General features: G+C 67.7%; 43 protein-coding genes and 1 tRNA gene (1 of these 44 running past the window's edge). 17 read left to right on the top strand and 27 right to left on the bottom strand.

Annotated features, from left to right (window positions below; translation table 11 throughout):
- Nucleotides 1-103 precede the first annotated feature (103 nt).
- The 9 genes from Q4G50_RS01600 to typA all read right to left on the bottom strand — a co-directional run bounded on the left by Q4G50_RS01600 (nt 104) and on the right by typA (nt 8,929).
- Complete coding sequence (locus tag Q4G50_RS01600) at nt 104-616, bottom strand: GtrA family protein (RefSeq protein ID WP_303375889.1); 513 nt, start codon at nt 614-616, stop codon at nt 104-106.
- Between the two features lie 103 nt (nt 617-719).
- Nucleotides 720-1,553, bottom strand: coding sequence for a pseudouridine synthase (locus tag Q4G50_RS01595; RefSeq protein ID WP_303375880.1), 834 nt, complete (start codon nt 1,551-1,553; stop codon nt 720-722).
- The gene (gene dapC / locus Q4G50_RS01590) at nt 1,546-2,646 is read right to left on the bottom strand and encodes a succinyldiaminopimelate transaminase (protein ID WP_303375879.1); all 1,101 of its coding nucleotides are present in this window, start codon (nt 2,644-2,646) and stop codon (nt 1,546-1,548) included. Before dapC ends, Q4G50_RS01595 begins: the two co-directional genes overlap by 8 nt.
- A gap of 4 nt (nt 2,647-2,650) precedes the next feature.
- Nucleotides 2,651-2,974, bottom strand: a complete 324-nt coding sequence (gene fdxA, locus Q4G50_RS01585; protein WP_085550185.1) for a ferredoxin — start codon at nt 2,972-2,974, stop codon at nt 2,651-2,653.
- A 42-nt stretch (nt 2,975-3,016) separates the two neighbouring features.
- Nucleotides 3,017-3,409 (bottom strand): hypothetical protein, encoded by a 393-nt coding sequence (locus Q4G50_RS01580; RefSeq protein ID WP_303375878.1) that lies wholly within the window; start codon nt 3,407-3,409, stop codon nt 3,017-3,019.
- On the bottom strand, nt 3,406-4,257 hold the full coding sequence (mshB, locus tag Q4G50_RS01575) for an N-acetyl-1-D-myo-inositol-2-amino-2-deoxy-alpha-D-glucopyranoside deacetylase (RefSeq protein WP_303375877.1): 852 nt from the start codon (nt 4,255-4,257) through the stop codon (nt 3,406-3,408). The genes Q4G50_RS01580 and mshB overlap by 4 nt, the downstream gene beginning before the upstream one ends.
- Nucleotides 4,244-5,839, bottom strand: coding sequence for an ABC transporter family substrate-binding protein (locus Q4G50_RS01570; protein ID WP_303375876.1), 1,596 nt, complete (start codon nt 5,837-5,839; stop codon nt 4,244-4,246). Before Q4G50_RS01570 ends, mshB begins: the two co-directional genes overlap by 14 nt.
- Before the next feature lie 8 nt (nt 5,840-5,847).
- Nucleotides 5,848-7,014, bottom strand: coding sequence for an MFS transporter (locus tag Q4G50_RS01565; protein WP_303375875.1), 1,167 nt, complete (start codon nt 7,012-7,014; stop codon nt 5,848-5,850).
- Between the two features lies 1 nt (nt 7,015).
- Entirely contained in the window at nt 7,016-8,929 is a 1,914-nt protein-coding gene (gene typA / locus Q4G50_RS01560) for a translational GTPase TypA (protein ID WP_303375874.1), read from the bottom strand.
- Between the two features lie 447 nt (nt 8,930-9,376).
- Between typA and Q4G50_RS01555 the strand changes: the two genes are divergently transcribed.
- The 9 genes from Q4G50_RS01555 to Q4G50_RS01515 all read left to right on the top strand — a co-directional run bounded on the left by Q4G50_RS01555 (nt 9,377) and on the right by Q4G50_RS01515 (nt 16,090).
- Entirely contained in the window at nt 9,377-10,051 is a 675-nt protein-coding gene (locus Q4G50_RS01555) for a hypothetical protein (RefSeq protein WP_303375873.1), read from the top strand.
- Between the two features lie 5 nt (nt 10,052-10,056).
- A complete protein-coding gene (locus Q4G50_RS01550) occupies nt 10,057-10,593 on the top strand; it encodes a DUF402 domain-containing protein (protein WP_303375872.1) in 537 nt (178 codons plus the stop codon).
- Between the two features lie 88 nt (nt 10,594-10,681).
- Entirely contained in the window at nt 10,682-10,843 is a 162-nt protein-coding gene (locus Q4G50_RS01545; RefSeq protein WP_303375871.1) for a hypothetical protein, read from the top strand.
- 16 nt (nt 10,844-10,859) lie between these two features.
- The gene (gene arsC / locus Q4G50_RS01540; RefSeq protein WP_303375870.1) at nt 10,860-11,204 is read left to right on the top strand and encodes an arsenate reductase (glutaredoxin); all 345 of its coding nucleotides are present in this window, start codon (nt 10,860-10,862) and stop codon (nt 11,202-11,204) included.
- Nucleotides 11,205-11,293: 89 nt separating this feature from the next.
- Nucleotides 11,294-12,907, top strand: coding sequence for an NAD-dependent epimerase/dehydratase family protein (locus Q4G50_RS01535; RefSeq protein ID WP_303375869.1), 1,614 nt, complete (start codon nt 11,294-11,296; stop codon nt 12,905-12,907).
- 6 nt (nt 12,908-12,913) lie between these two features.
- Entirely contained in the window at nt 12,914-14,098 is a 1,185-nt protein-coding gene (locus tag Q4G50_RS01530; RefSeq protein ID WP_303375868.1) for a zinc-dependent alcohol dehydrogenase, read from the top strand.
- Nucleotides 14,095-15,447: an FAD-dependent oxidoreductase gene (locus tag Q4G50_RS01525; protein WP_303375867.1), complete on the top strand. Its 1,353-nt coding sequence runs from the start codon at nt 14,095-14,097 to the stop codon at nt 15,445-15,447. Before Q4G50_RS01530 ends, Q4G50_RS01525 begins: the two co-directional genes overlap by 4 nt.
- 38 nt (nt 15,448-15,485) lie before the next feature.
- The gene (locus Q4G50_RS01520; RefSeq protein ID WP_303375866.1) at nt 15,486-15,638 is read left to right on the top strand and encodes a hypothetical protein; all 153 of its coding nucleotides are present in this window, start codon (nt 15,486-15,488) and stop codon (nt 15,636-15,638) included.
- Entirely contained in the window at nt 15,638-16,090 is a 453-nt protein-coding gene (locus Q4G50_RS01515; protein ID WP_303375865.1) for a CinA family protein, read from the top strand. The genes Q4G50_RS01520 and Q4G50_RS01515 overlap by 1 nt, the downstream gene beginning before the upstream one ends.
- On the opposite strand, the gene Q4G50_RS01510 is transcribed toward Q4G50_RS01515, so the two are convergent.
- The 6 genes from Q4G50_RS01510 to Q4G50_RS01485 all read right to left on the bottom strand — a co-directional run bounded on the left by Q4G50_RS01510 (nt 16,087) and on the right by Q4G50_RS01485 (nt 22,719).
- On the bottom strand, nt 16,087-17,748 hold the full coding sequence (locus tag Q4G50_RS01510; protein ID WP_303375864.1) for an ABC transporter ATP-binding protein: 1,662 nt from the start codon (nt 17,746-17,748) through the stop codon (nt 16,087-16,089). The genes Q4G50_RS01515 and Q4G50_RS01510 overlap by 4 nt on opposite strands.
- A complete protein-coding gene (locus tag Q4G50_RS01505; RefSeq protein ID WP_303375863.1) occupies nt 17,745-18,752 on the bottom strand; it encodes an ABC transporter permease in 1,008 nt (335 codons plus the stop codon). Before Q4G50_RS01505 ends, Q4G50_RS01510 begins: the two co-directional genes overlap by 4 nt.
- Nucleotides 18,745-19,671: an ABC transporter permease gene (locus Q4G50_RS01500; protein WP_303375862.1), complete on the bottom strand. Its 927-nt coding sequence runs from the start codon at nt 19,669-19,671 to the stop codon at nt 18,745-18,747. The genes Q4G50_RS01505 and Q4G50_RS01500 overlap by 8 nt, the downstream gene beginning before the upstream one ends.
- 100 nt (nt 19,672-19,771) lie before the next feature.
- Nucleotides 19,772-21,385, bottom strand: coding sequence for an ABC transporter substrate-binding protein (locus tag Q4G50_RS01495; RefSeq protein WP_303375861.1), 1,614 nt, complete (start codon nt 21,383-21,385; stop codon nt 19,772-19,774).
- A 180-nt stretch (nt 21,386-21,565) separates the two neighbouring features.
- Nucleotides 21,566-21,856, bottom strand: a complete 291-nt coding sequence (locus Q4G50_RS14645) for a DUF2218 domain-containing protein (RefSeq protein WP_368660618.1) — start codon at nt 21,854-21,856, stop codon at nt 21,566-21,568.
- On the bottom strand, nt 21,853-22,719 hold the full coding sequence (locus tag Q4G50_RS01485) for a 2-dehydropantoate 2-reductase (protein ID WP_303375859.1): 867 nt from the start codon (nt 22,717-22,719) through the stop codon (nt 21,853-21,855). Before Q4G50_RS01485 ends, Q4G50_RS14645 begins: the two co-directional genes overlap by 4 nt.
- Nucleotides 22,720-22,777: 58 nt before the next feature.
- Here Q4G50_RS01485 and Q4G50_RS01480 point away from each other — a divergent pair, with 58 nt between their 5' ends.
- Both Q4G50_RS01480 and Q4G50_RS01475 read left to right on the top strand, forming a co-directional pair.
- Nucleotides 22,778-23,716, top strand: a complete 939-nt coding sequence (locus tag Q4G50_RS01480; protein WP_303375858.1) for a DUF808 domain-containing protein — start codon at nt 22,778-22,780, stop codon at nt 23,714-23,716.
- A gap of 9 nt (nt 23,717-23,725) precedes the next feature.
- Complete coding sequence (locus tag Q4G50_RS01475; RefSeq protein WP_303375857.1) at nt 23,726-24,895, top strand: chloride channel protein; 1,170 nt, start codon at nt 23,726-23,728, stop codon at nt 24,893-24,895.
- On the opposite strand, the gene Q4G50_RS01470 is transcribed toward Q4G50_RS01475, so the two are convergent.
- Entirely contained in the window at nt 24,878-26,011 is a 1,134-nt protein-coding gene (locus Q4G50_RS01470; protein ID WP_303375856.1) for an HNH endonuclease signature motif containing protein, read from the bottom strand. The two genes, Q4G50_RS01475 and Q4G50_RS01470, sit on opposite strands and share 18 nt — an antisense overlap.
- Nucleotides 26,012-26,124: 113 nt before the next feature.
- Nucleotides 26,125-26,931 carry a zinc transporter ZupT gene (gene zupT / locus Q4G50_RS01465; RefSeq protein ID WP_303375855.1) on the bottom strand — a complete coding sequence of 269 codons (807 nt, stop codon included), beginning with the start codon at nt 26,929-26,931 and terminating at the stop codon, nt 26,125-26,127.
- 62 nt (nt 26,932-26,993) lie between these two features.
- Between zupT and Q4G50_RS01460 the strand changes: the two genes are divergently transcribed.
- Both Q4G50_RS01460 and Q4G50_RS01455 read left to right on the top strand, forming a co-directional pair.
- Nucleotides 26,994-28,052, top strand: coding sequence for a biotin/lipoate A/B protein ligase family protein (locus Q4G50_RS01460; protein ID WP_303375854.1), 1,059 nt, complete (start codon nt 26,994-26,996; stop codon nt 28,050-28,052).
- Complete coding sequence (locus Q4G50_RS01455) at nt 28,031-30,361, top strand: excinuclease ABC subunit UvrA (protein WP_303375853.1); 2,331 nt, start codon at nt 28,031-28,033, stop codon at nt 30,359-30,361. Before Q4G50_RS01460 ends, Q4G50_RS01455 begins: the two co-directional genes overlap by 22 nt.
- Here the strand turns inward: Q4G50_RS01455 and Q4G50_RS01450 are convergent.
- From Q4G50_RS01450 to Q4G50_RS01440, 3 genes are all read right to left on the bottom strand, one after another.
- Nucleotides 30,358-31,650 carry a cytochrome P450 gene (locus Q4G50_RS01450; protein ID WP_303375852.1) on the bottom strand — a complete coding sequence of 431 codons (1,293 nt, stop codon included), beginning with the start codon at nt 31,648-31,650 and terminating at the stop codon, nt 30,358-30,360. The genes Q4G50_RS01455 and Q4G50_RS01450 overlap by 4 nt on opposite strands.
- Nucleotides 31,651-31,687: 37 nt before the next feature.
- Nucleotides 31,688-33,478, bottom strand: coding sequence for a BCCT family transporter (locus tag Q4G50_RS01445; RefSeq protein ID WP_303375851.1), 1,791 nt, complete (start codon nt 33,476-33,478; stop codon nt 31,688-31,690).
- Nucleotides 33,479-33,593: 115 nt separating this feature from the next.
- Entirely contained in the window at nt 33,594-34,103 is a 510-nt protein-coding gene (locus Q4G50_RS01440; RefSeq protein ID WP_303375850.1) for an O-acetyl-ADP-ribose deacetylase, read from the bottom strand.
- 94 nt (nt 34,104-34,197) lie between these two features.
- Here Q4G50_RS01440 and Q4G50_RS01435 point away from each other — a divergent pair, with 94 nt between their 5' ends.
- On the top strand, nt 34,198-34,836 hold the full coding sequence (locus tag Q4G50_RS01435) for a superoxide dismutase family protein (protein WP_303375849.1): 639 nt from the start codon (nt 34,198-34,200) through the stop codon (nt 34,834-34,836).
- On the opposite strand, the gene Q4G50_RS01430 is transcribed toward Q4G50_RS01435, so the two are convergent.
- Nucleotides 34,823-35,254 (bottom strand): isoprenylcysteine carboxylmethyltransferase family protein, encoded by a 432-nt coding sequence (locus Q4G50_RS01430; RefSeq protein ID WP_303375848.1) that lies wholly within the window; start codon nt 35,252-35,254, stop codon nt 34,823-34,825. The two genes, Q4G50_RS01435 and Q4G50_RS01430, sit on opposite strands and share 14 nt — an antisense overlap.
- A gap of 32 nt (nt 35,255-35,286) precedes the next feature.
- On the opposite strand from Q4G50_RS01430, the gene Q4G50_RS01425 reads away from it, so the two are divergent.
- Together Q4G50_RS01425 and Q4G50_RS01420 are read left to right on the top strand one after the other, a co-directional pair.
- Nucleotides 35,287-36,033, top strand: coding sequence for a hypothetical protein (locus Q4G50_RS01425; RefSeq protein WP_303375847.1), 747 nt, complete (start codon nt 35,287-35,289; stop codon nt 36,031-36,033).
- Between the two features lie 14 nt (nt 36,034-36,047).
- Nucleotides 36,048-36,506 (top strand): S-ribosylhomocysteine lyase, encoded by a 459-nt coding sequence (locus Q4G50_RS01420; protein WP_303375846.1) that lies wholly within the window; start codon nt 36,048-36,050, stop codon nt 36,504-36,506.
- On the opposite strand, the gene selB is transcribed toward Q4G50_RS01420, so the two are convergent.
- The 3 genes from selB to Q4G50_RS01405 form a co-directional block, all read right to left on the bottom strand.
- Nucleotides 36,496-38,277 (bottom strand): selenocysteine-specific translation elongation factor, encoded by a 1,782-nt coding sequence (selB, locus tag Q4G50_RS01415; protein WP_303375845.1) that lies wholly within the window; start codon nt 38,275-38,277, stop codon nt 36,496-36,498. The two genes, Q4G50_RS01420 and selB, sit on opposite strands and share 11 nt — an antisense overlap.
- Before the next feature lie 5 nt (nt 38,278-38,282).
- Entirely contained in the window at nt 38,283-39,590 is a 1,308-nt protein-coding gene (selA, locus tag Q4G50_RS01410; RefSeq protein WP_303375844.1) for an L-seryl-tRNA(Sec) selenium transferase, read from the bottom strand.
- Between the two features lie 25 nt (nt 39,591-39,615).
- A tRNA-Sec gene (locus Q4G50_RS01405) sits at nt 39,616-39,710 on the bottom strand.
- Between the two features lie 46 nt (nt 39,711-39,756).
- Here Q4G50_RS01405 and selD point away from each other — a divergent pair.
- Nucleotides 39,757-40,749: a selenide, water dikinase SelD gene (selD, locus tag Q4G50_RS01400; RefSeq protein WP_303375843.1), complete on the top strand. Its 993-nt coding sequence runs from the start codon at nt 39,757-39,759 to the stop codon at nt 40,747-40,749.
- Here the strand turns inward: selD and nrfD are convergent.
- The 3 genes in view from nrfD to fdh are tightly spaced (at most 4 nt apart) and all read right to left on the bottom strand, a layout consistent with a single transcriptional unit that may run on beyond the window.
- A complete protein-coding gene (gene nrfD / locus Q4G50_RS01395; RefSeq protein WP_303375842.1) occupies nt 40,736-41,821 on the bottom strand; it encodes an NrfD/PsrC family molybdoenzyme membrane anchor subunit in 1,086 nt (361 codons plus the stop codon). The two genes, selD and nrfD, sit on opposite strands and share 14 nt — an antisense overlap.
- Nucleotides 41,818-42,786: a 4Fe-4S dicluster domain-containing protein gene (locus Q4G50_RS01390; RefSeq protein WP_303375888.1), complete on the bottom strand. Its 969-nt coding sequence runs from the start codon at nt 42,784-42,786 to the stop codon at nt 41,818-41,820. The genes nrfD and Q4G50_RS01390 overlap by 4 nt, the downstream gene beginning before the upstream one ends.
- A 4-nt stretch (nt 42,787-42,790) precedes the next feature.
- Nucleotides 42,791-44,303, bottom strand: the end of a protein-coding gene (gene fdh, locus Q4G50_RS01385; protein ID WP_303375841.1) for a formate dehydrogenase. It continues 1,805 nt past the right edge of the window; the window shows 1,513 of its 3,318 coding nt (coding positions 1,806-3,318); the start codon falls outside the window, past its right edge — the gene reads right to left on this strand; the stop codon is at nt 42,791-42,793.

The following is a 44,303-nucleotide window of genomic DNA, read 5'->3' as shown; positions in this document are numbered from 1 at the left end:
GCCACCCCGGCGGGGTGTTATTCCACCCACCCGATGGCAGCCCACCCAAAGCTAACCCCCACCCCCTGCGGAAATACTCCGCCAGAGGGCTACTCACCGACGCCTAAACGGGCGGGGATTCGGCGACGATGCGTGCCGCCTTCCGCGGCTTACGGAAGGCCCACAGCTTATTCACCAGGAAGTTGACCGGCATGGCCACGACGATGGAGATCGCGGTCGCCCAGTAGAACTTGGTGCGCAGGCCGGTGGAGTCATCGAAGATGTCGGAGGGCAGGGCCAGCGGTGAGGTGGGGTTCATGAGCAGGGTCGCCACGATCTGGCTGACGATGAACGCGCCGATGCCGGTGAGGAGGAAGGGGAAAAACCCGCGCCACCAGGTGCGCTGGGGCAGGCCCCGGAAGGTCCAGCTGCGGTTGAGCTGGTAGTTCCAGGTGTTGGCGACGAGGAAGGCGATCGTCATGAAGATGTTGAACCAGCGGATGTTGTAGTCCGTGCCGAACAGGGGCATGAACACATCGTGTTCGGAGATGCCGGCGGTCCATCCGGCGATCTTTTTCGACGCGACGCTGACCAGCAGGTTGACGATTGTTCCCGATCCGCCGACGAGACCGAACATGAGGAATTGTCGGGCGGTGTTGCGCACCCTGGCCAGGGCGGTAGCCCGTGTGGCATTGGAACCCACGGATTCTCCTCTGAAACGGCGGTCGACGGCTATCGGTCTAGCTTAGTCCCCCGGCGTCGAATACTCGGTGTCGCCCGGTGAGCGGGTCGTCGAAGGCGATGCGGGTGGCGCGTAGTTGCAGAGGCGTGCTGAAGTCATACAGGTCTAGCCCGCGGTCGCAGGGGTAGGTGTCGTCGCCGATGATGGGGGTGCCCAGGTGGTTGAGGACCACCCGGATCTGGTGGGTGTGTCCGGTGATGGGGCGCACCTCGACCTCGGTGTCACCGACCCGGCGCAGCCACGTGTCCGTCACCACGCCGCCGGCGCCGACCCGCACCTGCCGCGCCCCGCGGTCCTTGATCATGGGGAGCCGCACCATCTCCCACTTCTCCCCCACCGACGGTGTTCCTTCGACGCGTGCGCGGTAGAGCTTCTCGACGCCCCGTTCCTGAAACAGCCGCTGATACCTCCCGCGCGTGCTCGCCCGCCTAGAGCACACCAGCACCCCGGAGGTCAGCCGGTCGAGGCGGTGCAGGGGGACGATGTCGTCTGCACCGTAGGCGATGCGGAGGCGGGTTTGTACTGTCTCGCGGACGATGCGTCCGTTCGATGTGGAGGGCAGGAAGTGTGGTTTGTCCACGACGATGAGGTGTTCGTCTGCGGTCAGCACCGTGTGGTCGAAGGGGATCGGCGGCTCCGGGGGCACCACGGGGTGGAACCAGGCCGGTTGGGGACGCGGTAACGCTGCCCCGGCCGGAAGGCGCGTGCCGAAGGGGTAGGGGGCGTCCCCGGAACGGCCAGCCCAGTAGGTGTGGTCGGCGGGTACCTCGCCCCGCAGCACGACCCGTTGCGGGGAGATTCCTTCGCGGGCGGGGATGGGGGCGTCAGCCAAGGCGGGTGGCGGCGGCGTCGATACGCTCGTCGGTGCCGGTCAGCGCCATGCGGATGTGCTGCGCGCCGCGGGGGCCGTAGAAGTCGCCCGGCGCGACGAGGATGCCCAGGCCGGCGAACCAGTCCACGGTGGCGCGGGAGTCCTCGCCGCGGGTGGCCCAGAGGTAGAGGCCGGCCTCGGAGTTGTCGATGGTGAATCCGGCGTCGATAAGCGCCTTCGTCAACACCGCCCGACGTCGCGCGTAGGTGATCTTCTGGGCGGCTTCCTGGGTGTCATCCTCCAGCGCGGCGATCATCGCCTGTTGGATGGGGCCGGGGACCATGAGGCCGAGGTGTTTACGCACTTCCAGGAGTTCGGCGATGAGCGCGGGGTCGCCGGCGAGGTAGCCGGCACGGTAGGAGGCCAGGTTGGAGGTCTTCGACAGGGAGTGGATGGCGATGAGTCCGGTGTGGTCGCCGTCGCAGACGCGCGGGTCGAGGATGGAGACGGGTTCTTCCTCACCCCAGCCGAGGCCGAGGTAGCACTCGTCGGAGGCGACGATGACGCCGCGTTCGCGCGCCCAGCCGACGACCTTGCGCAGGTGCTCGACGCCGAGGACTTTGCCGGTCGGGTTCGACGGTGAGTTGAGGAACACAAGGTCGGGTTTCTCGGGCCCGATCTTGAGCAGGGAGTCGGCGCGCAGGATACGGTTGTCTCCCATCAGGGCCGCGACCTCGTAGGTGGGGTACGCCACTTCGGGGATGACGACGAATCCGCCGCGGATGCCCAGCAGGCTGGGCAGCAGGGCGATGGCTTCCTTGGTGCCGACCACCGGCAGCACCGCGTCGGGAGCCAGCCCGCTCATGCCGTAGCGACGCCCCAGCGCCGCCACGATCGCCTCCCGCAGCTGCGGTGTGCCGGCGGTCTGCGGGTAGCCGGGTTCTGCGGCGGCTTCGGCCAGGGCCAGCTGGATGCCGGGCGCGACCGGGTCGACGGGGGTGCCCACCGAGAGGTTGACGATGCCGTCGGGGTGCGCGGCCGCGGTGGCCCGGGCGTCATCGAGGGTGTCCCAGGGGAAGTCCGGCAGGCGGGTGCCCAGGGGCGTGCGGGCCACGGGGTTACTCCTGGTTCTGCGGCGGCAGCGCGGCGACGAAGGGGTGATCCTTATCGACGGGACCCGTCTTCGCCGCCCCACCGGGCGACCCGAGGTCGTCGAAGAAGCCGACGTTGGCGTCGTAGTACTGGTCCCATTCCTCGGGGACGTCGTCCTCGTAGAAGATGGCCTCGACGGGGCAGGCGGGCTCGCACGCACCGCAGTCGACGCACTCGTCGGGGTGGATGTAGAGCATGCGCTTGCCCTCGTAGATGCAGTCGACCGGGCATTCCTCCACACAGGAACGGTCGAGGACGTCCACGCAGGGCTGGGCGATGATGTAGGTCATGGGGGTCGGGCACTCCTTAGTTGAAACGTGGGTCCTAGTATGTCACTTCGCGCGCACCAGCGGCCAGACGCCTCCGGCCACGCCCGCGGCAAGTAGCAGCACACTGCGGATATTACTGCCTACCAGCTGGTCCCCGGTGACGGCGACGCCCATCATGAGCGCGAAGTAGCCGCCCAGCCACACATACAGCGGGATGGCGGCCACCACCGGGGCAGGGTTCCACAGTCGGGCGGTGCGGGTGAGCACCATGTTGAATAGAAACGCCAGGATGATGGTGTACGGCACCGCCAGGCGCGCCCCACCGGGCAGGGTCACCCAGGTGCCCAGGTAGACGACTTCCAGCAGCACGGAGATGGCCGCCGCCACCGACAGCCACACGAGCCCGCCGATGGCTTCCCCGCGGCTGAAGTCGGTGCGCACGAGTCCTTGGCTCATGCCCACCACTCCGGCAGTGGGCCGGCACCGAGCTGGTAGTACTCGGCGTCGAGAAGCGGCTGGGCGTGGAGGTTGGACAGGGCCCACACGGGGTGTGCACCCTGGCCCCACGCAGCGCGCGGATTGGTGGTGGAGACATGGCCGTCGGCGAACCAGATCTGGGTGGCGTGCGCGCGCATGGCTTCGCGTTTGGCGGCGAGGGCGGCGTCGTCAAGCGGTACCACGAGATCGTGGCTATCGACGCCCTGATTCTCCACATAGTCCTCCGACGGCCGGGTCCAGCCCGCCGGGACGGCGGTGATGGTGTCCAGACCGGCGCGGTAGGCATCCAGCGGGGTGACGGTCCACAGGACGGAGATGTCACCGGCGGCGGCGTGGGTGATCTCGTGGGCGCGGATGTGGTCCGGGTGGCCGTAGCCGCCGTCGGGGCCGTAGGTGATGAGGAGGTCGGGGCGGTGGGTGCCGATAAGCTCGGTGAGCAATTCGACAGCCGTCTCGCCGGAGTTGACGAAAGCGCGCGGGTGGGCATGGGCGGGGCTACCGGCCATGCCGGAGTCCCGGAAACGACCGGCCCCGCCGAGAAACTCCCCACGCACCCCGAGCACGTCGAGGGCGCGTGCGAGCTCGCCGATGCGGAAACCACCGAGCTGATCGGCGTGCTCCCCCACCAGGTGAGCGTAGGTGTCACCGATGACCTCTCCCTCTTCACCGAGGGTGCAGGTGACCACCAGCACGTCTGCGCCACGCCGGGCCAGGTCGAAAAGGGTGCCACCGGTGGTGATGGATTCATCATCGGGGTGGGCGTGGACGGCCATGACGCGGCGGCCAATCAGATCACGGGTTGTCATTAGTCCTCCAGCTCGCCACCGTCGATATACCGGCGGTCCAGTTCTCCAGGTCCGGGTCCGGTCCCACGATACCGTCGCCGAGTACCAGCATCCGCCTCTCCCCCAGCACGGGCACGGTGAGATGCTCGCCCGTGTTGAGGCCGAGGAAGAAGCCCTTGCCCTCGTCGACGGGGATGATCCCGCTACGCAGCCCCTCGACCACGCGGCGGGTGTCATCCGAGCAATAACCGCTCAAGTTGCCGGAGCGCGGGGCCTCCGGCGACGGCGGGCACTGCCACCGCCCAGCCAGCTGCAAGGCGGTCGAATCGACGCGCTGCCAGGCCAGCACCATATCCACCTCCCCCTCGGGGAGGCGGGCGCCGGCGTGCTCGCCGAGTTCGGCGGTGACCATCTCCGCGCGCACCTCGAACTGGGAAAGCAGATCGGTGAGGGTACGGGCGGCGGCGACCGCCGTCTCATCGGCCGGGTCGACGCCGATGCGCAGGGGACGGTCCTCGGTGAGTGCAGGCAGCAGCTCCGGCGGCCCCTGATCCAGGGAGCGGGCGGGCTGGTGCGGGGGAACGTTGAGTTCTGCGGTCCGGCCGGAAGCGAGGCGGGCGATGAGGGGGACGTCGATAAGCGAATGTAGTTCGGCGCGCACCTCCTGCTCCCCCAGCAGCGCGGATGTCACCGACAGGTGGAGCGTCAGCTCGCGCGGGATGTCGATGAGGCGCACCTGCGTGTCCCGCATCAGGCGGTAGGAGTCGATGGCTGTTTCACCTGGGGTGGCGTCGAGGTAGCCGATCTGGCCGGTGCGCAGCTGCTCCACACCCTGGGTGACGGAACGGATCTCGTGGAAGCTGACGCGGTCGGTGGCGGCGGGATCCGCACCCCAGAAACGGTCATTGCGGTGGAGGGTGACCACGCCGCGGGAACGGTCCACGCTCTGCACCGCATAGCGGCCGCCCGAGGCCGGGATGTCGTCGTCGAGGGCGGTGGCGAAGCGGGCGATTTCACCCTGGAAGACGTGGGCGGGCAGGAGGTGGTTGAAAAGCTCTCGCCAATCGGGGACGGGGGAGGCAAAATCCACGTCGACGGTGCGCCCGTCCGCCGAGGTGCGGACCTCGGTGATGGCGTCATAACCGGCCGCGTCAAGCACCCCCGGGGTGGAGGTCATGCCCTGCCAGAGGTAACGGAAATCCGCACCCGTGAGCGGGGTGCCGTCCGACCACTGGGCCGCCGGGGAAATGACATAGCGCACGGTGCGGGCGGCGGGGGCGATCGCCTCGATCTCCGCCGCGGAGACCAACACGTTCGTGTCCATCACCCCGCCGGGGAAGGCGCTGGGCAGGACCAGGTCGGCCAGCGAGCGGGTGAAACTGGAGGCATCGGCCTGCAGGTGCGGGTTGAAACCCGCGGGCAATGGGTCGATGCCGATGGCGATGACCTGCTCTGACCGCGACGGCGCCGGCGTGGAGGTCGGTGTGGCGGAGGAAGTGGTGGTGGTCTCCGGGGCCTCCTCGACCGGCGGGGGGCCGGGGTTCGCGGAGCAGGCACTCAGCGTCACGGCGAGCAGGACGGCGGGCAGGAGACGGACGTTCACACCCACGATTATGTACCAGGGGTGGCCGGGGTCCGCTCCCGCAGCGCCGGGGCGAGCACCAGGACGGTCCCGCCCGCGAGAACCAGCAGGCCCAGCGCCCAGCGCAGCTCGGTGACCGCGGACAGGGCCCCAAGAACGGGGCTGGTGGCCAGGAAACCCACCCGCATGAGCCAGCTCACCGCGGTCACCCCGGCCCCCTCGGATATGCCGGGCAGGCGCGCGGCCGCGGCGAAAGCACTCGGCACCAGGGTGGCGCACCCGAAGCCGGCCAATGCGAAACCGATGTACAGCGGCGCCGGGGAGTGCGCGGACATGACCAACACGCCGCCCAGCGCGATGAGCGCCCCTCCCGCGCGGGCCACGGCGACACGGCCGAAAGCGTCGATGAGTTTGTCACCGGTGAAACGCCCGATCGTCTGCGCCGCCAACACCACGGTGAAGGCGACACCCGCCTGCCCCAGCTCCACCCCGACCAGGTCGACGGAGGCCAGGCCCGCCCAGTTGTTGGCGATGTCCTCGATCATCGTCCCCGAGGTGGCCACGAGTGCCGCCGGTAGGGCGATCCACATGATGGTGCCGATCCGCTTATCGACGCCCGCGCGCGTCGACGAGGATTCCGGCGCCGCCGCGGGGACCGGGCCGGTCAGCCACACGCCACCGGCGACGGTGACGATGATGGCGAGCGCGACGGCGCCCAGGTGAACGCGCAGGTCGATGCCGGAGCTGGCGGCCAGGGTGCCGGCCGCTCCCCCGGCAACCGCGCCGAGCGACCAGAAGGCGTGCATCGACGAGAGAATCGAGCGGCCCTGGGCGGCCTCGACGCGCACTCCGGCGACGTTCTGGGAGACGTCGATGACGGCGTCGAGAAGCCCGATAACAGCCAGGACCACCGCTAACGCCGCCGCATTCGGGGCCCAGCCGGCGGCGGCGAGGGATAGGGCCACGGCGATGGTGCCGTAGAACACCACCGGGCGCGGGCCGAAACGGTTGACGGCCAAGGAGGGCAGGACGGTGGAGGCCAGTGAGCCTACGGCGACGGCGGCGACCATGAGGCCGAAGAGCAGATCCCCCAGACCCCACTGCGCTTTGAGCGTGGGGTACCAGGGAAGCAGGGAGGCGAGCGCCGCCCCGTTCGTGGCGAACAGCAGCGCGACGCCGAGGACGGGGCGTGACACCTTACTTGTTGAGGGCCTTCTCGCGGGAGCGGGCACGCGCCCGCTCGGTGGCGTTGAGGATGACCTTGCGCACGCGCAGGATGTCGGGGGTGACCTCGACGCACTCGTCCTGGCCACAGAACTCCATGGCCTCGTCGAGGGAGAGGACATGCGCCTTGGCGAGGGTGACGGTGGTGTCCGCGGAGGCGGCACGCATGTTGGTCAGCTTCTTCTCGCGGGTGATGTTGATGTCCATGTCCTCGTCGCGGTTATTCGCGCCGACGACCATGCCCTCATACGCCTCGGTGCCCGGCTCGACGAAGAAGTTGCCGCGGTCGGACAGCTGCTGCAGGGCGTAGGAGGTGATCTGGCCGGAGCGGTCGGCGACCAGAGAACCGGTGGCGCGGTCCTTGATCTCGCCGGCCCAGGGGCGCTGCTCGATGGCGTAAGAGTTGGCGATGCCGGTGCCTCGGGTCTCGGTCATGAAAGTGGTGCGGAAGCCGATGAGGCCGCGGGCCGGGACGTCGAACTCCATGCGGACCCAGTCACCGGAGCCGGTGTCCATGGACACCATCTGGCCCTTGCGGGCGGCCATGAGCTGGGTGACGGCACCCTGGTGCTCGGAGGGGACGTCAATGACCATGCGCTCGAAGGGCTCATGGACGGTGCCGTCGATGACCTGGGTGACCACCTGCGGCTTGCCGACGGTCAGCTCGAAGCCCTCACGGCGCATCGTCTCGACGAGGACGGACAGGGCCATCTCGCCGCGGCCCTGGACCTCCCAGGCGTCGGGGCGCTCGGTGGGCAGGACGCGGATGGAGACGTTACCGATGAGCTCCTGGTCGAGGCGGGCCTTGACCATGCGGGCGGTGAGCTTGTCGCCGCCGCCGCGGCCGGCCATCGGGGAGGTGTTGACACCGATGGTCATGGAGATGGCGGGCTCGTCGACGGTGATGCGCGGCAGGGCGACAGGGTTCTCCGGGTCGGCGAGGGTGTCGCCGATCATGATCTCGTCGATGCCGGAGATGGCGGCGATGTCACCGGCGACGACCTCCCCTTCGGCGGGCACGCGGGTGGTGCCGACGGTGCGCAGCAGCTCTGCGATGCGAACGTTTTTGGTGTGCGGGTTGCCCTCGTCGTCGTAGTGGATCCAGGCGACCTGCTGGCCCTTCTTCAAGGTGCCGGCGTGGACGCGGACCAGGCCGATGCGGCCGAGGAAGGAGGAGGAGTCCAGGTTGGTGACGTGAGCCTGCAGCGGGGCGGCGATATCGGCGGAGGGCTCCGGGAGCACCTCGTAGATGACGTCGAACAGGGCTTGGAGGTCCGCGGCGTCGGGGGCGACACCATTGCCCGGGTTCTCGGTGGACGCCTTGCCCTCACGGCCGGAGGCGTAGAGGACCGGCAGGTCCAGCAGGCTCTCGGCGGCCAGGGCGGCCTCCTCGTCCTCCAGGCCGGAGGCCAGCTCGAGGAGGAGATCCTGGGCGTCCTCGACGACTTCGTCGATACGCGCGTCGGAGCGGTCGGTCTTGTTCACCAGGATGATCACTGGCATCTTCGCGGCCAACGCCTTGCCCAGCACGAAGCGGGTCTGCGGGAGGGGGCCCTCGGAGGCGTCGACAAGCAGGACGACGCCGTCGACCATGGACAGGGCGCGTTCGACCTCGCCGCCGAAGTCGGCGTGACCCGGGGTGTCGATGACGTTGATGATGAGGTCACGGCCGTCCTTGCCGGCACCCTTGCGGCGCACGGCGGTGTTCTTGGCCAGGATGGTGATGCCCTTCTCGCGTTCGAGGTCGCCGGAGTCCATCACGCGGTCGGTGACACCACCGTGGTCGTCGAACACGCCGGACTGCTCCAGCATGGAGTTGACGAGGGTGGTCTTGCCGTGGTCGACGTGTGCGACGATGGCGACGTTGCGGAACTCAGGATGGGACACGAGTGGGCTGCTCCTACAAAAAGGGGTCGCGGGCCCGGGCCGACCGAACGCGCGATATATGAACAGCCCCTGACGATACTCGCAATGAGGGGTTGGTGCACTATCGGCCGGGGGGCCTAACGAGGCGGCGGAGCAGACTTGATACCCCCATCCCCACAGTGATGGCCAGCACACGGGCGGACCTCAAACCGGACCTAGTCCGGACTGTCCGCCCGACGCCGCAGTTCACGCCACATTTTCACGGAAATGTAACAGAACAGTCTCAGGGTGCGAAAGAATAAGTAACCGGGATTTCTCGATTCCGGTTGATTCTGCGACGTAAGTGAATATTGTTGGGTATCGAAACTACTGTTACCCAAGTTGCTTTTGTGACTAACACGCCGCCTGGCGAGCTGTGACACTTGCAACACTGCCACCCCCCAAGATCACCTGGAAGAGAGCCTGTCAGTGGGACACACCGCCCGGAAGACACTGATCGCCGCCGTCACCGCGGCGAGCGCACTTCTTGCCACCCCCGCCGCTTCGGCCTCCCCTCTCCCTGATCTATCCAGCCACAATCCGCTCGACGAGCTCGGCCGCCCCACCCCCCGCACCCAGGCAGAGATCCGCAATCTGGCCAACCAGCCGTGGATGCCGGCCGATGTGCGGAACATGCTGCTGTCCGCTCTGGCCTTCACCGCCGGTGACAACGGCGACGGTGGACCGGACCTGCCAGACGACGCCCCGGCGTTCACCCAGTTCTACTGGCCGACGGTGTCCGGGTCGTGCATCGGCGGCGAGCTGGACGCCGTCGGCACCGCCCTCGCGGTCCCCGGCCCCGCCGATATCCCCGCCCCGGGAGCCAAGCAGGGGCAGACGGCCTTTGTGTTCACCGCACTGGGCACCGCCCCGGCGGCGCAGGGGCAGGGTGGCATGCACGTCAACTGGATCAACATCAACACGCTGCAGCACGGGGCGACCGCGCTGGGCAATCACGGGATCAATCCCGACGGGCCGGCCACGCTGTCCGGTACCGCCGACACGGGCAACGGCACGGTCGTCGCCATGGTGTCCGGTCGAGTACACACCGAGGACGGCCCCTGTGACTTCATCCCCACTGCTGCGATCATCGATGCGAGGTAACAGACATGACTGCTGATCTGCACCCGGTCAAGGAAGAAACCTTCAACACCACCGACCGAATCAACATCGACCCGAAGGGCCACCTCCGCGAGGTGGACACCTATAAGGTCACCGACTTCGGCCTGTACATGGCCCGCGGCGCCAACCACCCGCGCTTCGGCTATCTGGAGTCGTGGTTGCTGCCCAAGTTGGGTCTGCGCGCCAACATCTTCCACTTCCGGGACGGCGTCGATGAGCGCCAGGACTTCTACTTCGACGTCGCCGATATCCATGTCGAGGACGGTGTGTGGTCCACCCGCGATCTATACGTGGACCTGGTGTCCGTCACGGGTGAGCCGATCGATGTGCAGGACATCGATGAGCTGGCCGCCGCGACATCCGCCGGACTGATCTCCGCCGAGGATGCCGAGCGCGCGATCGACACCACGCTCACCGCTGTCGAGGGCATCACCCGCCACCGGGATAACGCCATGGAGTGGCTGCGCACCCTCGGTATTGAGCTGACCTGGGCGAATAACGTCACCCTGGTCCCCGCCGAGTAGGGCCAAGAGTTACCACATCGTTGTGATGCGGCCCACATTTCCGGGGTAGGTTGAGGATAACAACCACCTCAGAAGGAAGGAACGCATCATGACCGAAAAGCAGCACACGTGGGAGTTCCCGGAGGACAAGCCCTTCACCCACAATCACCCGGAGAATGTCGGTAAGGCCAACGAGGAGCAGCTCGAGGAGCTTCCCGAGGAGTGGGGCCAGCAGTCCTTCCCCGCCAGCGACCCGCCGGCCAACTACTGAGCGCTAGGGTGGTGGCATGAACGTCACCATCTACCACAACCCCCGTTGCTCCAAATCGCGCCAAGCGCTAGCCTACCTGCGCGAACGCGACCTGGAACCAGAAATTATCCGTTACCTGGATGACACGCCGGACGTCGATAAGCTCAAAGAACTTATCGACGCCGCGGGCGTCACCGCCCACGACGCCATCCGCACGCGGGAGGCGGAATACGCCGAGCTCGGGCTGTCGCCCGAGACGCCGGAGGCGGAGTTGCTCGCCGCGATGGCCCAGCACCCGCGGCTCATTGAGCGCCCCTTCGTGGTCACCGACCGGGGAGTGCGAATTGCGCGCCCCACCGAGGCGATCGACGACATCATTTAGCAGCCAATTCCCTTAATATGCTTGAAATATGATGGGTTTTCCCGTTTCCTCGGCAGTAGAACGTTGATCGAGAAAACAAGGAGAACACCATGAAGGTCGTCATCGTCGGCGCCACCGGCAACCACGGCACCGCGCTGTTGCGCGCCCTGCACGATACCCCCGAAATCACCGAGATCGTCGGCATTGCCCGCCGCCTCCCCGATGAGCACCCGCCCTATGCCGGGGTGGAGTGGCACTCCATTGATGTCGGTGCCGCCTCCACCGCAGAGGATGCCGTCGCCGCACTGGCGGAGGTGTTCCAAGGCGCGGACGCCGTGGTGCACCTCGCCTGGATGATTCAACCCAATGACCGCCGCGAGCTGCTGCGCCGCGTCAACGTCGAGGGCACCGAGCGCGTCACGCAGGCGGTGGCGCGGGCGGGTGTCGGACAGCTCGTCGTCGCCTCCAGTGTCGGCGCCTACTCCCCCGACGAGGCGCGTGAGGAACTGCGCGATGAAACCTGGGCCACCGGCGGCATCGACTCCTCCCACTACAGCGTGGACAAGGCTGCCCAGGAGAAGATCCTCGACCGCTTCGCGGACACTCACCCAGATGTCACCGTCACCCGCCTGCGCCCGGGACTGACGTTCCAGGGCGATGCGGGATCGGAGATCCAGGAGTACTTCCTCGGCGATCTCGTCCCCATCCAGGCGCTGCGCGCCGGCAAGCTGCCCGCCCTGCCCGTGCCGAAGGGCCTCCGCCTGCAGGCCGTCCACGCCGATGACCTGGGCCGAGCCTATGTGGCGGCGATCCTGAAGAAGGCCGGCGGGGCCTTCAACATCTGCGCCGACGATGTTCTCGGCCCGCAGGAACTGGCCGATATCGTCGATCACGGTCGTTTCATCGAGCTGCCGCCCGCCGTGGTCCGCGCCGGTCTGGCCGCCGCCTACAAGGCCGGCACCGTCCCCGCCGATCCCGGTTGGCTGGACATGGGCATGGAGGTCCCGCTCATGGACAACTCCCGCGCCGCCGCCGAACTGGACTGGCGCCCCACCGTCAGCGCCGCCGACGCCCTCGCCGAGCTGCTCGAGGGCATGATCGAGGGCCACGGCCTGCCCTCTCCCCCGCTGCGCCCCCGCGACAAGGACTCCCGGCTCAACGCCGCCGCCGATACGCAGGCCGGCGAAGGGGCTGGGGACGGCGGCGAGAAAGTGCCGGACTCCTACACCCGCGATCTTCTCGAGCTCTACCTGTCCGACCACCTCACCGGCGCCACCGCGGGTGTCAACCGCATCGAGCGGATGGCCGAGGAGTACGTGGACACCCCGATGTTCGCGGAGCTGTCGGCCGTCGCCGATGAGATCCGCTCCGACCGTGAGCTGCTGCGCAACGTCATCGAGGATCTCGGCCTGGCCCGCAAGCCCTACCGCCAGGCCGTCGCCTGGGTCGGCGAGCGCGTCGGCCGCCTCAAGCTCAACGGCCGCATCCTGGAGCGCTCCCCCATGACGATGCTGCTGGAGGCCGAGCTCATGCGTTCGGCGGTCAACGGCAAGCTCGGCGGCTGGGAGACGCTGCGCGAGCACGCCGCCGGGCTGGGCCTGGACGAGCAGGTCTTCGAGGACCTCATCGCCTCCTCCTACCGCCAGCTGGAGACCCTGGAGAAGGTCCATGCCTATGCCCGCGAGCGCGCCCTGCGCGATGACCGCGACACCTTCTGGGACTGATGAGCCATGAGAGCAGTCACTTGGCAGGGTAAACGCCAGGTCAGTGTCGAGACAGTCCCGGACCCGGGGCTCATAGACGACACTGATGCCATCATCGAAGTCACCTCCACCGCCATATGCGGCTCCGACCTCCACCTCTACGAGGTCCTCGGGCCCTACATGGACGCCGGCGACATCATCGGTCACGAGCCGATGGGCCGCGTCGTGGAGGCGGGCAGTGCCTCCGGGCTCCAGGAGGGAGACCGCGTGGTCATCCCCTTCACCATCGCCTGCGGGCGGTGCTGGATGTGCGACCGGAAGCTGTACTCCCAGTGCGAGACCACCCAGGTCACCGGGCAGGGTACCGGCGCGCGCCTGTTCGGTTATTCCCGCCTCTACGGCTCGGTGCCCGGCGGGCAGGCGGAGTACCTGCGGGTGCCGCACGCCGACTTCGGGGCGATCAAGGTCGGCGAGGAGCTGCCGGATCACCGCTACCTCTTCCTCAGCGACATCCTGCCCACCGCCTGGCAGGGCGTGGCTTACGCCGGTGTCGCGGAAGGTGACACCCTGGCTGTGTTTGGTCTGGGCCCGGTCGGGCAGATGGCGGCACGCATCGGCGTCCACCTCGGCGCCCGGGTTTTCGGCATCGACCCGGTGCCGGAGCGCCGCGCCATGGCCCGTCGACACGGGGTGGAGGTCTTTGATCTCGGCGAGGACACCAACGACGCCATCCGCGACTCCACCCAGGGGAGAGGCCCCGACTCGGTGGTCGATGCCGTCGGCATGGAGGCGCACGGTTCGCCACTGGGCAAGGTGGCGCACACCGGCGTCGGTCTGCTGCCCGACGCCGTCGCCCGTCCCCTCATGGACCACGCCGGCATTGACCGACTCGGCGCTCTGCACGCCTCCATCGACCTGGTTCGTCGCGGCGGCACCGTCTCACTGAGCGGCGTGTACGGCGGTCAGGCCAGCCCCTTGCCGATGCTCACGCTCTTCGACAAGCAGCTTCAGGTGCGGATGGGCCAGGCCAACGTCAAGGCCTGGATCGACGACCTGCTGCCCCTCGTCGAGGATGCGTCCGACCCCCTCGGTGTCGACGATCTGGTCACCCACCGTCTGCCGCTTGAGACCGCGCCGGAAGCCTACGAGATGTTCCAGAAGAAGCACGACGGATGCGTCAAGGTCGTCCTCGACCCCCAGGAGTCCCGATGAAATTCTGGAGAGATGTCAGCGGCGAAATCACCGTCTCCCCGCTCCCCGATTCGCTTATCGACGTCGCCGTCGTCGGCGCCGGTTTCACCGGTCTGACTACTGCTTTGCTCTTGGCGCGCGCAGGACGTCGCGTCGCCGTGGTGGAGGCCCGGCAGGTCGGCGCCGGGGCCAGCGGGGCCACCACCGCGAAAACCAGCCTGCTGCAGAACACCCGCCTGTCGGATCTTGCGGCGCAGCACAACGCGGACGTCGCCACGCAATACCTGGCGGCCAACCGCCACGGCATGCAGTGGCTGGAGGAGTTCTGCACCGCCCACGATGTGCCGGTGGGACGCACCGCGGCTGTCACCTTCTCCACCAGCGATGAGGGTGCGGAGGCGGTCCGGAAGGAATTCGAGCTGGCCCGGGAACTCGGCCTGCCGGTGGAGCTCGAAGAACACCCGGCCGAGGAGTTCGCCACCCACGCGGCAGTGCGTCTGCCGGACATGCTGCAACTGGATCCGGCCGATCTACTCGTTGCCCTGTGCCGGGCGTTCACCGAAGCAGGCGGCACCCTCACCGACCACACCCGGGTGACCGGCATCGACGGCACCACCCTGCGCACGCAGGCCGGTCAGCTCCACGCCGTACAGGTGATCCTGGCCACGGCCTCGCCCATCCTCGACACCGGGCGGGTCACCATGTCGTTGTCCCCGGAGCGCTCCTACCTGTGTGCTTACGATGTCGACGGGCCCCTGCCGGAGGGTATGTACATCAGCGCCGAATCCCCGAGCATCTCGGTGCGGCGCGCGGGCGAGACGCTGCTCGTCGGCGGCCAGGGGCATCCCACCGGGCAGGAGACGGAAACGTCGGAACGTTTGGAGGCCCTCGACGCGTGGGCTGAGCACCACTTCCCTGGCGCGCGGCGCACCCATGCCTGGTCGGCGCAGGACTATCACCCGGTGGGTGGGGTGCCGGTCGTCGAGAAGCTCGCTGACGGCGTGTACTTCGCCGGCGGTTACAGTAAATGGGGCATGGCAGCGGCCCCGGCCGCCGCCCACATGCTCCTCGATCTGCTGGAAGGCCGCGCGGCGGAGACCTTCGGTGACACCACGCTGACCGGCACCGCCGCCACCACCGCCGCGACCCTGGCCAAGGCGGCCGGCCATTCGGTGGCCAACCTGGCGCGGGGCGACACTCCGGACTGTGGCGTCAGCCGCCTGTGCACCCACATGGGCGGCCCACTGGCGTGGAACGACGCCGAACAATCCTGGGACTGCCCGCTGCATGGTTCGCGTTTTTCCCCGGATGGCCGGGTCCTCGAGGGTCCGGCGGTGAAAGACCTCCCGCAGCTGTCATCAGATGAGTAGAATTGCACGTGATACCCATCACAACGAAAGGTAAAGCAATGACCGACCCCGACAAGAACCCGGACCTCGACGACACCCGCTTCGCCGAGGAGACCAACCCCGGTAAGCGCGATGAGGCCAGCGAGGAGGAGCTGGTGGAGCAGTTCGAGGAGGAGTCCTTCCCGGCCTCTGACCCGCCCGCCAACTACTGATGAGCGCTGAGCTCATCGCCGATCTCGCCACCGCACACGGTTACACCGTGGCGGTGGCGGAGTCGTTGACGGGTGGCACCCTGGCCTCCGAGCTGGCCGCGGAGGAGGGTTCCTCCGACTGGTTCGCCGGCGGCGTCGTCGCCTATCAAAGACGCACAAAGGTCGCGGTGCTCGGCGTTCCCGCCAGCTGCCCGGTCATCTCCGCGCAGTGCGTATCGACGATGGCTGCCTCCCTCGCCGAGCTCATGTCCGCCGATGCGGTTGTCACCGTCTCCGGCGCAGGCGGGCCGGGAGGCCAGGACGGTCAGCCGCCGGGTACGACGTGGTTTTCCACCCTGGTGCGCGGTCGGGCCCGCACACAGCGACAGCACTTCCCCGGTTCCCCGGAGGAAGTGCTGTCGGCGGCGCGGGGGTTCGCGCTGACCATGCTCGCCGAGGAGATGGCTTCCTAGGACTGGGTGAGTCCCAGGTTCTCGCCCGTACCCAGCTCGATGTTGAGTCCCGGCACCGAGTTGATGAGGTCGCGGGTGTACTCCTCCTTCGGGTCCGCGAAGACCTCGTCGGAGGTGCCCTGCTCGACGACCGCACCCTGCTTCATCACCACGATGTCATCGGCGGTCTGGCGGACCACCGCGAGGTCGTGGGTGATGAACAGGTACGACAGGTCCAGCTCCTCCTGCAGCTCGGCGAGCAGGCGGATGATCTGGTTCTGCACCAGCACATCCAGCGCTGAGACGGCCTCGTCGAGCACGAGGACCTCGGGGCGCAGTGCCAGGGCGCGCGCGATGGCGATGCGCTGGCGCTGGCCGCCGGAGAGCTCGTTGGGGAACCGGCGCATGGCCGAACGCGGCATGGCGACCATGTCGAGCAGCTCGGCGACGCGCTCCTCGCGTTCCTTACGGCTGCCCACCTTGTGCAGGGCCAGCGGCTCCTCGATGCAGCGGAAGATGGAGAACATCGGGTCCAGCGAGCCATAAGGGTTCTGGAACACGACCTGCATCTTGCGGCGCATGTCGAATAGTTCCTTGTTGCTCAGCGTCGACAGGTCGGTGCCCTTGTAGAACACCTTGCCGTCCGTGGGGTCGAGCAAGTTGAGCACCATGTTCGCCACGGTCGACTTACCGGAGCCGGATTCGCCGACCAGCGCCAGGGTGGTGCCCTTGCGCAGGGTGAAGGAGACGTCATCGACGGCCTTGTTCTCACCGAAGATTTTGGTGAGGTTCTCCACCCGGATGACCTCCTCCTGCTTCGACTCCCGCCCGTGGGCGATGAGCTCGGTGGATTCCACACCCGCGGCCAGCGCGGACTGGATACGGGCTGAGGCCAGCGAGGGTGCGGCCTTCACCAGGCGCTGGGTGTAGGGGTGCTGCGGGTCGCGGAGGATCTGCAGGGAGGGCCCGGATTCGACGATGCGGCCGCGGTGCATGACCACGAGGTGCTCGGCGCGCTCGGCGGCCAGGCCCAGGTCGTGGGTGATGAACAGCACGGCGGTGCCCAGTTCCTCGGTCAGTCCCTTGAGGTGGTCGAGGATGCGCTTCTGCACCGTGACGTCCAGTGCCGAGGTCGGCTCATCGGCGATGAGCAGTTTCGGACGTGCCGCCAGGCCCATGGCGATGAGCGCGCGCTGGCGCATACCGCCGGAGAATTCGTGCGGGTACTGGCGGGCGCGACGGTCGGCATCGGGCAGACCGGCCTCCTCCAAGAGCTCCGCGACACGCGGGCGCACCTCGGAGCCCTTGACCACATCATTGGCCTTGAGGGACTCGCCGATCTGCGTGCCGACGCGCCACACCGGGTTGAGATTCGACATCGGGTCCTGCGGGACCAGGCCGATCTCGGAGCCGCGGTATTTCTGCATCTCCTTGTCGCTCAGGCCCGTGATGTCCTCCCCGTTGAAGAGGATCTGCCCGCCGGTGACTTTGCCGGTGCCCGGCAGCAGGCCGAGGATCGACATGGCGGCGGTGGACTTGCCGGAGCCGGACTCGCCGACAATGGCGACGGACTGCCCCGGGTAGATCGTCATGTCGATGCCGCGGACGGCCTCGACAACGCCGGTGGAGGAGGTGAAGGAGATCTTCACGTCCTTCATTTCAAGAAGTGGGGCGGTCATCGCTTCCTCGCCTTCGGATCGAGGGCGTCTCGGACGACGTCGCCAAGCATGATGAAGCTTAGGACGGTGAGCGCGAGCGCCATGGCCGGGTAGAACAGGACCATCGGCTTGGTGCGCAGGGAGGCCTGCGCGGCGGAGATGTCGCCACCCCACGACACGATGGTCGGGGGCAGGCCGATACCCAGGAAGGACAGGGTGGCCTCGGCGACGATGAAGGTGCCCAGCGCCACGGTGGCGTAGACGATGATCGGCGCCGCCGCGTTCGGCATGATGTGACTGGAGAGCATTTTCATTCGCGACGCCCCGAGCGCCCGGGCGGCAGTGACATATTCCTCGTTTTTCACGCTCATGACCGCACCACGGGTGATGCGGGCAATACTCGTCCAACCGAAAAGACCGAGGACCAGCACCACCGTGAGGATCGTGCGGTAGTCCTTGAACATCTGCATGACGACGATCGCGGCCAGCACCAGCGGGATGGCGAAGAAGACGTCCGTCAGGCGCGAGAGGATCGAGTCAAGGATGCCGCCGAAGAATCCGGCCATCGCCCCGATGAAGGTACCGATCGCCACCACGAGAGCGGTGGTGAGGATACCCACCGCCACCGAGGCGCGGGCCCCGTAGATGGTGCGGGCGTAGATGTCACAGCCCTGGCGGTCGAAGCCGAAGGGATGGCCCGGCTGCGGATCGCCCAGCGAATTGGATAGCACGCAGGTACGCGGGTCGACGGAGGTGAACAGCTGCGGGAACAGCGACATGACCACGGCGATGAGGATGAGCACTGCGGAGACCCAGAACAGTGGGCGGCGACGCAGGTTGCGCCACGCCTCACCCCACATGGAGGCGGGGGCGGACTCATCGGCGACGGCGTCGACGGCACCGAGGCCGGTCTCGTCGGTTTCGGCGATGAAGTGGTCCTGGCCCGGGCGCGGGTGCAGGCGGTTCCCGGCGAGGATATCGTCCTCACCGGCCGGGTTGGCGACGTTTCTGTTGATGTCAGGCATATCGGATCCTCGGGTCGAGCACGGCGTAGATCAGGTCCACGATGAGGTTGGCGATGATGTAGACGATGACGAGCACCGTGGTGAAGGAGACCACCGTCGTCGGCTCGCCCTTGATGATCGCCTGGTAGATGGTGCCGCCGACGCCGTTGATGGCGAAGATGCCCTCGGTGACGATGGCGCCGCCCATGAGCGCACCCAGGTCGGCACCGAGGAAGGTGGCGACGGGGATGAGCGAGTTACGCAGCACGTGGCGGCCCATGACCTGCCCGTTGCCCAGGCCCTTGGCCCGGGCGGTGCGGACGTAGTCGGCGCGCAGATTCTCACTCACCGACTGGCGTGTGAGGCGCAGGACGTAGGCGAAGGAGACGGCGCCGAGTACCACAGCGGGCATGAGCAGTGAGGTGAAGGTTTCTCTCGATCCCACGGTGACGGGGAGTATCCCCCATTTCACACCGACGACGAACTGCAGGACGAAACCGATGACGAAGCTCGGCACGGCGATGACGATGAGCGACATGACCAGGACGGTGGAGTCGAAGATGCCGCCGCGGCGCACGCCGGCGATGACACCGAAGAGGATGCCGAAGAGGGCCTCGAACGTGAGGGCCATGAGGGCGAGTTTGATGGTCACCGGGAAGGCCCGGGCCATGACGTCGGCGACCGGCTGGCCGGAGAAGGTGGTACCGAAATCCAGGGTGAGAATTCCCTTGAGGTAGAGCAGGTACTGGATGATGAAGGGTTTGTCCAGGTTGTACTCCGCCTCGATGCGGGCGCGGGCGGCCTCGGACAGGCCACGGTCACCGCCCAGTGCCTCGACGGGGTCGCCGGGCATGAGGAAGACGAGTGCGTAGATGAGCAGCGTGGCCCCGAAGAACACGGGGATCATCTGGAGCAGTCGTCGCCCGATGTAGCGCAACATAACTAGTCCTTGTGGGGGTCGAGTTGGCAGACAGGCAGATACCCGCGTGACGAGCTTGGCGTCGCGCGGGTATCAGTGGTCACGATGTATCAGCGTAGCGCTAGTTCTTCGTGATCTCGTAGTAGACCGGGACAGACTTCCAGGAGAAGGTCACGTTGTCGACGTTCTCCGAGTAGCCGCCTGCCACGTTGGAGTACCACAGCGGGATGGCAGGAAGATCGTTGAAGAGGATCTCCTGGGCCTCGTTGTACAGGCCGGATGCGGTCTCCGGGGAGTCGGAGCCTGCGGCCTCGGCGAGCTTGGCGTCGAAGTCCGGGTTGGAGTAGTCGCCGTCGTTGGAGCCGGCGCCGGTGCCGTAGAGCGGGCCGAGGAAGTTACCCGCGGACGGGTAGTCGGCCTGCCAGCCGGTACGGAAGGCGCCGTCGATGGTGCGGCCGGTGACGTCGTCACGCAGGGACTTGAAGTCCGGGTACGGGTTGCCGACGGCCTCGATGCCGAGGGTGTTGCGGATGGAGTTGGTCACCGCATCCACCCAAGCCTGGTGGCCACCATCGGAGTTGTAGGACAGGGTGAACTCACCCTCGAACGGGGCGATCTCATCGGCCTGCGCCCACAGTTCCTGCGCCTTCTCCGGGTCGTAGTCGAGGACGTCGTTGCCGACGATGTCACCGTCGTAGCCCGGGAGGACCGGGGAAGTGAAGTCGGTGGCCGGGGTGCGGGTGCCCTGGAAGATCGTCTCGGTGATCTCCTCGCGGTTGATGGCATGGGACAGCGCCTGGCGACGCAACACGCCCTCCTCGCCGCTCCAGTGCTCGAGGCTCTCCGGGATGGTGAAGGACTGGAACACAGCGGAAGGCTGGTTGACGGCACGGTCGCCGAGCTCGTCCTCGAAGGTGGAGAAGGCGATGTCCGGGATGGCGTCCAGGGTGTCGAGGTTGCCGGCCAGCAAGTCGTTGTAGGCGGCGTCCTGCTGGGCGTAGAAGACGAACTTGATGCCGTCGTTCTGCGGGGTGCGCTGGCCCTGGTAGGACTCGTTCGGGACGATGGTGGCGTCCTGGTTGTGGTTCCACTCGAGCAGCTTGTAGGGGCCGTTGCCGTTCGGGTTCTCACCGAAGGCGGCCTCGTCCTCGCGTGCCTCATCCGGCAGCGGGTAGAAGGCGGAGTAGCCCAGGCGCTGCGGGAAGTCGGCCTCGGGCTGGTTGAGCTCGATGGTGAAGGTCTTGTCGTCGACGACCTCGAGGCCCTCCATGGACTCCGCACCCTCCTCGTAGCCGAGGATGGGCTCGAAGAAGTAGGCGGAGAGGTGGGAGTTGGCCACGGCGTGGTTCCAGGTGTCCACGAAGTGCCCTGCTGTGATCTCGGTGCCGTCGGCGAAGGTCCAGCCGTCCGCCAGGGTGACACGGTAGCCCTTCTCGCCCTCGGGCTCGATCGATTCGGCCATCTCGTTGTGGATCTCACCGTCGGCGTCGTAGTAGACGAGGCCGGAGTAGATGAGGTCGACGATGTTGCCGCCGCCCACCTCGTTGGTGTTCGAGGGGATGAGCGGGTTCTGCGGCTCGGTGCCGTTGGCGAGGACGTAGTTGTCGCCGCCGGTGGCGCCGTCGCCGGATGCCGATGAGCCGTTGCCGTTGTCGCCGGAATCGGTGCAGGCGACCAGGCCGAACCCGAGCGTGGTGGCTGCGAGCAGGGCCAGTGTCTTCTTGCTGAGTGCCATGTGGCGGACCTCCAAGGGTGAAAGGACAGAAGTTAATCTCCCGTTCACGTTACAGGGTGACGTCCATCACCCTGCAGTTGTGATGAGACCGTAACCACCTGGTTATCCGCACAAAACAAACTCGTGTCACCTTTTCACCTGCTCACACCGGTTTCATTCGGCGCCGCTTATCAGCACAGGCTACCCCCGACTACCCCCATCGCGACGCGTCCAGGTCACCTCCACGCCGAGCGCCTGGCCGATTTCCGCCTCCCGCTTCTCGACGTCCGCCGCCGCACACTCCAGGTACACCAGCAACACCGCATCCCCGGCGATCATGCCAGCTTGCGCTCCATCCCCCCAGGTCACATGGCCGCGCCCCTCCTCGCTGTCCCACTCCGTCGTGGCAGTGTCCGCGAATCGGTCCGCCAGCGACTTGGCAAGTCGTCGCGGGTTCTCGCACCGGACACGGGTCGTCGAGGAGGTTGTCATGGGTTCAGAGGGTACCCCAGCACCCCGAGCAGCAGGTCATGCATCGGCACCGCGACCCCGCGCCGGGCCGCCATCCGGCAGATGGCCCCGACCTGCGCGTCGAGCTCGTTGGGCCGCCCCGCCACCAGGTCCCGGTGCATCGAACTGGTCGCCTCCGCCGGCATCCGGTCGGCGAACGCCAGTGTCTTCTCGACGACATCTTCGGGCACGTCCACCCCATACGCCCGGGCGGTGGCTTCCACTTCCCGCATCAGCTCGGTGAGGGACGGCCGCAGCCGGGTGCGAAGCTCCCCCAACGGCGCCCGCGCCAAGGCCCCCAGCCCACCCGTTGTCGTCACATACATCGCCTTCTGCCACACGTCGACATCGATGTCACCGCGGGCAGTCGCCTCGACGCCCGCATCGCGCAACGCCGCCACAAACGTATCGACGCCCCCCTGACCCACTTCATAAGAAATCGGACCCCCATGAAACTCGACGCGCGCGGGACCCGTGTGATGAAAGTAGCCGCGCACCACACCCGGGCGCACCCGCTCCCGCCCCACCACCTCAGCCACCAGATCGGGCACCTCCACGGAATTCTGGGTGAGGGCGACGAGACTGTGGCCGGGCAGGCCGTCGAGAAGCGCGCCCAAGTCGGTACCTGCGGTGACTTTGACGGCGAGGAGGACGAGGTCGGCGTCGATAAGCGAATCGGCGGTGACCACCGGCAACGGCGGCTCATCGTTAAGCCGCAACCCCTCCTCCCGCAGCACCCGCAAGGTTTCGCCGCGGGCGATGAACACCACGTCATGCCCCGCCTTCACCAGGCTGCCGCCGAACCATCCACCGACCGCCCCGACTCCCAGCACCGCAATTCTCATGCACCCATCCTAACGGGAGTATCATTTGCCCATACTTCTTGAGAAAGGTGGCCCAACCATGGCCGGTGGCCTGCTCGCCCTCCTTGACGACGTCGCCCTCATCGCCCGCGCCGCCGCCGCCAGCGTCGATGACGTCGCGGCCGCCGCTGGCAGAACCTCCATGAAAGCCGCCGGAGTCGTCGTCGACGACGCCGCCGTCACCCCCCGCTTCGTCACCGGCATCCAACCGGCGCGCGAACTCCCGATGATCTGGCGCATCACCAAGGGCTCACTGTTCAACAAGCTCGTCATCATCTTGCCCATCGCCCTGCTCCTGTCCTGGATCGCACCCTGGGCTCTCACCCCCATCCTCATGATCGGCGGCACCTACCTCTGCTTCGAGGGCGCCCACAAGATCCTCCACAAGCTGCGCGGACACGCCAAAGACGGGGACCACAGCAACGCCCAAGGCGTCGACAAAACCCCCGCCGACGAGGATAAACTGGTCAAGGGCGCGATCACCACCGACCTCATCCTCTCCGCAGAGATCATGGTCATCTCCCTTAACGAGGTCGCCGACCAGCCCATGGCCTTCCGCGCCGCCGTCCTCATCGTTGTCGCCATCGGCATCACCGCCCTCGTCTACGGCGCGGTCGCCCTCCTGGTGAAGATGGACGACATTGGCCTGCACATGGCCGAACGCGGCGGCCCCGGCGCCGGATTCGGACGCGGCCTCGTCCACGCCATGCCCAAGGTCCTGTCATTCATCGGCATCGTCGGCACCTTCGCCATGCTGTGGGTCGGTGGCCACATCATCGTTGTTGGCCTCGAGGAGTTCGGCTTCACCTGGCCCTACGACTTCATCCACGGCATGGAGGTCGCCGTCGGTGGGGGCTTCATCGGCTGGGTGGTCAACACCTTCTTCTCCCTGGTGGTCGGCCTGCTGTGGGGCCTGGTCGTCGCCCTGGCCTTCGACGGGGTGAAGGCAGCCACCGGCAGGAAGGCCCCCGCCCACTAGTCTGAAAGTATGTTGCGAGTGGCAGGGGTGACGCTGGTCGGTGGCGTGGCCGCCGGACTCATCGGCGGGATCATGGCGTGGCTCATCCACCGCATCCACGCGCTAGCCGACGGCGGCCCCGTCCACCCGGTGCTGGCGGCAGCACTCGGCGGAGTCCTCGCCGGCCTCGGCTGGTGGTGGCTGCGGCGCAGCGGGCCGGTCCGCGGCGTCGAGGAGTCCGCCACGACAGACACCCCCCTGCCGCTGGGCCGCACCTTCAGCGACGCACTGCTCCAGCTGCTGGCGGTGGGCTCCGGCATTTCCCTCGGCAGGGAGCAGGCGCCGCGCCAGGCCTCGGCCGCCGTCCTCGACCGGATCTCCCGCGTGGTGCGCATCGCCGAAGACAACCGGCGCATCCTCGTCGCCGCCGCCGCGGGTGCCGGCCTCGCCGCCGTGTACAACGTGCCGCTGGCCGGCATCCTGTTCACCCTGGAGGCGATGCGCGTGCGTCGCAGTGGGCGGGCGCTGCTCATCACGGTGACAATGTCGGGGGTGGCGACGGTGACGGCGTGGCCGATTGTGGGCAACCACTCCGTCTACTGGGTGCCCGACTCCCCCTTCGACGCGCGGGTGCTCTGGCTGCTGGTGCCGCTGCTGCTCGCCGCGGTGATCATCGGGCGCATCTTCCTGGCGTTGATGCGCTCCGCCCACTCGTGGAAAGTCATCGACCCACGCTGGCTACCCCTCAGCGTCGGCGCGACGACCGCGGGCGTAGTCACCGTCTCCCAGTTCCTGCCCGGAGTCACGGGCAACGGTGAAGACATCGTCCGCTCCGCCCTCGACCCGGCGACCGCCCTGCCACTGTTGCTCACCCTTCTCCTGGTGAAGCCGCTGCTCACCGCCGCCTCCCTCGGCTCGGGCGCGGTCGGTGGCACGCTGACACCGGCGCTGGCGGTCGGTGCCGCTTTGGGTGCCGCTTCCGGCGTGCTTATCGACGCCCCACCCGCCACCATCCCCGTCCTCGCCGTCCTCGGTGCGGCGATGGTGCTGGCGGTCATGCAGAAGGCCCCTCTGTTCGCGGCGGTCATCGCATGGGAATTGACGTGGGCTCCCCTCTGGACGGTGCCGCTCCTGCTGTTAGGTGCGGTTGGGGCATACGTGGTCGCTCACCGCCCGTGGCGTTCAGGCGTCGGTGAGTAGCCCCATGGCGGAGAGTTTCCGCAGGGGGTGACGGTTCGTGCGAGGTGGCCCACCGTCCGGGGGGTGGAAAACGACCCCGCCGGGTTCTCGTTCGAGTCGCCCGTTGCGGGGCGGGGCATGGGGGTTGTCGTCGTTGCGTCCATTGTGTACCCGGCACGCCGCGGTGAGATTGCTTAAGTTCGTCTCCCCCTCGTGCTCCCACGCGGTGAGGTGGTGAAACTGGCAGTCCTCCGCCGCGGTGGTGCACTCCGGGTAGGGGCAGAGGAGAGTTTCTGCCTGGAGGAGCGTGCGCTGTTTGAAGTTTGCGAAGCGGGATTCCCGGTAGAGGTCAATGCCGCCTTCGACGGGGTCGAAGATTCCGACGTACCCGAGTTCGGCGAAGCCCTTCTCCACCCACTCGTTACCCGTGATGGTTGTGCCGTCACTGAGGCCGAAGACGGTGTCGCCGCCCTCACCGCGGGAGTAGGAGACGTAGTCGGGTGCCTTCATGACGCCGAAGGGCACCGGTGGTGCAACTGCCTCGGTGGGGACGCCGCCGATGCCGTGCTGTAGGGCGGCGTCCGCCATCGCCTTCTTCCAGTCGAGCGAGGGGTCCGCCTGCCGTAGTTTGTCGGCGGTGACCTTGAGGTGTGCCTTGTATCGGGCCATGTCACCGGCCGGCAAGGTCAACGTTGCGGTGGACATGCCCTGGGCGTCGACGTTCTTTCCGCCGCGGAAAGCACGCAGGCTTCGGTTGTCTGACCCCGGCGCCTGGCGGTTGTGGGCGAAGACGCGGGCGGCTGCCTCCCGGTCGATCTCGTCGACCGTGCCGCGCAGTGCGCACAGCTCGACCCGCAGTTCCCACTCCGTCACCGCGGCCTTCCGCGATAGTTTACGCAGGTGCTTCTCGATTTTCTCGATTGCCGCCACCGGCAGCCCACGCCCCGCAGCCACTGCGGCGGCCTGCAGCTTCTTCTGCCGCGTCGGTCCGAAGTAGATGCCCGCCATGCGTTGCCAGGCGCCGGCGACCGAGGAGGACTGACCGAGGTCAGCGCGCACCAGAGCTCCGGAGGCGATGTCCTCCAGAAGCTCCATTCCCTGGGTGGCCAGGGCACGGACTAACTCGGCTGGTCTCATGCCCCGGACGATAACCGCCGACCACGCGGGCGTCGATAAGCAAACAACCTAGCCTGTGGATAACTCGAGTTATCCACAAAAACGCACCGAACACCTGGCCGAAGCCTTGACAATTACATCATGAGCAACAAAGATGCCGCCATCACGGCCATGCCGAGGATGACGCCGTAGATAGCGGTATGGTGGCGACCCGTCGCCACGGCGGTGGGCAGCAGCTCATCAAGGCAGATGAACACCATGATGCCGGCGATCGCGGCGAACGACAGGCCGAGCGTCGCCGGGCCCATGAACGGCATGAGGAGAGCGAAGCCGATGAGCGCGCCGGCGGGTTCCGCCAGGCCGGACAGCGTCGACCAGGTCAGCGCCCGGCGGCGGGAGCCGGTGGCCTGGCGGATGGGGACTGCGACAGCCACGCCCTCGGGAATGTTGTGGATCGCGATCGCCACCGCCACCGGCACCGCCACCGTGAGATCCTCCAGTCCGGCGATGAACGTGGCGAAACCTTCGGGGAAGTTGTGGATCGCGATGGCACCCGCGGTGAACATGCCCATCTTCATCATCCGGCGCCGTTGGGCGGCCTTCGCCGGGTCCTCGCCGATGCCGCGCTCATGAGGGTTGATGGGTTCTGGCACCAGCCGATCGATGACGGCGATCACCGCGATGCCCGCGAAAAACGCCCCCACCGCCGCCCACGCGCCGACCCGCTCGCCCCAGGCCGACCCCAACTCCTCGAAGGCTTTCGGCAGGATCTCCATGAAGGAGACATAGAGCATGACGCCCGTCGAGAAGCCCAGGGCCCCGGCCATGAAACGTTTGCCGGGGTTGTTCTTCATCACGGCGATGAGTCCACCGATGCCCGTCGCCAGGCCAGCAAAAAGCGTGAGCCCGAAGGCGATGAGAACGGTGGGGAGGTCGTACATGCCGGTTGACTTTACGCGCAGGGCACCGGTAGCGCCCTATTCATCCGCTATTCTGGGGCGCTATGCATCAGCATTTCGAGATCAAGGTTCCGGGCGGCAAACTCGTCGTCGCGGACGTGCACACCGACGACGGCCGCATCACCGCCGCCCAGATTTCCGGTGATTTCTTCCTCGAGCCGGATGAGGCGTATGGGGCGTTGGGTCCGGCGCTTGCGGGGGCGTCGATAAGCGAAACAACTGAGGATCTGCAGGCGCGTCTCGACGCCGCCCTCACCGGCTTCGAGGACCTGGCCCTGCACGGCTTTTCGACGCGGGATGTCGCCGTCGCCGTCAAACGCGCCGTCGCGGGGGGCACTGACTTCACCGACCATTCCTGGGAGGTCATCCGGCCCGGCGCGCTGCCCACGCGCGTCAACGTCGCGCTCGATGAGGTCATGCTCAACCAGGTGGCCGCCGGTGAGCGCGGGCCGACGCTGCGTTTTTGGGAATGGGAGGACAAGGCGACGGTGATCGGCTCCTACCAGTCCTATGTCAACGAGGTGGAGCAGGAGGGTGTCGATAAGCATGGCATCGAGGTGGTGCGCCGCATCTCCGGGGGCGGGGCGATGTTTATGGAGGGCGGCAATTGCATCACCTACTCCCTCTACGTGCCGGAATCGATGGTCGCGGGGCTGTCTTATGAGGATTCCTATGCCTACCTCGACCAGTGGGTGCTCGGGGCGCTGGCCCGCCACGGCGTCAACGCCTGGTACGAGCCCATCAACGACATCACCTCCGACGGCGGCAAGATCGGCGGCGCTGCCCAGAAGCGCCGCCGCGGTGCCGTCCTCCACCACGCGACGATGAGTTATGACATTAACGCGGACAAGATGATGGAGGTCCTGCGCGTCGGCAAGGTGAAGCTCGCGTCGAAGGGACTGCGCTCGGCGAAAAAGCGCGTCGACCCGCTGCGCCGCCAGACGGGTGCGCCACGCGAGGAGATCATCGACACGATGATCACAGAGTTCACCAACCGCTACGGCGCGGTACCCGCCTCCTTGAGCGATACCGACCTGGCCGCCGCCGAAAAGCTTGTCGACGAGAAGTTCGGGAGGGACAAGTGGACACATCACGTCCCGTGATCCGGGTGACCGGCGCGCACGTCAACAACCTGCGCGGGGTGAGCGTGGAGATCCCCAAGCGCCAGCTCACCGTCTTCACCGGCGTGTCCGGTTCAGGCAAGTCCTCGCTGGTCTTCGGCACCATCGCCGCCGAGTCGCAGCGGCTGATCAACGAGACCTACTCCACCTTCGTCCAGGGTTTCATGCCGTCTCTGGCCCGCCCGGATGTCGATCGCCTGGAAGGCATCACCACCGCCATCATCGTCGACCAGGAGCCGATGGGCGCGAACTCGCGTTCCACCGTCGGCACCGCCACCGACGCCACCGCCATGCTGCGCATCCTCTTCTCCCGGATCGCCGAGCCCCCGGCTGGCGGGCCCGGTGCGTATTCCTTCAACGTGCCGTCGGTCTCTGCGGCGGGCGCGATCTCTGTGCAGGGTGGGAAGAAGGAGAAGGTCTCCTTCAGCCGCACCGGCGGTATGTGCCCCGAGTGCGAAGGCACCGGCCGGATCTCCGAGATCTCACTGCCGGAGCTTATCGACGAAGGGAAGTCCCTGCGCGACGGCGCCATCCTCGTCCCCGGCTACAAGGTCGACGGCTGGGCATGGAAGACCTTCGCCGAGACCGGCCTGGTGCCAGCGGATGTCCCGGTGAAGGAGTTCAGCGCCGAACAGCGTGACGTGCTGCTGTACTCCGAGCCCCGGAAGGTGAAGTTCAACGGCTTCAACTACACCTACGAGGGTCTGGTCCCGCGGGTGGAGAAGTCGATCCTGAGCAAGGACCGCGACTCGATGCAGAAGGCGATGGGCGAGTTCGTTGACCGGGCCGTCACCTTCATCACCTGCCCTGCGTGTGATGGCACCCGCCTGGCGCCGCACGCCCTGGAATCGCGCATCAACGGGCGCAATATCGCCGAGCTGTGCGCGATGGAGATCCGCGAGCTCGCCGAGTGGATGGAGGAAGTGTCGGCTCCGTCGGTGGCCCCGCTTATCGACGCCCTCCGCGAGACCCTGGCCAACTTCGTCGCCATCGGCCTCGGCTATCTCACCCTCGACCGCCCCGCCGGCACCCTGTCGGGTGGCGAGGCGCAGCGCACCCGCATGATCCGCCACCTCGGTTCCGCCCTCACCGATGTCACCTACGTCTTCGACGAGCCCACCGCCGGCCTGCACCCCCATGACATCAAGCGCATGAACTCCCTGCTGCTGGAGCTGCGTGACAAGGGCAACACCGTGCTCGTCGTGGAGCACAAACCGGAGACCATCGCCATCGCCGACCACGTCATCGACCTCGGCCCGCATGCTGGGCGCGAGGGCGGGCTCATCCAGTTCACTGGAACGCTCGAGCAGCTGCGTTCCTCCGACACCCTCACCGGGCGGCATCTCGACGACCGGGTGTCGGTGAAGGAGACCACGCGCGCGGCAACCGGCGCCATCGAGGTGCGCGGGGCGAGCCGTAACAACCTGCGCGACGTCGACGTCGACATCCCGCTGGGTGTGCTCACCGCCATCACCGGCGTGGCGGGTTCCGGTAAGTCCTCTCTCATCGCGGAGCTGCCCCGCGCGGAGACGACGGTGTTCGTCGACCAGTCCCCCATCCGCGGTTCCCGGCGCTCCAACCCGGCCACTTACACCGGGGCGCTGGAGCCGATCCGCAAGGCCTTCGCTAAGGCACACGGGGTGAAGCCAGCGTTGTTCTCCCCCAACTCCGAGGGCGCGTGCCCGAACTGCAAGGGTGCCGGCGTGGTCTACGTCGACCTGGGCATCATGGCCGGCGTCGACCTGCCGTGTGAGGTGTGTGAGGGACGGCGTTTCGACGAAGCAGTCCTCGACTACCGCTTCGGTGGGAAGGACATCGCCGAAGTCCTGCAGATGCCTGCCGCAGAGGCAGCTAGCTTCTTCGCAGCCCCCGACTCCAAGGTCCCGGCCGCGGCGAAAATCTGCGGCCGGCTCGTCGACGTCGGCCTGGGGTACATCACCCTCGGCCAGCCCCTGACCACCCTGTCCGGTGGTGAACGTCAGCGCCTCAAGCTGGCCTCCCACCTGGCAGAGAAGGCGACGGTGTTCATCCTCGATGAACCGACGACGGGGTTGCACCTGGCGGATGTCGATAAGCTGCTGGGCCTGCTCGATCGTATGGTGGACGCCGGGAAAACGGTGGTATGCATCGAGCACCACCTGGCGGTGGTGGCCCACGCCGACCACGTCATCGACTTAGGCCCCGGCGCAGGTTCGGATGGCGGTTCCATCCAGTTCGAGGGCACCCCCGCCGCGATGGTCGCCGACGGCTCCACGCTGACGGGCCGCTACCTGGCGGAGTACGTGGGCTAGGCGGCGGCGCGCACCCGCACGCCGGTGGCCGGGCGGGTGAGCATCTTGGTCCACGGGAAGGTGAGGTCCTCCACGTCGGTGGAGATCTCCAGGGTGGGGCGGGTGAGCAGCACGGTCGCCGCGGACAGGGCGGTGACGGCGATCTTCTCGCCCGGGCAGCGGTGTCCGCTGTAGACATCCGCACCGCCCTGCGGGATGAATGCCTCGATGGCTTCCGCCTCCTCCATCCCGGCATAGGGCAGGAAGCGCTCCGGATCGAAGGATCCGGCGTTGTCCCACTCCTCGGGGCTGGTCAGCGTCCCGACGAAGTCAAGCAACACCCGCTGGCCCTTCTTCATGGGGCAGCCGGATAGTTCGGTGTCTTCGGTGAGCAGGCCCGGCAGCATGGGCACAAACGGGTAGGTGCGGCGCACTTCCTGGGCGAAGGCCTCCGCCTCGTGGACACCGGTGAGCTGCTCACCTGCGGCTTGGCGGATGCGCTCGGCCCACTCCGGGTGTTCCACGAGTGCTGTGGCGGCGAAGGCCGCGAAGCGGCCGACAGCGACGGTGGGGCGGGTGAGGTTTTGGAGCTCGACGCCGGCGACGGCGGCGTCGACAAGCTCGCCATCGACGCCGCGCAAATCGGCCATGTGGGCAAGCACCGAATCCTCCGGCGCGGTGATCTCCCCGGAGCGGACCTGCTCGATGAGGCCGGTGGCCCACTTGTTCAGGCGCTGGCGCTCGAAGGCGGCGATGGGGTTGGTCTTGATGTCGCCGAAGGTGTCCAGCAGGCGGTTCATCTGCTTGGCGCGGGTGTCCATCTCCTCATCCGACATGGGGATGCCGGCCCAGCGGAAGGCGGCGCGACCAAAAGCGAGGGCGGTGTCTTCGTGGACGGTGCCGCCGTCGGTGATCCAGCGTCGGTGGGTGTTCTCCAGCTCATCGCCGACGAGGTCAGCGAAGTCGGCGACGCGGGCGTCGTCGTAGGCGAGATCGGCCATCGCCTTCTTGCGCACCGTATGCTCCTCACCGTCCAGGGTGTGCACGGCCCCGTTGCCGAACAGGGGGACCTGGATGAACTTCGGCATGGCGCCGTCGCGCTTGATGCGAGAGGAGTCGTAGAACAGGCGCACGCCCTCCTTCCCCCGGACCAGGTGGGAGGTCTTGCCCAGCATGGTCAGTGCCACGGGGGCGTGGGAGGTGGCGGCGACACCGGCCTTCTTCCGCATGCGGGAGGCGAAGAGGTAACCGTTGCGGAGGAAGGAGAGGCCTTGTTCGAGTCGGACACGGGCGGATTCTGTGGTCGTCATATCTCCAAAGTACGTGAGGTTCGGGTCACATGCGGGGCTACTTATTGACGCCGCTGTGGTGCTGTGGTTCCGTCTCCTCGATGATGGTCACGTCGTAGCCCTCGCCGTCCTGCTGTTTGGAGTATTCCTCCAGCACTGCCCCGACTACGGCCGGGTTGATTGCCTCGCCCTCGTCGTCGGGGATGTGGTGGATCGGGCCGATCGGCTCCGGGGAGGGGGTCTGCTCCATTTCCTCCCATTCCTCGGCGGTCGCGGCGGAGGTCCACTGGCGGGTGACGGTGGGCACGGGATCGCCGAGATCGTTTCTCAAGGCCACACCGAGGCTGAACATCATGATGAAGCCCATGACGAAGAACGGCAGGCCGATGACGATGATGATCTGCTGCAGGGCGGAGAGCCCTCCTTCACCGGTGGCGGCGAGCAGCACGGCGGCGACCGCGCCCATGAGCACCGCCCAGGTGACCTTCTGGTGGGTCGGTGCGAAGGCGGGTTCCTTGCCGGAGGCGATCATGTCGGTGACCATGGCGGCGGAGTCGACGGAGGTGGTGAAGAACACGACGACGATGAGGATGCCCAACCCGGACATGAATGTCGCGGCCGGGTAGTTCGACAGGAACTCGAACAGTGCCCCGGGGATGTCGCCTTCGACGGCGACGCGTTCCACCAGCCCACCGCTCTGCTCCTCGATGAGGAAGGAGGAGGTTCCGAACACCCCGAACCAGATGAGGGAGAACGTGACCGGCAGACCGAGGACACCGGCCACGAATTCACGGATGGTGCGGCCGCGACTGATGCGCGCGATGAAGATACCGACGAAGGGCGACCACGTGATCGTCCACGCCCAGTAGAAGGCGGTCCACGTGTTCTGCCAGGTAGCGTTGTCCGGGCTGTTCGGGGTGGCGTTATTCCAGAAGGCCAGTTCGGGCAGGCGGGAGAGGTAGATTCCGAAAGACTCGATGGTGCCCTTGAGCACCAGGACGGTCGGCCCGGCCAGCACCACGAAGATGAGCAGCGCGATGGCCATCCAGATGTTGATGTTGGACAACATCTTGATGCCGCGGTCGAGGCCGGCGGCCACGGAGATACAGGCGATGGTGGTGACCACGGCGATGATGATCACCTGGACAGCGGGCGAGTACGTCAGGCCGAACAGCTCGCTGAGGCCCGCGTTGATCTGCATGGTTCCCAGACCGACCGAGGTGGCCACGCCAAAGATGGTGCCGATGAGGGCGACGACGTCGATGGTCTTGCCGATGGGCCCGTACACCCGCGACCCGAGCAGCGGGGAGAAGATCGAACTGACCCGCGGGGGCATCTTGCGCTTGTAGATGAAGTAGGCGAAGCACAGGGCGGGCAGCGCGAAGATCGTCCAGGTGTGCAGCCCGAAGTGGTAGTGGGTGATGGCGATGGCCTGGCGGGCGGCCTCGGTGGATTCCGGGGAGACGTCCCCCATGGGTGGGTTGGCGAAATGCGAGATCGGTTCCGCCACACCCCAGAACATGAGGATGGTGCCGATGCCGGCGGCGAACAGCATCGCAAACCAGACGGGGGTGGAGTATTCGGGGCGTTCATCATCTGCCCCCAACCGCACATGCCCATAGCGGCTGATCGCGATGACGAAAAGGAAGAGCAGGAACACCGTCACACCCAGGATGTAGAACCAGCCCAGGTTAGACAGGATCCAGGTGGTGGCGGCACCAAAAACGTCCCCGACCCAATTGCCGGCGACGATGGTCAGCACGACGAAGGCGAGGACGGCACCCACGGTGGCGAAGTACACCGGTGGGTCTGTTTTCAGACGGAGGGAGGAGGCCAGGCGGGTCAACATAAATTCACGTTAAGCACACCACCCCCGCCGTCGGGGCGAAAAGAAACCACCCGCCTGTGCCCAGGACACTGGAAAGCGCCAGCTCACCTGGGGACACGCCGGTTATAACAATTGCCTAACTACTTGCCAGGGCATCGTAAAAGGCGCGCTCCGCTGCCTGCCCGAAGGGGACGAAAATCACCTTCTCCACACCACCGACGTCCCGGCAGGTGCTCACGGCGATGCGGGCGGCGTCGTCAAGAGGCCAGCCATAGACGCCGGCCGAAATCGCCGGGAAAGCCACCGACGCGGCACCCAGTTCACGGGCCGCGCGCAACGACTCCCGATAACAGGACTCCAAGATCGCCGAGCGATCCTCGGTAGCGGACCATACCGGCCCGACGGTGTGGATCACCCAGCTCGCCAGGAGATCACCTGCCCCGGTGGAAACGGCCTGCCCGGCAGGCAGGCCATCGGGATAAGAGGTGGCGCGGATCTCGCGGCATTCGGAAAGGATACTGGGGCCACCGACCCGGTGGATGGCACCGTCCACACCCCCACCGCCGAGCAGACCGGAGTTGGCGGCGTTAACGATCGCGTCGGCGCGGACGGTAGTGATGTCGCCTGGTTCGATGCACAGTTCCATGCCCGAGAGACTAACCACGGAGCCACCTCACCAGCAACGCATGCGATCACTATTATATGTATCGTGGGTCACACGCCACCAGAGAAGGAGAATCTTGCCTTACCGCACCATCCGCCGATCCACCGTCGCCACCCTCGCCGCTCTCGGATTGCTCACGGCCAGCGCCTGCGCCACCGAGGACAACGCCACCAACGAGGCCACCAACGGCACCGCCGCGGTCACTACCGAGGATCCGGACACCGAAGGGGTGCCGACGTCCATGAACACCGCGGACGGCGCCGAAATCGGCACCGTCGAATTTCTCGAGCGCGATGGCGGTGTTGAGGTCAGCGCCCAGCTCTCCGGTCTGGAGCCTGGTTTCTACGGCTTCCACATCCACGAGTTCGGCGCCTGCGAAACCGACAGCGCCGACCCGGACAACCCGGAAGACACCGGTGACTTCCTTTCCGCAGGCGGCCACCTCAACCCCACGGACGCTGACCACCCGGACCACGCCGGCGACCTCCCCCAGCTACTGGTGACCGAATCCGGCGACGCGGAACTGACCTTCCTCACCGACCGCTTCACCCTGGCAGACCTTGAGGGCGAGGACGGCGCCGCCGTCATCATCCACTCCGACCCGGACAACTACGCCAACATCCCCGAGCGCTACGCCAGCGACGGCGTGGACGAGGACACCACCAGCACCGGAGATGCCGGTGACCGCCTCGCCTGCGGCATCATCGGAGCCTGATCCAACGCGGGACCCGGCGCGCATAGGCCTCGTATTCCACCCCGAAACGGCGCCGCAACGCGGCCTCCTCCGCCGCGATCTGGGGCCCGGCGGCCCAGACGAACCCTGCCACGGGCACCAGCGCCCACCACGAGCCGCGGGCCACCGCATGCGCGGTCAACGCACCCGCCAACGCCAGGTACATGGGATTACGGGTGTAGCCCAGGACCCCGTCAGTGACCAACGCCGAGGATCGTCCCAGCCGCACGGGATCCATCGTCGTGCCCGCCCGCGCAAACTGCCCCACCGCCACCACACCCAGCCCACCGGAGACCGCTACGAGGGGCGCGGCGGGGAGGAAACGGGACGTCGATAAGCGGCCCAGGAAGATTTGGGCTCCGGCGGCGAGGGCAAATAGCCCGGCGGGAGGGATGCGCATGTCCCCCACGCTAGCGCGACTAGGCTGTAGCCATGGTCGTTCCCCGTTACCCCCTCGCCCGTCCTCCGGCGGGCACGGACGCCCATTCGCTGCCCGTGGAGAATGTGAGCCAGGCGATCTTGTTCTCCCACCTGCGCACCGCCCAACTGTCGGAACCGCATGGCGCGCTCATCCCGGTCCAGCTCATCCCCGATTTCCGGGACGGCGGCTGGCGCGTGCGCTGGGAACTGGCCACCATCGGTTCGGTACCCGCCAGCCTTCGCGACGTTTTCCCCACCATCGACAGGGTCCACCAGGCTCATTATGAGCCGCAGGCCTGGGCCCGGGTATGCATCAACCGGGAACGCGGGCTTCTCGACGTCACCCTCGAACTCCCCGCCCCCGAGCTCGCCATCCCGGTGAACTCGCTCGCTGATGCCACCCGCATCCTCTCCCAGGGCGCCCGCCTGCCGGCCACGCTCAGTGGCGCCAACCGGCAGATGCTGGGACGTGTCGAGGGCAGCCATGTCATCGTCGACGAGGACATCATCGGCCACCTCGAGTACGCCCCCCTGGAGGAAGGCCCTCTGGGGGTGCGGGTGTTCGTGATCGACGGTAAATCCTTCATCGACATCGGCCTCGGTGAGCCCCTCCCCGCCCCCGCACTCCCCGAGCCCGAGCCGTTACCGGAGCCGCAAACGGGCGCGTGGGCGGTGACCATGAACGCCGAGGACCTCGCCGAACCCAACCCCCGCGGACCGCGCACCATCACCTTCCGTGCCGGAGCCACCGAGGAATGACTAGGATCGCCGCCATGCAGATGAACGTCGAATCCTTCAACCTTGACCACCGCACCGTCGCCGCCCCCTACATCCGGGTGGCGGACCGCAAGACCCTGCCGGCCGGGGATGTCATCACCAAGTACGACATCCGTTTCTGCCAGCCCAACCAGGATCACCTGGACATGCCCGGCATCCACTCGCTGGAGCATTCGGTGGCGGAGACCATCCGCAACCATGCCGACTATGTCCTGGATTTCTCCCCCATGGGCTGCCAGACCGGCTTCTACCTCATGGTGGTCGGCGATCACCCGGCGGAGGAGATCGAGGAGCTCATCGCCTGCTCGCTGGCCGACGTGCTCGAGCTCACCGAGGTGCCCGCCGCCAACGAGATCCAGTGCGGCTGGGGCGAAAGCCACTCTCTGGAGGATGCGCAGGCTGCCGCCCGCGCCTTCCTGCAGCGCCGCGCGGAGTGGAACCAGGTCACCGCCTGATCTGGCGGAGTCCGCCGTCGAGACGCACCGTCCGGCCGGTGGCGTCGAGATGTTCAAGCAGCGGGATGGCCACCCGCCGGGTGGTGTCCAGCGCGCGGCGCGCCTGCGAGGTCGTGAACGGTTGCTCGAGTTCCCGCAGGCGGGCGAGCGCGACGTCGGGGGCGTCAGGCCGGAGGATGATGCCGGCATCGAGGCGCAGCAGGCGCCCGGCGCGCTCCGCGGCGGCCAGTTCCTTCGACCCCAGGCCTAAAGCCCGCAGGTCATCGGCTTCCGGGGCGTTAAAGGGCGCGTCGGCAAGACGCTTCTCGACGCTGGCCACCCCCGCCTCCGCCGTCCCGAGGTCTACCGTTGCTCCAGGTAGACGGAGCAAACCGTCGGCCTGCTCGAGCTTCGCGGAGGCGATGACGAGTCCGAGGAGCGAGTCATCGGGCAATGTGAGGACGCTGAGCGCCGCTCCGCGGCTGAAACCGGCGGCCAGCGGATTCTCCGTGGCGTGCCTGGTGACAGCGGCGCGGAGGGTGTCGCGCCAGCGGCCGAGCTGGCGGACGTCGATCCACCAGTCCCGCAGGGCGACGGCCCCCTTCGGCGGCTGCTCCGGGACCTCGAACCCCATGGTCACCAGGTCCTGACGGCGCAGGGCCCCGCGGCGGGTGATCTCGGTGCTGAGATCCCCCTCGGCGGACATGGTGGTCAGTGACTCGGCGCGGCGGCGGCCGTCACCGCGGCGCCGCAGGACGGGCGGGTCGACGTCCATGACCTGTACGCCGGCCAGTACGGAGCGGGCCCCGGAGCTGCGCAGAACGAGGCGGTCTCCGAGAATGAGCGGCAGCGGCCGGGTCAGCGTCAGCCGGGCGTGGCCGTCGCCGAAAGGGCGCAGTGCCGCCTCGACGGCCGCCGTGCCGACGTGGACGATGACCTCACCGGGGGCGTCGATAAGCGGGGTGCCCATGGTGCGGCGCACGTCGAGGGTGCTCACCTGTGGCCAGGCATCGGGGGTGAGCAGGGCGTCACCGCGGTGGATGTCCCCGGTGCTCTCCCCGCGGAGGTTGACGGCGACGCGGCTGACGGGGCCGACGCTCGGGTGCGCCTCGTTCTCGCTGTGCAGACCGCGGACGGTGACCTCACGTGTGCCGTTGAGGTGCAGCCGGTCGCCCTCGCTGAGGGTCCCGGCGGGCAGGGTACCGGTGACCACGGTGCCGGCGCCCTTGACGGTGAAGGAGCGGTCGATCCACAGGCGGACGCGGGCGTCCGGGTCCGGGGCCGGGGCGGCGGCGAGCACCTCGTCGAGGGCGGCGCGCAGTTCGTCGAGGCCCTCACCGGTGCGGGCAGAGACGGTGATGACGGGGGCGTCGGACAGCCCGGTGTCGGCAAACTCGTGCCGGACCCGGGCGGCGACCTCGGCACGGCGGGCATCGTCCGCCCGGTCGGCGCGGGTGAGCACGATGACCCCGTGCCGGATGCCGAGCGCGCGCACGGCATCGCGGTGGTCGGTGGACTGGGCCTGCCAGCCCTCGTCGGCGGCGACGATGAAGCAGATGACCGGCGCCGGCCCGACCCCGGCGAGCATGTTGCCCATGAAGCGTTCATGCCCGGGGACATCGACGAAGGCGACGTTGCGTCCGGAGGGCAGGCTGGTCCACACGAAACCCAGGTCAATGGTCAGCCCGCGGCGCTGCTCCTCCTCCCAGCGGTCGGGTTCCATGCCGGTGAGGGCCTTGACCAGGGTGGACTTGCCGTGGTCAACGTGACCGGCGGTGGCGATGACGTGCATTCTCTCTAACCCTCCATCGCGCGCCGGATCGCGGCCGCGACGGCGTCGTCGGCGGCAGCCGGCACGCAGCGCAGGTCGATGAGGCACGCCCCCTGGTGGACTCGGGGCAGGACGACGGGATCGCCGGTGCGCAAGGCGGCGGCCAACGACTCGGGCAGTTCCACCGCCCAGCCGGGCAGCGGCACCCCGGGGGCCCCTCCCCCGCCGACGCGCCCGTCGTGGGCGACGACGCGGCAGGTGACGTGGCCGTCGAGACGCGCGGCCAGGGCCTCGGCCCGGCGGCGCAGGTCAGCAGGGTCGGCGTGCAGGGCCTCCACGACGGGGACCTCCCCGCCGCGCAGGGTCGCCTCGAGGGCGGCCAGGCGGAGTTTGTCGATGCGCACGGCGCGCGCCAGCGGGTGCTTCTTCAGCCGGGCAATGACGTCCGCGCGACCGAGGAGGATGCCGGCCTGCGGGCCGCCGAGCAACTTGTCACCGGACGCGATGACCACGTCGGCTCCCGCCGCCAGCTGGGCGGAGACATCCGGCTCGGAGGGCAGGGCGCCGTCGTGGGTGAGCAGGCCGGAGCCGAGGTCGACGATGAGTGCCAGGTCGTGCTCGTCGGCGATCTCCCGCAGCTCGGCCACCGTGGTCTCGGCGGTGAATCCCTCGATGCGGAAATTGGAAGGGTGGACCTTGAGGATCGCGCGGGTGGCCTCCCCGATGGCCCGAAGGTAGTCCTCCGGGTGCGTACGGTTCGTCGCCCCGATCTCGTGGAGGCGGACGTCGGCGGTCTCGATGAGCTCCGGGAGGCGGAAACCCGCCCCGATCTCGATGAGTTCCCCGCGGCTGATGATGAGCTCCCCGCCCGCGGCCAGCGCGGTCGTGGCCAGTAGTAGGGCAGCCGCCCCGTTGTTGACCACGAGGGCGTCCTCCGCCCCCGGGCACGCCTCGACCAGCGCGGAAAGGGCCCCGGCCCCCCGGTCACTGGAACGCAGTCCGGTGGCCAGGTCCATCTCGACGTCGACGTAACCGGCAGCGTCGACAAGCGCGCCCGTCGCCGCAACCGACAGCGGCGCGCGGCCGATGTTGGTGTGGACGACGACACCGGTGGCGTTGAGCACGGGGGTGAGGGAGCTGACGGGGGCGTCGGCAAGCAGGCCGGCGAGGTGTGTCTCGACATCTTCCGGGGCGATGTCCCCGTCACGCGCAGCCTGCTGCGCAGCGCTGATGTGGGCGCGGATGGCCGGGGCGGCAAGGCGGTCGCGGGCCTGCCGCACTGCGGGGCACCGCAGCAGGTCATCGGTACGCGGGATGCGGCGGCGCGGGTCCACCTCGGGTCCTTTCGCAGGAGACGACTGGCGGAGACGGACGAGAATCGAACTCGCCAGACCGAGGTACTCGGCCTCACCGGTTTTGAAGACCGGGGCGCCCACCAGGACACGTACGCCTCCGACGACGAGATTACCGCGTGGGACGTGTATCGCTACAGTCGGGTGCATGAACACGAATACCGGCATCTCTCTCACCAGCTTCGCCGCCGGCGGCGGCTGCGCCTGCAAGATTCCCCCCGGGGAGCTGGAGGAGGCCGTGCGCGGTCTCACCGGTGTCACCGACCCGAACGTCCTCGTCGGGCTCGACGACGGTGACGACGCAGCTGCCGTGCGCATCGCCGACGACCTCGCCGTCATCTCCACCGCCGACTTCTTCACCCCCGTGGTCAACTCCGCCTACGACTGGGGGCGCATCGCCGCCGCCAACGCCCTGTCGGACGTCTACGCCATGGGCGGGCGCCCCGTCACCGCCATCAACCTCGTCGCCTGGCCTCGGGAGGTCCTCCCCCTCGAGCTGCTCACCGAGGTGCTGCGGGGCGGCATGGAGGTGGCCACCGCGGCCGGCGCCCCGGTGACCGGCGGCCACTCCATCGACGGACCCGAGCCCGTGTACGGCATGGCGGCGACCGGCATCGCCGATCCCGCCACGCTCATGCGTAACGACGCCGCGCAGGCCGGCCTGCCCATCACCCTCACCAAGCCCATCGGCGTCGGCCTGCTCAACAACCGGCACAAGTCCACCGGTGAGGTGTTCCAGGCGGCAATCGACACCATGACCACCCTCAACCGGGACGCCTCCCGCGCGGCGGTGGCGGCGGGGGTCAAGGCGGCGACCGACGTCACCGGCTTCGGCCTGCTCGGCCACCTGTACAAGATGATGCGCGCCTCCGGTGTGTCGGCGGTCATCGACCACACCGCGGTCCCCCATGTCGACGGCGCCGACGAGGCCCTGCGCGACGGTTTCATCTCCGGCGGCTCCCGCCGCAACCTCGACTGGGTGCGCCCGCACCTGGTCGCCGAGGGCGTCAGCGAGGAGGACCTCATCATGCTGGCCGACGCGCAGACCTCCGGCGGCCTGCTCGTCATCGGCGAGGTCCCGGGCTACCCGGTCATCGGCGAGACGGCGGCCGGAAACCCGGGTCAGGTCACCGTCCGGTAGTGATGTTCCCGTCGCCCTGCCGCTGAGCGAGGCGCGCCTTCTGCGGCTCGACGACATAACGCGGGTCGGTCACCGAGTGCAGGCCAGCCTCGAGCACACCGAAACGGGTGAGCGCGGAGCCGGCCAACAACGCCGCACCGGACAGTGCGGCACCGACACGGTGACGGCCGGCGAGCAGCGTGCCCACCCCACCCGCGATGACCAGGCGCTCCGCCCAGGTGAGCATCCGGCCGGCCGGGCCGTGGTGGTACGGCTCCACGGAAACTTCGTCCAGCTGGGAGTGCATCGCCTTGGTTGCCGCCACGTCGCAGATCGCGCCGGTGGCGGCCAGCACGCGGGCCGGGCCGGCCTCTTCGACCGGGGTGGTGATCATCGCCAGGCCACCGGAAGCGGCCGAGGCGGAGCTGACGAAGAGGAACGGCAGGTGGTACTTCGCCGCATTCCACGCCGGGGTGGCCGTGTCGCCGAAGAGCACCGCGGTGTAGACCGCCAGGGGCGCACCGAGGGTCGCGGCCAGGGCACCCGCCGCCGGGGCGGCGGCCTGATGGGTGACGGTGCGGATCGCCTCGGGCAGGGGGAGGCGGCGACCACTGAGGTCGTCGACTTCCGCGGCGGCGGCGACGGCGGCGGCCGTCGAGAAGCTGGCGAGCAGCCACGAACCGACGTTCATCGGCGAGGAGAGCTTGAACACGCGGAACATGTTGAGCAGGCGCTCCGGGCGTCCGAGGTCCTCGATGAGCGCCAGTGAACCGGCGCCAGCAGCCGCGATGGTGGCCAGCCGGGCGTTACGGCGCAGCTCCCTCCGCCCGGTGAGCTGGGCCCCAAGCCCCAGCAGGGAGGAACCGCCCGCAACGCCACCGAGGAAGAGGTAGGCACCGATCGGCCACTCCCACGGCGGGGCCTTGACCACGGGCTTACCGTAGTAAGACTCGAACTGCATGTCCGGGACCATGCGCTCCTCGCGGGAACCGTCGAGGGCTCCCGCGCCGGAACGACGTCGCTTCTTCTTGCCTCCCCCGCCGCGGCGGCGGGGCTCGACCGGATCGCGGTAGTTGTCGAACTGGTTGCTCATGCACGCGCTCCGATCAGGAAGGAACCGACGACGGCCGCCACCATGCCCGCGGCTGCGAAGGCCGCCGTCTTCGCCATCTGTGGCAGATCGGCGGTGGGCACCCGGGGATCCGGGGGCAGGCCGTAGACCTCGGGGGCGTCGAGAAGCAGGAAGATCGAGCCCGTGCCGCCGACACCGTCGAGATCATTGGCACCGTAGAGGCGCGCCTCGGTGCGCCCCTGCGCGTGGAGGGTGGCCAGGCGCTCATGGGCACGGCGCAGCATCTCCTCGCGGTCACCGAACTGGATGGACTCGGTGGGGCACGCCTTCTGGCAGGCCGGGGCCAACCCGTCCTTGAGGCGGTCGTAGCACAGGGTGCACTTCTGGGCGACGCCGACGTTGCGGGTCGGGGCGTGCACGCCTTCGGTGAAGTCCTCGCCCTCGCGGCTGTTGCGCTTCTGCACGCCGCCGTCCGCGCGGCGCTCGATGACGCCGAAGGGACAGCCTGCGACACACGTGCCGCACCCGTTGCACACGTCATCCTGCACGACGACCGTGCCGAACTCCGTGCGGAACAACGCACCCGTCGGGCACACGTCGAGGCAGCCGGCGTTCGTGCAGTGCTTGCACACATCCGAAGACATCAGCCAGCGGAAATCCGGGGTGTCCGGGTGCTCGTTCTTCTGCTGGGAGGGATCGCCGATGGTCGGCATACCCAGCCCGGTGAGCTGACGGCCGGATTCGCGGGCCTGCTCAATGCGCTCGTGATCCTGCTCGATGAACGCGACGTGGCGCCACGTGTCCGCGCCGAGGGAACCGGTGTTGTCGTAGGAGTTGCCCGACAGCTCGTAACCCTCGACCGGGTTGCGGTTCCACTCCTTGCACGCCACCTCACACGCCTTGCAGCCGATGCATACGGAGGTGTCGGTGAAGAAGGCCTTCCGTGCCTCGAGCGCGTAACCGACGTGGGCCGGGTACTCGGTCACCTGGTTAGTGCTCACGGTTGTCGTTCTCCTTCTCCAGCTCGCTCAGCTCCTCCGGGTCGGAGACCCTGGTGTTGCCCGACGCCGCCGTCAGGCCCGCGCGGACCTGGTAGAGGCGGGTGAGATCATCTCGTTCCGCTCCACGCGGACGACGGCCCGCCCGGATGTCACACGCACCGACCTTGGAGGCCTGAATGGCCACATTCGGGTCGAGCGTGATGCCCAGCAGATCGTTCGGCCCGTCACCGGTGACCGGCGCGTAAGGTCCGTTGCCGAAGTGGAACGGCAGTCCGATGTTGTGGTACTCCTGCCCGTTGATGACCATCGCCGGCATACGGTCGGTGACCAGCACGCGCGCCTCGATGACACCACGCGGGGAGATGAGTGTGGCCCAGCCACCGTTCTCCAGCCCGCGCAGCTCAGCCAGCTCCGGGGAGACCTCACAGAACAGCTCCGGCTGCAGCTCCGCAAGGAACGGCAGCGCACGCGTCATCGCACCGGAGGTGTAGTGCTCGGTGAGACGGTAGGTGGAGAACGCGAACGGGTAGACGTCGGAACCGAACTCTCCCGGCGCCGGACGCGAGAGGTTGTCCGCACCCGGGAACGTCAGACGCGCCGGCGACTGCTGCTGCCCGTAGAGCGCGTTGCCCACCGGGGACTCGTGCGGCTCGTAGTGCGTGGGCAGCGGCCCGTCGACCATGCCCTTGGGCACGTAGAGCCAGCCCTTGCCGTCCGCCTGCATGATGAAGGCGTCCGTGCCGGACAGGGCGGCCGGGCCGACATCGTCCGGGGAGGGCACATGGTCCGGGCGCAGTCCGACGGGGAAGTCGGGGACGTCGTCGCCGACCCACTTCTGCTGGGACTCGTCCCACCAGACGTACTTCTTGCGCTCCGACCAAGGCTTTCCATCCGGATCCGCAGAGGCGCGGTTGTAGAGCATGCGGCGGTTGAGCGGCCACACCCAGCCCCAGTCCATGGCGAGCTCGTTCTGCTCCGATCCCGGGCGCTTCTTCGCCGAGTGGTTGACACCGTCAGCGAAGACACCGGTGTAGATCCAGCAACCACCGGAGGTCGAGCCATCAGCCTTCATCTCGGTGAAGTTGCTCAGCAGCTCGCCGGCGTTGTCACCGGTGAGGTGGTAGCCGTTGATCTCCTGGAGCACGGCCTCGGCGTCCGGGTCGCCGTGCTCGTCGACGGGATAGTCCCAGGTGATGTTCTTCAGCGGCAGGTCACGCGGGTCCTCGGAATCGGCGATCTTCTCGCGGATGCGCACGCCGAGGTCGTAGAAGAACTTCAGCTCGCTGGTGGCTTCGTTCGGTGGGAGCTTCGCCTGGAAGCGCCACTGCAGCATGCGCTGCGTCTGGGTGAACGTACCGGACTTCTCCACGTGGTTGGCGGCGGGCAGGTAGAAGACCTCGGTGTCGATGTCCTCGGTCTTCAGCTCACCGGAGAGCACCTCCGGGGAGTCCTTCCAGAACGTCGCGGTCTCCATGAGCTGGAAATCACGGACCACCAGCCAC

It is taken from the genome of Corynebacterium sp. (assembly GCF_030538285.1).
Taxonomy (GTDB): Bacteria; Actinomycetota; Actinomycetes; order Mycobacteriales; family Mycobacteriaceae; genus Corynebacterium.
Note: the sequence above shows the minus strand (reverse complement) of the source record. Positions and strands in the feature narration are given on the sequence as shown.

Bases quoted from the DNA above. Each gene is read 5' to 3' on its own strand.
- Q4G50_RS01600 (WP_303375889.1), bottom strand. From the start codon at position 616: ATGTTCGGTCTCGTCGGCGGATCGGGAACAATCGTCAACCTGCTGGTC.
- fdxA (WP_085550185.1), bottom strand. From the start codon at position 2,974: ATGACCTACATCATCGCCCAGCCCTGCGTGGACGTCCTCGACCGTTCC.
- Q4G50_RS01580 (WP_303375878.1), bottom strand. From the start codon at position 3,409: ATGAGCCAAGGACTCGTGCGCACCGACTTCAGCCGCGGGGAAGCCATC.
- mshB (WP_303375877.1), bottom strand. From the start codon at position 4,257: ATGACAACCCGTGATCTGATTGGCCGCCGCGTCATGGCCGTCCACGCC.
- Q4G50_RS01550 (WP_303375872.1), top strand. From the start codon at position 10,057: ATGACTGCTGATCTGCACCCGGTCAAGGAAGAAACCTTCAACACCACC.
- Q4G50_RS01545 (WP_303375871.1), top strand. From the start codon at position 10,682: ATGACCGAAAAGCAGCACACGTGGGAGTTCCCGGAGGACAAGCCCTTC.
- arsC (WP_303375870.1), top strand. From the start codon at position 10,860: ATGAACGTCACCATCTACCACAACCCCCGTTGCTCCAAATCGCGCCAA.
- Q4G50_RS01535 (WP_303375869.1), top strand. From the start codon at position 11,294: ATGAAGGTCGTCATCGTCGGCGCCACCGGCAACCACGGCACCGCGCTG.
- Q4G50_RS01530 (WP_303375868.1), top strand. From the start codon at position 12,914: ATGAGAGCAGTCACTTGGCAGGGTAAACGCCAGGTCAGTGTCGAGACA.
- Q4G50_RS01525 (WP_303375867.1), top strand. From the start codon at position 14,095: ATGAAATTCTGGAGAGATGTCAGCGGCGAAATCACCGTCTCCCCGCTC.
- Q4G50_RS01520 (WP_303375866.1), top strand. From the start codon at position 15,486: ATGACCGACCCCGACAAGAACCCGGACCTCGACGACACCCGCTTCGCC.
- Q4G50_RS01515 (WP_303375865.1), top strand. From the start codon at position 15,638: ATGAGCGCTGAGCTCATCGCCGATCTCGCCACCGCACACGGTTACACC.
- Q4G50_RS01510 (WP_303375864.1), bottom strand. From the start codon at position 17,748: ATGACCGCCCCACTTCTTGAAATGAAGGACGTGAAGATCTCCTTCACC.
- Q4G50_RS01505 (WP_303375863.1), bottom strand. From the start codon at position 18,752: ATGCCTGACATCAACAGAAACGTCGCCAACCCGGCCGGTGAGGACGAT.
- Q4G50_RS01500 (WP_303375862.1), bottom strand. From the start codon at position 19,671: ATGTTGCGCTACATCGGGCGACGACTGCTCCAGATGATCCCCGTGTTC.
- Q4G50_RS01495 (WP_303375861.1), bottom strand. From the start codon at position 21,385: ATGGCACTCAGCAAGAAGACACTGGCCCTGCTCGCAGCCACCACGCTC.
- Q4G50_RS14645 (WP_368660618.1), bottom strand. From the start codon at position 21,856: ATGACAACCTCCTCGACGACCCGTGTCCGGTGCGAGAACCCGCGACGA.
- Q4G50_RS01485 (WP_303375859.1), bottom strand. From the start codon at position 22,719: ATGAGAATTGCGGTGCTGGGAGTCGGGGCGGTCGGTGGATGGTTCGGC.
- Q4G50_RS01480 (WP_303375858.1), top strand. From the start codon at position 22,778: ATGGCCGGTGGCCTGCTCGCCCTCCTTGACGACGTCGCCCTCATCGCC.
- Q4G50_RS01475 (WP_303375857.1), top strand. From the start codon at position 23,726: ATGTTGCGAGTGGCAGGGGTGACGCTGGTCGGTGGCGTGGCCGCCGGA.
- Q4G50_RS01470 (WP_303375856.1), bottom strand. From the start codon at position 26,011: ATGAGACCAGCCGAGTTAGTCCGTGCCCTGGCCACCCAGGGAATGGAG.
- zupT (WP_303375855.1), bottom strand. From the start codon at position 26,931: ATGTACGACCTCCCCACCGTTCTCATCGCCTTCGGGCTCACGCTTTTT.
- Q4G50_RS01460 (WP_303375854.1), top strand. From the start codon at position 26,994: ATGCATCAGCATTTCGAGATCAAGGTTCCGGGCGGCAAACTCGTCGTC.
- Q4G50_RS01450 (WP_303375852.1), bottom strand. From the start codon at position 31,650: ATGACGACCACAGAATCCGCCCGTGTCCGACTCGAACAAGGCCTCTCC.
- Q4G50_RS01445 (WP_303375851.1), bottom strand. From the start codon at position 33,478: ATGTTGACCCGCCTGGCCTCCTCCCTCCGTCTGAAAACAGACCCACCG.
- Q4G50_RS01440 (WP_303375850.1), bottom strand. From the start codon at position 34,103: ATGGAACTGTGCATCGAACCAGGCGACATCACTACCGTCCGCGCCGAC.
- Q4G50_RS01430 (WP_303375848.1), bottom strand. From the start codon at position 35,254: ATGCGCATCCCTCCCGCCGGGCTATTTGCCCTCGCCGCCGGAGCCCAA.
- Q4G50_RS01425 (WP_303375847.1), top strand. From the start codon at position 35,287: ATGGTCGTTCCCCGTTACCCCCTCGCCCGTCCTCCGGCGGGCACGGAC.
- Q4G50_RS01420 (WP_303375846.1), top strand. From the start codon at position 36,048: ATGCAGATGAACGTCGAATCCTTCAACCTTGACCACCGCACCGTCGCC.
- selB (WP_303375845.1), bottom strand. From the start codon at position 38,277: ATGCACGTCATCGCCACCGCCGGTCACGTTGACCACGGCAAGTCCACC.
- selD (WP_303375843.1), top strand. From the start codon at position 39,757: ATGAACACGAATACCGGCATCTCTCTCACCAGCTTCGCCGCCGGCGGC.
- nrfD (WP_303375842.1), bottom strand. From the start codon at position 41,821: ATGAGCAACCAGTTCGACAACTACCGCGATCCGGTCGAGCCCCGCCGC.